The organism is Pyxidicoccus caerfyrddinensis (assembly GCF_010894405.1).
Classification (GTDB): Bacteria; Myxococcota; Myxococcia; order Myxococcales; family Myxococcaceae; genus Myxococcus; species Myxococcus caerfyrddinensis.
The window spans coordinates 1-57502 of record NZ_JAAIYA010000024.1 but is presented as its reverse complement, the minus strand read 5'-3'; the positions used below and the strand labels follow the sequence as shown (position 1 = coordinate 57502).

Below are 57502 nucleotides of genomic sequence, written 5' to 3'. Positions count from 1 at the left end.
TCACTTCAAGCATCGCGATGAGAATTCGCCTGTTGCTTCCGAACTCACGTTCAAGCGTATGGAAGAAGACCTCTTGGTTACCGAGGAGCAGTCGGGTGTATGTGTAGGGGTCTTCGTTGCGCAGAGGTGAAAGCGCATCATCGTTCTCCCAGGGCGTGCGCGTCAGGTGGACCGCCCACCAGAGGCGTGCAATAGAGTGGCGGCGCAGCGACGCTCGGCCCTCGTGATATACGAACCAATGATCGCGGATGGACTCGCGGGTCTTCTTGGCGTCGGTAGGAATCGGCCAGCGTGAGCGCGTGTAGTCCGCAAACGGCGCATGGGCCAGCCACGCCCATAAACGTGGGTCACGAGCCTCTGTTTCTGTCAGGGGCCCAAGCCATTCATAGATCTTGAGTGCATTCTCAAAGTCTGTGGAGGCTCGTTCCCGACGGGAGTCCCCCATCGTGAGGGACGGTGCGTCGTGTGCAGGCTCGTGTGGGAATTCCAGCAACTGCCCGGGAGCGAACTCAAAAGGACCGGGCTGCAGATACCTCGTAATGCCCTCGCCGATGAGCACACGGTTCTCCAGTTCCTTGAGTGCATCCTCACGAAGCACATAGATACGTGGCATCTCAGTCTTCCTCGCGACCTTTGAGAGTGTCGGCGAACGCCCGGGTGAGCGGCGCATCAAGCAGTTTCTGGGCGGCATCCAGGGAACTTCCGCTTTCGTCGATGCCCCTTGTCTCCAACATGTCCTTCAACCGCCTGAACCACTGCGCCTCGGCTAACATGTCATCCTCCTTGGCTCCTCTCTGAACCAGCCAGATCGCCTCGCACAGCACCGGAAGAACGATGGACGCGTGGATGACTCCGGGGGCTATATGGCAAGCCAATCCGTAGCGGGCGTGGTCCTCGTGCGATAGGGCGATGACGATCTGATCCAAGAAGAAGTTCACCTTGAAGGGCCCCTTCAGGTGACTGCCTCGGACAATGCGCATGATGGAAGGGATGTCCGTCGCGAGAGGGTCGAACTGCTTCACCGCGTGCACAGTGAAGTCGTCCCCGACTGCGAGCACATCTCCCGCCTGCACTGTGAAGGATCGCCCCTCGTAATCCGGGTGCAGTCCGGCGGGGCGATAGTCATCGATCCGCCTCATCGTGCACACGCGAACCTGGAGCTTTACTTCACCGACCAATTTCGCGGATGGGAGGACGTGCTGTAACTGCGCATCGTGGGTGTGGAAGGTCTCTCGGTAGTAAGTGGCTCCGCAGGTGACGCGAATAGTGAAGGCGGCCTCCCGCTGCTGGATGAGTACGGCAATGGTCGGGTCCGTTACCTCAAGGCCATCGATACTCAGGGTCGTGTTGTCGACGCCGAAGTCAAGCTCGGGGGCGTTGCAGTTCAGGGTTCCAGCAACATCGTCCCCAACGCCTACGACCGGATGAGGAAAGGAGATGCTCCGCAGACTACGCGCCATGGTCCACCTCTATTGAGAGTGCGACACGACGAGCGGGGCGCAGGTCGAGCCGCAACTCGCGTCTCTGGCCCGCTTCAAGGACGACATCGAGGATGCGGTTACCCGTGCACTTGAGTGCCGCCCCTGTACTCACGTCGTGTGCGGATGCAATCTGCAGTTCGTAATCAGAGTCCTCACCAGAGGCAGTCAGCTTGAATGTCGCACGGCCCCGGCGAGTTGAGCGCAAGAGGAGGTGCGTCGTTCGGTCCTCCGGTGAGAACCACGCGCGGAAAGATACACGCGAGGGCGACAGTGCTCGGCGACCCTCAGTGCTGCTCGCCGAAGTCGACACGGAGGCTGTCGTGGAGTCATTCCCGTACACCTGATCTGCGGGACTGCCACCCTCCCCAGAGGAAGGCGCGCTTCCTGAAACCGTTCCCTGCCATTCGACCGAACCTGTGCCCTCTGGGCCAAACGGACCTGGTCCTCCGCGGGAACCCTGCCGGTCCCCTGGACCGGATGTATGTGTGCCGAGTGTACCGAGCTGCGCTCCCGGGCCTTCTTGGCCGGTGTTCCCGATTCCTGCCGTGTTCATACTGTCTTCAGGCTGCTTCGAGCCGTTCCGGGAGGAACTCCCCAGCGGAACTCCGGACTTCTCTGCCCCTACCAGTTCACCAGATGGCGAGGCCGAAATACCGTCGTTTTCTCCCTGGTCTGCCGAATCGATCGGCAGGAGTACCACCTGCGGACCAGCTGGTGGCTTGCTGTTCTTGGTCGCGCGCTTCGTTCCCGTGGGTTGCTGGCGTCGGGCAGTTTCCGCTTCGGTGACGCGGTCGGTGCGAACACGCGAGCCCTTCTGGCGAGAACCAGGCCGGATAGTGTTGTCCTCGGGCAGGTAGCGGCCAAGGTCGGGAAGGTCTTGCGGAACCTCGGGGTCCTTCTCGGCTAACTCCTTCAAGGAGTCCCGGATGAATGCATTGATGTCGGAGAGGATGCGGTCGCCACCTTTCAGGCGCTCGCTATCCCACTCTGAGTGCGCGGGGTCTTCCATCCGAGCGAGCAGGCTGTTTCCCATCGGGTCTTCGCACAGTAAGACGGCGGCATAGCCCTCGAGCAGATTCCTCGTTCGTTCGTAGACGAGGATGCGCGGCTTGCGCATGAACGCGGTGCGCGCTGGCGCTTCATCATCCAGGGCGACATACAACTCCATACGGCCCAGCTTGGGATGCGTGAGCTCGAAAGGCTTCCCTTTGACCGGATTGGCAAGTGCCTTCAGATAGTAGCGTGTGACCCCAAGTGTGTCGCGGACCTCTTTCTGTGCTCCTTTGCGTGTCCCGGCAATCTGAAGGGCTTCCTTCAGCCGCGCCTCGACCACCTGCTCGATTGTTCCCGCACTGATTTCGATTGGGGTTCCTCCTCCAACAAGCCGGACAACCAGTCGTCGGTTATGGATGGCTGCGAAGAAGTTCCGCAATACGGAGTCCACCACCCGGGTTCGCCACCCATCTGAATTGAAGCCCATGAGGTAGAGGTCCGTGCCGACAGCAGTGCGACGGAACGGCTCGGGAATCTTCTCCGCAGAGCGTACGGCATTGACGCCTCGCCCCTTCTGCACTTCCGTTCCCCAGAATCCAATGGGACGGAAGACCTCGTTGCTTTCACGAAATGAACTGAGGATCGTCTTGCCGATAAATGCACTCTGCCCAGTACGCGTTCTAGTGGAGTAGAACACTGTACGAAGGCGCGAGAATGCGAATGGAGCGCGTTGTCCGATGCCATAGGTGCCACCACCCGCACCATGCATGGCGGCGCTGCCTTGCTTCTTGATGAGGCGGAACCAAGCTTTGTCTTCCTCGTGCTCGTCTCCCTCCAGGCCGGTCGTATTCTCGTCGCGGATGCGCAACACAGGAATGTGCTTCCCGGAAAGAAGCTTGAGCGCCTCATCGAAGAACTCGCGACCATTTTCAATCTGTTGGGAGTCGTCCTTGAAGGGTGCCAGCACGTAGGTGCGGCATGCTTGGATGATCTCACGCAGGCGGTCGGACCCTGGGAATTGCTCGATGGGCAGTTCGAGCAACTCGAAGGTGACCGTTACAGGGTGGCTACCTCCATCCCATGCGTCACCGCTGTTCTGGAGCGTTTCGCGCGCAAGCGCACCGGAGTGCCTGAAGAACTCGATGCCTGCCTCGTTGAGCCCGCTCTCTTCCCCACCTTGAGTGGAGGGGAAGAACCATTTTGTATCTGTCATCGGTTGCCTGTGAAAGGAGGTTCCCGCCCGACTGCACGCCCGCTCAATGTCACCGGGCTTACACTATAGCAGTTGCCGAAATTGCCTTCTGATGCAATAGGTTGGCTCCGAGGCCATTTACCTTCGAAGTTGGGCGACCGATGACCCAGTCGGCCTGCCGAACGGTGTCTCAAGGTTTGGGAGTGTATGGCGCTTACTCGTTCCGAGCAGATGTCGAGAATCCGTGGGAAGGACACCTCTCCCGAACTGCTGCTGCGTTCGGCCCTGTGGAGAGCGGGGTTGCGTTTTCGACTGCAGTCGAAGACGCCTCACGGCCGGCCCGACGTAGTCTTCTCCAAGGCACGCGTGGCCATCTTCATCGACGGGTGCTTTTGGCACGGGTGCCCCGAGCACTATGTCCGTCCGCGGACGCGTAATGACTTCTGGTCGGCAAAGTTGCTGGAGAACGTTGGACGGGACCGGCGGCAGACGCTCCAGCTCGAAGCCGAGGGCTGGCGCATCTGCCGCTTCTGGGAACATGAAGTCTTCGACTCACTGCCCGAAGTCATCGACAGCGTCCGCGCTGCCCTACAAGGCCCGCAGTGGAACCCGTCCACCTCGTGGAGGGTCGTACAGGTCGATGCGCTCCCTGGCGAGGGAGATATGGAGCAGCGCTGGATGGAGGATCTGAGGAACCCTCTGACGCGCAATTCCGTGGTTGCGCAGCGGAGCACACGCAAGTGGCGGCGGTCTGTGATGCGGGCCCAGGGGCGCTCGTAAGTGGGCGACCCTGGGGAGCATGGCCTATATGCCCCAGCCACCTGGGTTTTCATGTGCTCCGGAGTCGCGCGCACCCCACCAGGGTCATCCTGCACGCTAGCTCCCTGTTCCTGCTCCTCTTAACTGACGCACGCGAACGTATCCAGTGCGGAGCTGCTGCGGGGCAGCCCGGCCCAATTCACTCGCAGCGTCTGGTCCCTCTTCGGCTCCGCCCTGGCTGCTGCCTCGGCGGCGAGTCCTCCTCCGGTTCACCTTCTCCTCCGCCAGAGGAAGGTGCCACTGTTCAAAGACTCAGGATGCCTGGGCGCGTTACGTATGCGGATATGTGCGCCACCACCATGGTGAGGAACTGCTCACGGATGCGGAACAGCACCTCCCAGCCTTCAACGTCCTCTTGAACGAGACTCACCTGAAATCGAGCGTTGACCACCAGCTGGACTGGCTCTTGCTGGTCGAGCAATTCGAAGAACGGATTGTTCCTGTCGAACTCCGCATCAGGGGCTTTTCCGCTACGCTTGACGGACTTCGGGACGATGAACCCAAGCACGTAGGGGATTGGACCGATTTTGCTCTGGGCATAGTCGCATACTGCCCCGATTCGCAGCAGGAAGGGTGTGCAGCTGGCGGGATCAGCCTCTTGGAGCCGGAACTCCTTGAGGACTTCCACTTTTCTCAATCCGAAGCGCCGCTTCATCGCCTCATCCCCAGCCGCAGTCTCGGACAGCTTTACAACCGCCCCCCAGGCAGTAGGCCTTATTCCCTCTGGCGGAGGCATGGCAAGGTGCAGCATGCGATTCATGCGTCCTGACTGCTGCGGATCCATTTTCGAGCGTTGGTCGAGCTGAGTGACAGCTCTTGTCCAAAGGTCGCTGGCGTTCTTGTTGACCTGCTGGTTCAAGATCTGGTCGAGGAGAACAGGCGCGAGCGCCGAGTTGACTGCTCCTCGAACGTCCTTGGCCACGTTTTGCTGTCCCGCTGCAGCAACAGCAAGACGGCTCAGGATTCCATCAAGCGCCTGAGGATACTTCTCCAACGACCGATCGCTCTTGGGAACCAGATCGCCGAGCGTGGCAAGCGTCGCACCAGCAGCGGCAAGCACGTCTGCTTCCCAGGACAGCAATGCCTGGAGTTGGACATGGCGGGCGATAGTCTGCTCGATATCAGTCCGCAGCATGTGGCCAGCGAAGCCTCCGTTGACGGCCCTGTACTTGTTCTTGTCGAGTCCCAGGATGGTTAGCGGGCGAAGGCTGGCATCTAGCGCTTTCTCGACATACGCGGCGAAGTTGTCTTGCTCCTCCACATGCGAAGTCCAGAGCACCATGATATAGGGCCCGCCCAACGGATTGATGCATTGCTCCAGTATCTGGACGATATGGCCATATCGCGCATGCGGCGTAGTGCCTTGCCCGGGCACGAGATGGAGATCGAAGAAGAGGATCCGGACGCCAGCGAAGAACTTTGGTTCAAGTGGCCTCGCCACGTCGTAATGGATGCCCAGGCACGGCGCGCCGATTTGATTCAGGGCATCAACGAGTGGTTTGAGATCCTCGATCAAGTCATCAACGACGATGTAGCGCCCAGGAGTGAACATGGAGGATGTCAATCTTTCTTGAAGACGAGAGCAATGACGGCGCCGTTGAATCCGGGGGGGATCTCGAACTCGTCCGGCCCGGGAAACATGAGGAGACCTTCATTTAGTTGCATCACCAGATTGGCATAATACAAGCCAAGCCCCATTCCGTCGGGCCTTCGACTGAAAAAAGGTTGGAGTAGTTGCTGGGGATCATCACTGAAGCCGGTCCCATTGTCGGCGATGACCACTGCCGGGCCATCCGGAAAGTCGGGTACGATGTCGATGAAGAGGCGGCGAGCCTCGGCTTCTGGCGCATCATCCGGACGCGCCACACGCATCCAATGGATGGCGTTGTCGACCAGATTGGTCAACGCGCCCAGGGCCAATGAGAAAGCAAATATGGCCTCGGCATCCGGAGTCCCTTCCTCTAGCGCGGGACACACAAGCCGCACCTGATGGAGGCGGAAGCGCACTTGGTTCAGGTCACGAGCAGTCTTTATCAAGTGGCGGAGCGAGTTCTGTTTCTTGTCCGCCTTTTTCAACAACTGGGTTGAAGTCTCGAGAATGCGCTGGAGTTGACCTGTCTGGGCCTTGAGCAGATCTATGCTCTGACCGCCCTGGATGGACTTGTGCAGGACTGCTACACCACGTTCGATCTCATGGAAGACAACTGCAAGGCCCACCTGCGAGAGCCCCGCCCTCAAGAAGTTGTCGCGCAAGGTATTGTAGTCTGACTCAATGCGAGTCAAGGCGTGCTCTATCTGGTCACCGATGCCGTGCTGCTTGGCGATTCTGCGAATCTCAGCTACCGGGGTTTCCACTCCCTTGGGCGAATCGGTAGGCTTGCCAGTGGCTTCTCGGAGGCGCTGCTTGTCCAGCCTGCGTTCAACCTCGAACACAGAGAGTGCTCCTAGGACAACCTGCCTGAGTCTTGAATAGGCCTCGTTCTCGACGAATCCTTCCCGATTCGTCTTTTCGCGAAGGTCCGGGCTTGCTTCTAGATTCAGATCCACGACACCAACAATGATGTTGCGACTGATGTTCCGGGTTGGCGTGTTGACCCGCCGCAGGTCAAGGCCAAGCCAGTCGTCCCCGTTCTCACCGTAGTTGTAGACCCGGATCCCGTCGCGGTAGACGCGTACGCCACCATTCTGGTCGAGATATCGCTCGATCAAGCGTGAATCGGCGAGCCCGGACAGCACGTCGCGGTCACGATCAAAAACGTAGAACTCGCCTTCGACAGGTCCGATGCCTTCAATGGTGTCCTTGTCGGCAACTAGCTTCACCTGCTTCTTCCGGCGAGGCCCCTCCGTTGGATCCAGATCGTCAGGTTCGAGATCAGCAAGGATCTGCAACGGTTGTGACTGCTTCAGCTTGCGCGCGGCCACCTTGATTCCAGGCACCCCGCGGAAGTTGTACGAGTAGGAGAGCTTTCCGCCGTCGAACTTGAACTTGAACCGCCATGGCGCTCTCCGCAGCAACAACTCGGCATCCGGGAGATTAGCGATCCATTCCGGATGATCAGGTACCTCAAGACTGACCCGGAACTTGTCGGAATGTCTCCCGAACGGGGATGATATGGATGTGACTTGGCGATGAAGTTCGCGAACATCTCTTCTCGTCCAGGTTGACTCCCTGAGCGCGGAGATCTGAATCAGCGTCCCGGTCGCGGGAGCTTTGAAGATGCGGGCTTTGCGCTCGGTGACCTTGACTCGCGCCTGGTCCAGGAAATGGCTCTTGAGCAATTCGCGCCAATCAATGCTAACGGCGCATTCCTTCTGTTTTCTGGCGCGTGTCGTCAGCAGAATCTGGTCGCCAAGCTTGTGCACCGCGAAGCGGCCGACCCCCTTTTCACCAAGTGGTAGCCGCTTGTGTTTCCGGCTTCGGATCTGTTGGGCACGTTGCTGTTCGCGATAGTCGTCGCCCGGGACGAGCCAGACGTCCCGGATGATTTGCAGCGACATGCCATGCCCGTCGTCGCTGACCGTGATGGTCCCTTCGTCGGTACCCAAGCCGGAGAGCGATATCTTTACAGAACTGGCATCTGCATCATATGCATTCTTCACCAACTCGAACACTGCGAGTCGTGGCGACCCTATGAGTTGATCGCCTAGCAGTTGCAGAAGCCGTGCACGCGGCTTGAATGCCTGTCGTATGCTCTTCTTGACTCCCCGGCGATCATCCGCAGCGGCAGGCACCTCCAATGGAGTCGCGTCATAGGTGCGCTCTGTGCGGAGGCTATTGCTCCTCTCAGAAAAGCCGACGGCCTCCTGGAGTTGTAGCGCCAGCGGGTGGGATGCCTCCCACGCTTCCATTCGCTGGGGGAGCTCGGTCGCACAGAGCTTGCGCAGGGCCTCGTGCTTTTCAGGCTCCTGCTGGCGGCTGACGACGTCCCAGGTCATTTCCACTGTCGAGCTTGAGCCGACGGCAATGAGAGCCCATAAGTAGTCTCCCGCATATACGGAGCCCAGTCTCTCGCCTTCAACCTGATCTCCAACAAGCCGCCAGTTCTTCTGCTGGAGTTTCAGAGGTCGTTGGGTCACTATCCCGTCAGAGTTACGCCGGGAGATAACGGCGATGCTCTCGCCTGGAATGCCCTCTGGGAAGAGTTTGCGGATGACGCTGGAGTTGAAGTTGATGCCGCGCTGCCGCGCTGTTTCACGCCTTTGGCGCCTGACTTCAGCGAACCATCCGAGTTCGGATGACTGCAACTCTCTCAAGACGAAGAAGCGTCTTTCAGGCTCGGGCTTCATGAACACCACCTCTGGCCCTGCAATGTTTAGCGATCGGCACCGCTTGGCTCAGGCGACCCTGGCCGGTACTGATGTACCGAGCGCATGCGACGGATCCCGAAAGGGAACCCTGCCAGCAGCTCCCAGGCAGCGAAGCAGGTCATCTGCGATGGCCCATGCCAGGAGCGGGGGGACGCTGTTGCCAACCTGCCTGAAGGCAGCATTCATCTTCCCCGAGAAGCGGAAGCCGTCCGGGAAGGACTGGAGCCGCGCTGCTTCCCTGACCGAAATTACACGCTTCTGCTCTGAGTCGTAGTGGATATGACTGTACGTGTCCTTGCCAAGATGGGCCATCAGGGTCCGCGCAGGTGCATCGGATTCCATCTTGCGCCACTTGTTGGGGAACTTTCCTGGATTATAGGGCGGAATGAAGCTGGCGCGCAGTTGCTCGTATTCGCGCGTTCCCTCACAGGGAGAGGATTCAGCTCTTCGGAGCCTCTCCACTTCCTTGTCGAACAGCGAAGTCGCGAGAGCATGCGCCTTGGGGTAGTCGTCTCCAGGGGCCATCTTGGCGAAGAGGCGATAGTCCCTTTCGGTCAGGCAGCGCGTGACGTGGTCCCTCAACCGGCTATCGGAGGAGAATCGCGGCCATCTGCGCATGAAGAGCGCATAGTCACTGGGTGGTGTTTCTCCGTACGACAGATCCCCATCAAGGCTGCGGGGGCCACGCCGATCCAGTCCACGGGTGTGGTCCAAGAGTGGAGGAAGGTCTGCCAGCGCCTGCTGCGCTGTCACCGGAGGAGGAGCATCCTCGTCTGGTACGGGAGGATGTACGTACCTGGAACCTTCCTTCCCCTGCCCGTCCCGCAGAACATTGTGCAGTGCGAAGTTGCGAGTGCCTTTGTAGCCCGGAGGGAAGAGCACCTTGCGCGTCGGCTTCGGGAAAGCAGGTTCTCCGCCGACCGTGTGATGGATGGCCATCAAGAAGAATCGCTCCCGCATCTGCGGCACGCCATGGTTGGCAGCGTTCAGGAGGGTATAGGCGCACCGATACCCCATATCCTCCAGTGACTCGCAGATCTCCTCACCCAGGTTGTGTCCACCCCAGTTGAGGATCTCCGGGACGTTCTCCATCACCAAGGCCAGCGGCTTGAGGGCTCGGACGTACTCAAGGTACTGGACGTACAGGGTGGCCCGGGGATCGTTCTTGAACGCCCGCGGGTCCCGGTACACCTCGCGTAGCTTGGCTCGGCCTACCCGTGTGTAGGCAGGGCACGGGGGACCACCAACAATGAGGTCGACGCCCTTCTCCGCTGAGCGGGCCTCAAGTTCCTTGAGAAGCTCGCGAGGGGGCAGCTTGAGGATGTCCTTGGGCCAGGCGTGCCGTTCGTCGGGAGAGCCGTCCTTCTGGGGGTGAAAGTTCAGCGCATGGGAGCGGGAGGCGTCCCTGTCGATTTCGATGCCTCCAATGCTGGCGCAGCCCGCGCTAACGAATCCGAGTGTGAGTCCCCCACACCCGGAGAAGAGATCCAGCACTCTAGGGGCTTTCCCCTCTCTAACTCTCGCCCACTTGTCCCTGAATCCCGATGCCATGTCGGTCGGGGCTTATATCCCGGTGATGGGGGGCATGGGGAGCGCGGTGGCCTCAAGCCTCTCCACCCTGGACGCGGGCGAGCTACGCAGCCGCGGCGTCGTGGGAGTCAGCGCTGCCTCCGACAGGGGCGCGGTCCGCGAGTGCGCGGAGCGGCAAGGCGTGCCGCCCGGGGCCCTGGTGGTGGAAGTCGTGGAGCCCATCGTCGTGCGGCCCGGGGGCGGGTAGCCGCGCTCACTTCCCCGTCGAGCACTCCGTCGCGAGGACACTCGCGCGCTCGGGGAAGCGCTCCGCCAGCGCGCGCTTCACCTCGTCCACTGCGGCCGCGTTGCCCGTGTGGGCGTGGAGCTGGCAGCGGGCGGTGAGGGCGCGCGGGTCCTCCGGCGCCAGCCGGTCCGCCTCCTGGTAGGCGCGCTCGGCGCCCGAGGTGTCTCCCTGACGGAAGAGGACGGTGCCCAGGTAGTAGTGCGCCACGGACAGCCGCGCGTCCTTGCGAATGGCGCGCTTGAGGAGGCTGGCGGCCTCGTCCACGCGCTGCTGGCGGAAGCGCACGAAGCCCAGCTCGGCGATGCACCGCGCGTCGTCGTCATTCTCGCGCGTCCACGCGGCCAGCACGGTGGCGGCCTCGTCCAGCCGTCCGCTCTGGGAGAGGAGGCGCCCGTAGCGCGGCGTCACCTCGGCGGAGCGCGGCTTCAGCGCGTACGCCTTCGCCAGCGCGGCCAGGGCTCCCGGCACGTCGCCCTGTCGCTCGCGCAGCTCCGCCAGCGCGAGCAGGGGACGGAGGTCCTTCGGCGCCAGCGCGGTGGCATCGTCGATGGCGCGCTCGGCCCGCTTGCCCAGGAGCAGCTCCGTGGCGGCGCGCGCTTCGAGCAGGTGCGCCTCCACGTCCTTCGGGAAGCGGGTGGTGTAGACCTCCGAGAGCTCCAGCGCCTTCGCAGGGGCCCCCGCCGCCATCAGCACGGCGCCGGCCCGCGCCAGCTCCGCGGCTGTCGCGCGCGCGTCCGCGCCCAGCCCGTCCAGCGCGGACACCTTCGCCTCAGGGGTGGAGGCGGCCTCGGCCTTCGCCAGCCGCTCGGCGGGAGGCAGCGTCGGGCGCATGCGGTACCACGCCGCACCGCCGCCGAGCCCGCCCAGCACCAGCACCGCCGCGAGGATGGCGCCCCACCGCGAGGGCTTCCGGCCGGTGGAGGCTCCCTTCGTCACATGGGAATCGGGCGCCGCCCGCGACACGCCCGTTGGCGCCGGGCTGGCATTCGCGCCCGGCGTGCCCTGCTGCGGCAGCGGCGGTGCCAGCTCACCCGCCCCGTGCGCGGGCGCTCCCTGCTCGGAGCCGGGCGCCGGGTCTCCCAGCCAGGACTGCGGCCGCTTGATGCCCGGAGGCGTGCCCCCATGCGACGGGTCCGCGAGCCGGGCACGGCGCAGGGCCTGCCGCTTCGAGTCGCTGTCGGGCGGGAAGAGGGTGTCCACGTACGCGGCGAGCTGCTCGTGTGTGGCCACCTCCGCCGCGCCGCCAATGGCCTCCATCGCGTCGATGAAGGACTCGAGGCTGTCGAAGCGCGCGGCCGGGTCCCTCGCCAGCGCGGTGAGGCACACCAACTCCAGCGCCGCGGGCACGGACGGGTCGAAGGCGGTGGGCGGCTTCGGGCGCCCTTCCGCGATGCGCCCCAGCACCTCCTCCGCCGTCAGGCCCGTGAAGGGGCGCCGGCCGCAGAGCTGCTCGTAGAGCATGACGCCCGCGGCGAACAGGTCCGCGCGGTGGTCCACCTGCTTGCCGGCGATCATCTCCGGCGACATGTAGAAGAACTTCCCCTTCAGCACGCCGGGCTCCGTGCCACTGCCGAGCGCGTCCGCCTTGGCGATGCCGAAGTCGATGACCTTCACCGCGCCGTTGACGCCCACGTGGATGTTGTCCGGCGTGAAGTCGCGGTGGACGATGCGCAGCGGCCGGCCCGCCTCGTCCACGACGCGGTGCGCGGCGTCCAGCCCGCGGCACGCATCCACCAGCACGCGCAACGTGATTCCCAGCGGCACGCGCTGGCCGTGCTCCGCGGCCTCCTGGCGCAGCTCCGCGAACGAGCGCCCCTCCAGAAGCTCCATGGCGATGAAGGGCTCGGTGCCCTCCATCCCGAGTTCCAGAATCGTGACGACGTTGGGGTGCCGCACCTGCGCGGTGATGCGCGCCTCGTTGAGGAACATCTGCACGACGCGTCGGTCCGAGGCCAGGTGCGGCATCAGCCGCTTCACGGCCACCGCCGGCCCGCGCGTCCCGTCCTCGTCGATGCGCCGCCCGAGATACACCTCCGCCATGCCGCCTGTCGCGATGCGCGCGGACAGTCGGTAGCGGCCCATCCAGTAGGGGTTCTGCTCCGGCTCCAAGGTGGTGGCAGTCTATGTGTAGGAACCCACCCGCGTCCTGCTCCTGTCGCGCACGCTGGCCGCTCGCCCGGCCTTCACGACATTCCCGTACGGGACTTCTCGTGGAAACTTGCCCTGCTCCCGACTGAAGCCCACCCTGGGAGGTTCGGTGTCGTGGAGAGGAGGCGGGCATGGACAGGCTGCTGTGGCTCTCGCACGCGGCGTCCACCCTCTTCATGGTGGGCGTCATCGCCGTCATCCAGGGGGTGCATTACCCGCTCTTCGCCCGGGTGGGCGCCGCCAGCTTCCCTACCTATGCCGTAGAGCACGCCCGGCGAATCACCTGGGTGGTGGGCGGCCCCATGCTCGTCGAGCTGGCGACCGCCGTGTGGCTCGTCTTCCGGCCCCTGCCGCCGGGCGTGCCCGCGTGGATGGCGTGGGCGGGGCTCGTGGCCGTTCTCGCCATCTGGGGGTCCACCTTCTTCCTCCAGGTGCCGAAGCATGAGGCGCTCCGGGGCGGCTTCGACCCGGAGGCGCACCGCCGGCTGGTCTCCTCCAACTGGCTGCGCACAGTGTTGTGGTCATTACGTGGGGTGTGGGTGCTCTACCTGCTGGCTCGCGCAATTGGACGGGAGTGCTAACCTCTGGCCCGTTTCCTGGCCCACGGGAGGAGGGCCCCTGACACGCACACGCTGCGACCGGAGGGATGTTGGGCACCGTCCTCAAGGGTGGTTACGTCGTCGAGCTGGAACCCGCGCACGTCGAGCGCGTGGACCTGAGAATCGAAGGAGAGCGCATCGTCGCTCGCGGGCCGGACCTCACGCCCGCTCCTGACGACGAAGTCGTGGCCCTCTCCGGCAAGCTCGTCTTCCCGGGGCTCGTCAGCGCGCACCACCGCCTGCACGCGGTGCTCGGCCGCGGCATGCCGCACCCCACGCTGGAGACGTACCAGGACCTCCTCGAGAAGGTGCTCTGGCCCTACGAGAGCGCGCTGGATTTGGACGCGGTGCAGGTGGCCGGAACCGCGGGCGGGCTGGAGGCCCTCCAGTGCGGCACCACCACCGTCTGTGACTTGCACTCCTCGCCCAAGGCCGTGTCGGGCTCGCTGGTGCGGCTGGCGCGCGGGCTCCATGAAGTGGGCGTGCGCGGCGTGCTGTCCTACGCGGTGTCGGACCGGCTGGGCGCTTTGGGCCGCGAGGAGGGCCTGGAAGAGACAGTCTCCTTCGCGAAGAAGGCCAAGGGCCGCTTCCGCGGGCAGGTGGGCGCGGGGCCCTGCTTCACGCTGGGGCCGGACGGCCTGCAAGGCCTAGCCGAGGCGCTGAAGACGCTGGGCAACGCCGGGCTGCACCTGCCGCTCGCCGAGGACCCGCTGGACGAGCGCCTCTCCACGGAGCGCTACGGCGCCTCGCCCGTGGCCCGGCTGCTGGAGGCGGGCCTGCTGTCCCCGAAGAGCCAACTGGCGCACGTGGGCCACCTGGAGTGGGCGGACCTGGCGCAGGTGATTGCCACCGGCGCGTGGATTGTCCACACGCCGCGCTCCAACCAGGGGCTGGAGGTAGGCTACGCGCCCGCGCTGAAGTTCGGCCACCGCGCCACGCTGGGCGTGGACGCCGTGTCCGCGGACCTCTTCGCGGAGGCGCAGGCGGCGTACCTGCGCTCGCGCGAGGCGGGGCAGCCCATCGACGTGCTGCGCTACCTCGCCAACGGCCACCGGCTGGTGTCGCAGCTCTTCGAGACGCCGGTGGGCCCCATGCGCGAGGGCGCGCTGGCGGACCTGCTCATCCTGGACTACCTGCCGGCCACGCCGCTCACCGCGGAGAACCTGGCGTGGCACGTGGTGTTCGGCCTGGGCAGCCGCCACGTGGAGGCCGTCATGGTGGACGGCGTCTGGCGCATGTGGGCGCGCCGGCCGCTGTCGGTGAATCCCACGGTGGTGGCGGAGCAGGCCCGCGAGGCCGCCGCCGCGGTGTGGGCACGCCTGGCCGAAGCGAAGTAGTATTCCGCGCCATGCTCATCCCAGTGCTCGTCGCGGGCCTCTTCAGTGGGGCTATTCCGCAGGTGGGTGACACGGCGCCGGACTTCACGGTGAAGGACACGGCCGGCAACGTGTACACCCTGTCGGAGATGGTGAAGCAGGGGCCCGTCATCGTGGCCTTCTTCCCCAAAGCCTTCACAGGTGGTTGAACCCGCGAGCTCTCGGCGTACCGGGACAGGTACTCGGACATCGAGAAGCTCCACGGCCAGGTCCTGGCCGTCAGCATGGATGACGCGGAGACGCTCGCGCGCTTCAAGGCCGAGCTGAAAGCACCCTTCCCCTTCATTCCCGACCCGAAAGGAGAAGTCGTCGCGGCGTATGACGTGAAGATGCCGCTGCTCTCCGTGCCCAAGCGATTCACATTCGTCATTGGCGAGGGACGGAAGATTTTGAAGGTGGAGACCGGCAGCGACGCCATCGACCCGAATGGAGCGATTGTGTCGTGCCCCCTGCGCAAGCCTTCGGCGGCGCCGGACGCCGGGACGAAGTAGGGCCTTCAGGCCTGGCGAGTGGTGGAGGCCCGCCACTCGCGCAGCACCCAGAGCTGCGCGGCGACCATGGCCGCGGTGACGAGGAACATCACCCACGTCATCGCGGACGCGTACCCGATGCGCAGGTACTCGAAGCCATTTTCATAGATGTAGAGCGGCAGGAACGTGGTGGCGTAGCGCGGGCCGCCCTGGGTGATGACGAGCGCCGGGACGAAGGTCGTCTGCAGGCTCACCACCACGTCGCGCGCGGCGAGCAGCACCAGCGTGGGTGCCATCAGCGGCAGCGTCACCTTGCGGAAGACGGTGAGCGCGCTGCCGCCCTCCAGCTCGCACAACTCGTACAGCTCCTCCGGCAGCTCGCGCCGCGCGGCCAGCAGCACCACGAACACCTCGCCGAGCTGGAAGACGGTGAGCGCCACCAGCGCCCCGCGCGCGCCCCACGGCGTGAGCAGCCACCCGCCGCTCGTCACGCCGGCCGCCTTCAGGGCCAGCGCGAGCGGGCCATACAGCGGATTGAGCAGCCACAGCCACAGCAGCGCATAGGCGATGTCCGGCACCACCGTGGGGAGGAACACCGCCGCCCGCGCCAGCCGCCCGCCCCGGTGCAGCAGCAGCGCCAGCCCCAGCGCCACCGCGAGCCGCAGGGGCACCGCCAGGCCGGCGAAGAGCAGCGAGTTGCCCAGCGCCGTCCAGAAGAGCGGGTCGTTCCACATGCGTACGAAGTGCGCCATGCCCACGAAGCGCGGGGCGCTCAGCGCGTCGTACTCGGTGAAGGCGAAGCCCAGCGCGAGCAGCGCGGGCAGGCCCACCAGCAGCGCCGCCGCCGCGAGGAACGGCGCCGCCAGCCACAGCATGGCCTCCCTGCCGCGCGGGGCGCGTGCCTTCATGGGGCTCCCTTCAAGGGGCTCCGGCATCCGGCCTCGGCGCCGAGTCGAGGATGCCCTGCACGGCCTCGTTCACCTCCAGGCCGAGCGTGTTCACCTCGTCGCGCTGGCGCAGCAGCCGCTTCATGGAGCCACCGGCCTCCTGCCCGGGCCGCACCTCCTTGGAGTCCGCCTGCGTCAGCTTCGTGCCCCCGGGCGGCACCGTGTAGAACCACTCCTCGACGATGACGTCCGCGCGCGTCTCCACCTCGTTCCACACCGGCGCATTGGGCAGCCGGCGGATGATGGGGATGGAGTCCAGGAAGACGCGGGCCGAGGCGGGACGCTGGTTCGGGTCCAAGAACGCGGGCCCCTCCGCCACGGCGCGCAGCGACGGCACGGTGCGCCCGCTGCGCGCCAGCAACTCCGCGCCCGTCGGGCCCAGCGCGAACTCCACGAAGCGGAAGGCGGCGTCCTTCACCTTCGACGCGCGCGACATGCAGAATCCGTCCGAGTGCAGCACGGTGGCCTTCTGCTTGTGCCGGGGCAGCGGCGCCACGTCCCAGTCCAAATCCGGCACCTCGCGCAGCGTGGGCACCAGGCGCCGGCTGTTGAGGTGCATGCCCAGCCGCCCGGCCGCGAAGCGCGCCTCGGCGTTCTCCGACTTCGCCTCCTCCAGCGTGGGCGTCACCTTGAAGACGCGCTGCAGGCGCAGGACGTAGCGCAGCGCCTCCTGCGCGGGCGGGGTGAGCAGCTCCAGCTGTCGCGGGTCATTCACGTCATTCACCAGCTCGCCGCCCGCCTGCCAGATGAAGGGCGCCAGGCGGGACAGGTTCGGGTCGAACGCGAGCCCGTGGATGTCGGTGCGCCCGTCACCGTCCTCGTCGCGGGTGAGGGCCTGCGCCGTCTTGCGGAAGTCGTCCCAGTTCCAGTCCGGCTTCGGCGGCGGCACGCCCAGCTTCTTGAAGAGGCCGCGGTTCCAGTAGACGACGAGGCTGGAGACATTCTGGGGGATGCACTCCAGCGTGCCCTCGTAGCGGAAGGCCTCCATCGCCTGCGGGTAGAAGTCCTGCTCCTTGAGCACGGCGCTCTTCTGCATGCGGGGGCCCAGCGGCTCCAGCACGTCCTTGGCGGCGAACTGGCCGAAGCGCCGGTAGTTGAGCAGGAAGAGGTCGGGCGGGGTGCCACCGGAGAAGGCGGTGGTGAGCTTCGCCATGTGGTCCTTCTGCTTGCCGATGGGGACCAGGCGCACCTTCACGTCCGGGTTCTTCGCCTCGAAGGCGGTGACGAGCTGGCGGTAGCCCGCAACCTCCGCCGGGTCTCCGAAGAGCTGGAGCGTCACCTCGGTGGCCTGCGCGGCGGGGGCGCTCGCGTCCACGGCTTCCGGGGCCTGGGTCGTCGGTTCCTCGCGCTTGCAGCCGCCCAGCCACGTCATGCCCGCCAGCGCGAGCGCCGCGGTCCACCTCATCGTCCGAGCCATCCGCTTCCCCTCTCCTCGCCCAGGAACATGCGCTGCGCGCCCAGGAAGGCGAGGACGGCGGGCAGCGTGACGACCACGGCACCGGCGAGCAGCACGGGCCACTGCGTGGAGCCGAGCAGCTCCAGCGCGTGCAGGGCGAGGGGCGCGGTGAGCGCGTCCTCTCCGCTGAGGTACAGCAGCGGGTCGATGAAGTTGCGCCACGACAGCGCGAAGGCCAGCAGCGCCACCGACGCGGTGGTGGGCCTCACCAGCGGCAGGGCAATGGAGCGCCACAGCCGCACGGGGCCGGCGCCCTCCAGCCGCGCGGCCTCGAACAGCTCCGGGGGCAGGCGCCGGAAGGCCACCGCGTAGAGGAGCACGAAGAGGGGACTGCCGCCCATGAGCGCCGGGGCCACCAGCGGCACAGGCGTCCCGGTGAGGCCGAGCACCTTGAAGACGGCGAAGCGCGCCAGCCACACGGCGGTGCCGGGCACCATCTCCAGGAGGAGCACCGTGCCGGCCAGCGTCCGCCAGCGCCACCCGCTGGACTGCGCCAGGGCCAGTCCCGCCCAGGACGCGGTGACGACGCTCAGCGGCACCATGAAGGCCGCAATCAGCACGGAGTTGAGGAGCGCGCGGCCGAAGGGCACCAGCGTGAAGGTGGCGGCGTACGCGGACAGCCCGGCGCCCTGGGGAATCAACTCCACTCCGCGCGGAGGTGGCAGGCCCGGAGGGCGCAGTGAGCCGGTGAACATCACCACCAGCGGCGCGAGGAACACCGCGACCAGCACCCCGATGAGGAGCGCTCGGGACGACGAGCGGAGGAGTCGGACGGGAGGCGGCATCGCGGGGCGCCCATTCGCGCCCACGGGTGTCGCGCCGTCAAGCCGGAGATGCGGGGCGTGCCGGGGAACGCTAGGGTCTGGACGGGAAGAGGTCCTCCAGACGCTCTCCGCTCCACGAACCGCACGCTGACGAGGACTCCCGGATGCCGAGCAAGCCGAAGGCGAAGACCGCGAAGAAGGCCCCCGCCAGTCGCAAGCCTCGCGAGGCGGAGGCGGAGGGCTCGGAGGGTTCCCAGACGGACCCCGCCGTCATCACCTTCCTGCGTGAGCTGGAGCATCCGCTGAAGAAGGAGCTCGAGGCCGCGCGGCAGCTCATCCTCGCCGTCAGCCCCGAGATTCGCGAAGGCCTCAAGTGGAACGCGCCGAGCTTCTACACGACGGAGCACTTCGCGACCTTCAACCTGCGCACCCCGGACCGCATCCGGCTCATCCTCCACACGGGCGCCAAGACGAAGGAGACCGCGAAGACGGGCGTGAAGGTCGACGACCCGGCCGGCCTGCTGGAGTGGCTCGCGAAGGACCGCTGCCTCGTGACGTTCAGCGACGCAAAGGACATCCAGGCCCGGGGCGCCGCGCTGCAAGCCATCCTGCGCGAATGGATGAAGTCGGTCTGACGAGGGCGGGATACACGCCCCCGGCGCTGTAGATGATGGAAGGAGGCCGCGAGTCCCTCAGCCGCGGCGCTCCCGCTCTCCATGGCGCGTCGGCTGGCGCGTGGCGTCCGTGCGCGGCGCCGGTGCCCGTGGCGTCACCACCTTCCGGAACCAGGCGAAGGTCTCCACCAGTCCCTCCTCCAGGGACACCCGCGGCTCCCAGCCCAGCAGCGTCCGCGCGCGGCTGATGTCGGGCTTGCGCTGCCGGGGGTCATCCTTGGGCAGGGGCTTGAAGACGATGCGACCGTTACCGCCGTGCACGTTCCGCACGGCCTCGGCGAACTGCAGAATCGTCTGCTCGCGTGGGTTGCCCAGGTTCACCGGCTCGGTGACGTCCGAGAGGGCCAGACGCACCAGCCCGTCGATGAGGTCCTTCGCGTAGCAGAACGAGCGCGTCTGCGTGCCGTCACCGAAGACGGTGAAGTCCTCGCCGCGCAGCGCCTGGCCCACGAAGACGGGCACCAGGCGGCCATCCTCCAGCCGCATCTTCGGGCCATACGTATTGAAGATGCGCGCGATGCGCGTCTTCAGGCCGTGCATGCGCGCATACGCGGTGACGAGCGCCTCGCCGTAGCGCTTGGCCTCGTCGTACGCGGAGCGCGGGCCCACGGGATTCACGTTGCCCCAGTAGTCCTCCCGCTGCGGGTGGACGAGCGGGTCGCCGTAGATTTCGGAGGTGGACGCCTGGAGGAACACGGCCCCCTTCTCGCGGGCCAGCCGCAGGCCGTTCTCCGTGCCGACGGAGCCCACCCGCAGCGTCTCGATGGGGAGCTGCGCGAAGTCGCTGGGCGAGGCGGGCGACGCCAGGTTGAAGACGCAGTCCACCGGGCCGTCCACGTGCAGGGGCTCGGTGACGTCGTGCACCACCACGCGCAGGTTCCCCAGCGGGGCCACGTCCACGAGGTTGCGCTCATTGCCGGTGATGAGGTTGTCGAGGCTGATGACCTCGCTGGCCCCGTCGCGCAAAAGCCGCTCACACAGATGGGAGCCGAGGAACCCCGAGCCCCCGAGTACGACGACTCGCCTGCCCTTGAAGTCATTCATGCGCGCCAAGGTTCCGCGCGGGCGCGAGGGTGGGTAGCCGTTCCGCGGGGCAGGGTGGCGGGGACGGTCGCCTCCTGGACGCATGCCGCACGGCCGCATCCGTTGCCCGGCACTCTCCGCGTTCAGCACCACACGGCGAGCCCGTGGTCTGCCCCGCGGTGCGTTGCTCTCGTCCAGTCGGAGGCGGACCCGCTGGGCCTGCGTCTACCGGCCCTGGGCGCGGGCAGGTGGGCGCCGGCTGTCGAAGACCTGGGCCGGCGAGCCGTCCACCCGCGCGTCCTCGAAGGCGCCGCCGGTGTACTCGGCGATGACGCTCCGCCAGAAGGCGATGGCGGAGCGGTTGCCGGGGAGCTGGGAGACCTCCCACACGCCGCGGAAGCGGTCGAAGATGGCGCGGGCGGCGAGCCGGCCGAGCCCCCGCCGTCGCTCACCCCGGAGGATGAAGAACTCGCTCATCCGGAAGTCGCGTCCCGCTGTCATGTACGGGAAGGGCGCCTCGCCCACGAAGGCAAAGCCCACCGTGCGCTCCTCGTGGCGCAAGAGCAGCGGGTGGACGTCGGGCGAGCGGCTCAGCCACGTGGGCAGGAAGTCCGGTCGCCAGAGGCCCTGCTCGTCCAGCACATACTCCACGCCGAACTCGCTCAGGTCATGCAGGTAGAGCGGGTACAGGTGGCGAAGCAGCGGGTGCTCGGCGGGGCCCGCGCGGAGAATGTCCATGCAGCACCTCCCGGGCCCGCAGCATGACCGGGCGGCTTCTTCCCGGCCAGAACGCTCTGATGTGGGTGTTGGGGGCGGGCACCCACGGGAACGGGCAGGTGGGACTCTTGGTTCTCAAACACATCGTCAGTGACAGCTCCCGGGCAACTGTTCACACCTGAAGAGCCCTTCTGCCACATCGGGTTTCTTCAGGGCCCTGGGGGGCGCGCCGTGCTGGACTCCCAGGGGCGCGTGACCACCGAGCTCGAACAGCAGCGCTTCCGGGAAATGGCCAACGCGATGCGCGAGCTCGCGTGGTCGTCGCGCGCGGATGGCTCCATCTCCTACGCGAACGAGGCCTGGTGGGGCTTTGTCGCGGGCACACGGGGTGAACCGCGCACCGCGGCGGAGTTCGTCCATCCCGAGGATGCGGCGGCGCTCGCGGCGGCATACGCGGCGAGTGCGGCGGGCAGCCAGCGCGTCGAGGTGGCCTGCCGGCTCCGGCACGGCGCGTCCGGCGGCTACTCGCGGTTCCAGCTCCGGGTCGTTCCGGTGCAGGACTCAAGCGGAGTCGTCTCCGAGTGGCTCCAGGTTGGTACCAGCCTCGAGGAAGAGTACCGGCTCAGTGAGAGCGTCCACGCGCTGCTGGTGGTGGCGAACTCGGTGCCTGTGCACCTGCTGCTCCTCGACACCGAGGAGCGGATCCTCTTCGCCAATCAGGCCGCGGCGGGGTTATGGGGCCTCGCGCCGGGCGACATGATTGGGAAGACCATCGCGGAGGTCCTGGGGACGGACGCTCAGCGTGCCCTTCTCCAGTTCACGGAACGGGTGCTCGCGGGAGAGAGCGTCGTCTACGAATCCCCGTTTCAGCCGGGAGAGGGTCCGACGCGATACTTCCTCAACACCTACGCTCCGGACTTCGCGCCGGATGGCACGGTGCGAGGCTTCATCGCGACGGGCACGGACATCACGGAGCGCAAGCGGGCCGAGGAAGCCCTCCGGGTCAGCAGGGAGCAGGAGGAGCGCGCGAGGAGGGTGTTGGAGCGGGAGCGGGAGCTGCGCGAGGAGTTCATCTCCATGCTGACTCACGATGTCCGCACGCCCCTGACCGCCGCGAGGCTCGGTGCGCAACTCGCGAGTGCACAGGCAGAGGACCCTGTCGCCGTGCGGAGGTTCGCGGCCCGCGTGGAGGCCAGTGTCGAGCGGGTCGATTCCATGATGCGCGACCTGCTGGATGCGAGCCGGGTCCGCGCGGGACAGAAGCTGGCGGTGGCTCGAAGCGCCTGCGACCTGGGCACGCTCGCTCATGACGTGCTGCGGGAGCTCGGCACCATTCATGGTGAGCGCTTCGTGCTCCGCGCTCAGGACGCGGTGACGTCATCCTGGGATTGCAATGGCCTTCGCAGGGTGCTCGAGAACCTCTGCCTGAACGCGGTGAAGTATGGGGCGCCTCACGAGCCCATCACCGTGTCGGTGTGGCGTGACGAGGCGAGCGCGCACCTGTCGGTCCACAACCGCGGTGCGGCGATTCCAGCGAAAGAGCTTCCGACGCTGTTCGACCGGTTCCGCCGGGCGTCCACGGCGCGGGAATCACGGCAAGGGGGCTGGGGACTCGGGCTCACGCTCGTGAAGGGGATTGCGGAAGCCCACGGCGGCTCCGTGAGCGTCGTGAGTACGGAGGAGGCTGGCACCACCTTCAGCGTGGCCATTCCCTTCGCGGTCCCCGGGGCGGAGTAACCCAAACGCGGTGAGGCGGAGACGAACGCATTCGTAGCGGGCAACGGCACTATGCCCGCGTTACTCGCTGCAGGATGGTCGGCGCGACGTTTCGGCCGTCATCGCTCACGCGGAGTGCATTCAATGTGACCGATTCGCCTGACGGGACCCCGCGCGACGCGACGTCGATAACGTCGTCGGTTGCGGTCGTCGAGTCGACCAGCAGCCACAGCTGTTTGCCCTGCTCCTGCCTGGCAAGCTGCGCCAGCTCCCACGCGCAGCCCTCGTTCCTCCGCGTAAAGCCGCGCAGATCCATCAGCACGACGTCGGAGTCGCGCGCGACGCGGAGAACGCACGACTGCCATGTCCGCGCGTCGCAAAGGAGCTCGGTGATTGGATACCGGCCGTCGAGGAAGCGCCGCGGTTCGAATCGAAGCCGCGTTTCAATCTCCGCTTCGCTTCGAAGCAGTGATTGGTCGAAGTGGCCGGTGACGAAGTCCGCGAGCTGGCTCGCGCTCATCGTGACGGACGCGACATCTGTAGAGCTGATCAGCCGAACGGGGCCGACCCGGGTCCAGTGATGCGACACATACGAGAGGAGTCGCTGCGACGCCTGATTCCGGCCGAAGGTCCTCAGGAAGAGCAGCCGCAGTGGCGGTGTCGTCGGTTCAGCCACTTTCAAGAACAGGTTGCGCGACATCGCGAACGCCGCGAGCGGGGCGACCAGCATCGCGGGCGCGAGTGCGGGCGTGCCACGCAGCGTGATCAGCGCCATGAGTCCGACCCAGATGCCGTACGCGAGCGCAATCGTCCGTGCCCTGGCGCTCCACTTCGAGTTGCGTTCGCGCCACCGCTGCCACGCGAGATAGAGGCGCGTCGCCACGAACGTGACCACGAGCACGGCGAAGAACGAGGCGGACTGGACGACCGTGAACAAGAACCAGCTCCGCTTCGACGAAGGGTCCGCGGCCGCCGAGGCGAGGCTGACGAAGAGCTGCGCGGCAAGCGGAAGCCCGATGATGAACGCGAGGGGCCAGATGCCCGGGGCGCCACGCCCCATGAATGACGCCGCTGCACCCAGTACGAGCGGCACCAGCGGGACTGCTGCCAACAAGAACGCCACCGGAATCCCCTCGGCCCATGCGCCGAACGAGGCAGGTCCGTCGTTCACCCACAACGCGTTGAGCGACAGCACCATCGCCATCACGACCATCGAGCTCGCGCACACGGCTGCGTAACGCGCCAGTTCCATGCCGCCGACGGCACCGCGTCCTTCTTCCTGGACTGTGAGTTCCGCACGCCCATGGCTCACAGGTTGTGGCAACGCCTTGTCGTCACCCGTTGCTCCACCGGAATGCATCAACCGCTCGACGCGGCCGCGGTACAGCAATCGGAGAACGAAGACCGCGAGGAATGCGAGCAAGGCAGTCGTGACGAGGCCGTGCGCAGCAAGTAGCCAGTCCTGGGCGGTCATCGCGTCCCCGGTCACTTCTTGATGCGTCATCTGCTCACCTTCTGTCCTCGGAGCTCCAGCGCCTTCTTGTTCGCGCCGCGTCCGACCTCGAGTGCGCCCCCGGGATACAGGCTAATCCAATCGAGGACACTCCACTGGCGGGCCGCTTCGCCGTCTGTGTGGCGCATGCGGCAACCCGGGCATGTGCCCACTCGTCCCCGAGTCGGGGGCGCATGTCGAGTCACGCCCGGGCCCCGGTACGGGGTGGATGTCGCGTGGTGGTAGCCGCGCGTGCGCGTCTCGCAGGGAGCCACGTGACTCCAACCCGGTGCGCGGTCCGGACGGCGACGTGGCACGGCACTCCCCGCGGAATCTGCCTCGACCTACGTTGCCCACGCGAGCCGGGGGGCTCGGTCACCCTGCCGGTCTACGACCCGGGTACGAGGCATCTGGGGGGCGGCCTCCGAAGGTTCTGTCGGTGTCGGTGGAGGGGGGCGGGCAATGAAGAGCAGGCAGGTTCTCATCATGGGCGGAGCCGGCTTCATCGACGCTCACCTGGCGGACCCGTTCCTCGAACGGGGGCACCGCGTCCGCGTGCTCGCCTGCCTCCAGCCCCACGTCCACGGTGCGGCGCGGGCGGAGCTGGGGGCGTGGAGGCTCACCGGATGACACGGAACAGGCTTCGGAGCGGAGCGGGGCTTCGCACCTCGCGGGTGGGCCTGGTGCGGGACTTCACGCCGGGCGACCACGCCTCGGTGGAGGCGGCACTCGCGGACCTCAAGGTGCTGGGCGTGCGCGAGCTGCGCACGCGGGTGTCCTGGGCCCATGCGGCCACACCGGAAGGCGCCAGCTGGCACCGCTGGCTGATGCAGCGGCTGTCCCACGACGTGTGCGTGCTGCCCTGCCTGGTGGGCGGAGGCCGTGAGAGCGCGCCGCCCAGGGAGCCGCGGGCCTACGGTGACTTCGTGGAGCGGTTCCTCTCCGAGCATGGGCGCTTCGTGGAGTGGGTGGAGCTGTGGGACGAGCCGCGCAACCTCGCCTCGTATGACTGGAGGCTGGACCCGGCGTGGGAGACCTTCACCGCCATGGTGGCCGAGGGCGCGAAGCGCGCGCACGCGGCAGGCAAGCGCGTGGTGCTGGGCGGCATGAGCCCCGTGGACCCGCCGTGGCTGGACGGGCTGCTGGAGCGGCTGGGCCCGGACGCGCTCGACGCGGTGGGCGTGCACGGCTGGCCGGACACGCATGACTCGCCGTGGACGGGCTGGCGCGCGTGGCTGGAGCCGGTGGAGGACGTGCTCGCGCGGCGCGGCTCGCGCGCGGAGGTGTGGATTACCTCCGCGGGCTACTCCACGTGGCGCCATGGAGAGCGGCGGCAGGTGGCGGAGTTCCTCGACGCGGCCTCGGCGCAGGTGCCGCGCATGTACTGGGACGGCCTGTGCGACGCGGGCTCGGAGGAGGACGTGCCTGACGAGGGCACCGACGAGCGGGATGCGTTCCTGGGCCTGAAGCGCGCCGACGGGAGCCCGAAGCTCCTCTACCGCCTGTGGGAGGAGTGCGGCCTCGCGGGACTGGCGGAGGGCTTCCGGCGGCTCGGACATGCGCGTGGCGCGCGCCCGGAGCGGCAGGTGGTCATCTTCGGCGGCGCGGGCTTCATCGGCTGCAACGTCGCCGACGCGTACCTGGAGGAAGGCCGCCGCGTCCTCGTCTACGACAACCTCAGCCGGCCGGGCGTGGAGAAGAACCTGAGCTGGCTCAAGGAGCGTCACGGGGCGCGGCTGGACGTGGAGGTGGCGGACCTCCGCGACGCCGCCTCGGTGCGAGGCGCCGTGCGCCACGCGGGAGAGGTGTTCCACCTCGGCGCGCAGGTGGCCGTCACCACCAGCCTGGACGCACCCACGCACGACTTCGAGGTCAACGCGCGCGGCACCCTCAACGTGCTGGAGGCGCTGCGCGCCATGGACACGCCGGCGCCGCTCCTCTTCACGTCCACGAACAAGGTGTACGGCAGCCTGCCCGGCCTGCGCTTCGTGGCGGGCGCGCGGCGCTACGAGCCGCTGGACCCGGACATCCGCGCCCAGGGCATCAGCGAGCGCCGCACGCTGGACTTCGAGAGCCCCTACGGCTGCTCCAAGGGCACGGCGGACCAGTACGTGCTGGACTGGGCGCGCAGCTACGGCCTGCGCGCCACGGTGTTCCGCATGAGCTGCGTCTACGGCCCGCGCCAGTTCGGCACCGAGGACCAGGGGTGGGTGGCCCACTTCCTCCTCCGCGCGCTGAAGGGCCAGCCGCTGACCCTCTACGGCGACGGCCTGCAGGTGCGTGACCTCCTCTTCGTCGACGACCTGGTGCGCGCCTTCCAGCTCGCCCTGGCGAAGCTGGACACCGTCTCCGGCCAGGCCTTCAACATTGGCGGCGGCCCCACGCGCACGGTGAGCCTGCTGGAATTGCTGGAGCTCCTCGAGGAGCTGGTAGGGCACCGGCCCGACGTGCGCCACGAGGACTGGCGCAGCGGAGACCAGCGCTACTACGTGTCCGACACGCGGAAGTTCCAGGCAGCCACCGGCTGGGTGCCGCGCGTGGGCGTGCGCGAGGGCCTCACCCGACTGCTCGGCTGGCTGGAGGAGCTGCTGCGGGGCCGCCCGACCGTGCCACGGGAGCCAGTGCCGCTTGAGACCCACGCTGGAGGGTCCTGGAGCCCCTCGCCATGAGAGTCGTCCTCTTCTGTCACTCCCTGCTGTCCGACTGGAACCACGGCAACGCGCACTTCCTGCGCGGCATCGTCACCGAGCTGGCCGGGCGCGGCCACGAGGTGCGCGTCTGGGAGCCGAAGGACGCGTGGAGCCTCCAGCACCTCCTGGCCGAGCCCCGGGGACAGGAGGCGCTCGATGCGGTCCGCGCCGTCTACCCGCGCGTGCGGCCGCACCGGTATGACGCGGGCACGCTGGACCTGGGCGTCGCGCTGGACGGCGCGGACGTGGTGCTGGTCCACGAGTGGAGCACCCCGGAGCTGGTGCGGCGCGTGGGCGAGCAGCGCGCCCGGGGCGGCCGCTTCCGGCTGCTCTTCCACGACACGCACCACCGCAGCGTCACCGCGCCGGGGGAGCTGGCCGGATACGACCTGTCGCACTACGACGGGGTGCTGGCCTTCGGCGACGTCATCCGCCGTCTCTACCTGTCCCATGGCTGGTCCCGCCGTGCCTGGACGTGGCACGAGGCCGCCGACACGCGCGTCTTCCGGCCGCTGCCCTCGGTGACGCGGGAGGATGACCTCTGCTGGGTGGGCAACTGGGGCGACGACGAGCGCACCGCGGAGCTGCACGAATTCCTCCTCGGCCCGGTGAAGTCGCTCGGGCTGAAGGCTCGCGTCCACGGCGTGCGCTACCCCGACGCGGCGAAGCGCGCGCTGGCCGACGCGGGCATCCAGTACGACGGCTGGCTGCCCAACCCTGGAGCCCCGCTGGCCTTCGCCCGCGCGCGCCTGACGGTGCACGTGCCGCGCAGGCCGTATGCCTCCGCGCTGCCGGGCATCCCCACCATCCGCGTCTTCGAGGCGCTCGCGTGCGGTCTCCCCCTGGTGAGCGCACCATGGGAGGACGCCGAGGGCCTCTTCACCCCGGGCCGGGACTTCCTCGTCGCGCGCGACGGCGCGGAGATGGAGCGCCACCTGCGCACGCTGCTGGCGGACGAGGACGCGCGCAATGCGCTGGCCGCCCAGGGCCGGCGCACCGTGCTGTCGCGCCACACCTGCGCGCACCGCGTGGACGAACTGCTGAGCATCTGCCGCGAGCTGGGAGTCGACACCCGCGCGGCGCTGCCGCGGGCCCTGGGGGGAATGGCGTGATGGAGCCTCAGTGCATGCGCATCGTCATCCTCGGCCTGTCCATCACCTCGTCCTGGGGCAACGGGCACGCCGCCACCTTCCGCGCCCTCGTGCGCGAGCTGGTGCGCCGGGGGCACGACGTCCTCTTCCTGGAGCGGGACGTGCCCTGGTACGCGGCCCACCGGGACTTGCCCCGGCCACCCTGGGGCCGCACGGAGCTGTACGCCGACCTGGCGGAGCTGCGTGAGCGCTTCGCCGCGGACGTGCGCGACGCGGACCTCGTGGTGGTGGGCTCGTACGTCCCGCAGGGCGTGGAGGTGGGCCGCTGGGTGCAGGCGACTGCACGGGGCATCCCGGCCTTCTATGACCTCGACACGCCGGTGACGCTCGCGAAGCTGGCGCGCGCGGACTTCGAGTACCTCTCCCCGGACCTCGTCCCCGGCTACCGGCTGTACCTGTCCATCACCGGTGGCCCCCTGCTGCGGCGCCTCGAGCGCGAGCTGGGCTCGCCCGCGGCGCGCCCGCTCTACTGCAGCGTGGACCCGGAGCTGTACCTGCCCCGGCCGCGCGCGCCCGAATGGGATTTGGGCTACCTGGGCACCTACAGCGCGAGCCGGCAGCCCACGCTGGCGCGGCTGCTGCTGGACTCCGCGTTCCAGTGGAAGGAGGGACGCTTCGTCGTCGCTGGCCCCCAGTACCCGGCGGTGGTGCGGTGGCCCTCCAACGTGGAGCGGGTGGAGCACCTGCCGCCGCCCGTGCACGCGGACTTCTACTGCGCCCAGCGCTTCACGCTGTACGTCACGCGCGCGGACCGGGTGCTGGCGGGGTACTCGCCGGACGTGCGCCTCTTCGAGGCCGCCGCCTGTGGGGTGCCCATCCTCAGCGACGCGTGGAACGGGCTGGAGAGCGTCTTCGTGCCCGGGGAGGAAGTCCTCCTGGCGCGCACGGCGAAGGACGTGCTCGGCCACCTCCGGGAAATGTCGGAGGCGGACCGGCGCGCGCTGGGGGCGAAGGCCCGGGCGCGGGTGCTGGCCGAGCACACGGCGGCCCACCGGGCCCTGGCCTTGGAGGAGTACGCACGGGAGGCCAGCAATGGCCGGGTTCATGTCGCAGCGCTGAGCTGAATGGGAAGGACGGGGGGAGTCATGAAGATTGCAGTGGTGGGTACGGGGTACGTGGGGCTCGTGGCGGGGACGTGCTTCGCCGAGTCGGGCAACGAGGTCACCTGCGTGGACGTGGACGTGCGGAAGGTGCAGGCCCTGCAGGAGGGGAAGGTCCCCATCTACGAGCCGGGGCTGGAGGAGCTGCTGCACCGCAACGCCGCCGCGAGCCGGCTCCAGTTCACCACCGACCTGGCCAGGGCGGTGGCGCCCGCGCAGGTGGTCTTCATCGCCGTGGGGACACCGGAAGGGGAGAGTGGTGACGCCGACCTCCAGTACGTGCTGGCCGCCGCCGAGGGCATCGGCCGGGCGATGAGGCAGTACACGGTGGTGGTGGACAAGAGCACCGTGCCGGTGGGCACCGCGGACAAGGTGCGGGAGACCATCCGCGCGGTGACGGACGTGGAGTTCGACGTCGTCTCCAACCCCGAGTTCCTCAAGGAGGGCGCCGCGCTGGAGGACTTCCTCAAGCCGGACCGCGTCGTCATCGGCACCACGTCCGAGCGAGCGCGCAAGGTGATGGGCCAGCTCTACGGGCCCTTCGTCCGCACGGAGAACCCCATCCTGTACATGGACACGCGCTCGGCGGAGCTGACGAAGTACGCCGCCAACGCGATGCTGGCCACGCGCATCTCGTTCATGAACGACGTCGCCGCGCTCTGCGAGAAGGTGGGCGCGGACGTGGAGTTCGTCCGCAAGGGCCTGGGCTCGGACCGGCGCATCGGCTACCCGTTCCTCCATCCCGGCTGTGGCTACGGCGGCTCCTGCTTCCCCAAGGACGTGAAGGCGCTGGTGGCCACCGCGCGCGAGTTCGGCCTGGAGCTGGACTTGCTGCGCGCCGTGGAGCGCACCAACGCGCGGCAGAAGCGCTCGCTGCTGGCCCGGGCGCTGCGGCACTACGGTGATTTGGCGGACCGGACCTTCGGGGTATGGGGCCTGGCCTTCAAGCCGAAGACGGACGACATGCGCGAGGCCCCCGCCGTGGAGCTCATCGAGGGCCTGCTGGGCAAGGGCGCTCGGGTGCAGGTGCATGACCCGGTGGCGGCGAAGGTGGCGGAGCGCTACTTCGGCAGCCGGGTGTTGTACGCGCCGTCGAGCTACGCGGCGGCGGAAGGGGCGGAGGGCCTCTTCCTCGTCACCGAGTGGAACGAGTTCCGCCGGCCCGACTTGCGCAAGCTCAAGAGCCTGATGAAGGGGCACGTCATCTTCGACGGCCGCAACATCTTCGACCCGGCGCAGGTGCGGGAGGAGGGCTTCACGTACTACGGCATCGGCCGCGCGTAGCCCTCCCTCCGCGCAAACGGGCCCGCCTGAAGCCTCTGCCGTGCTCAGGCGGGCTTGGACACCATCTCCCGGGGCGGGAACACGGCCTGTGCGGCGCCGGAGACCAGCGGAGAGGAATCCGCCTGGAGCCGGGCCAGCCGCGCCAGCCGCTCCGGCGTCCACCCGCGCCCGGGCGCCGCGTCCTGCACCAGGCACCACACGGCCACCCGGCGGGCCTCCGCGCTCGGGCTCGCGGTGAGCCGTGCCTCCACGGCCTCCAGCTCGCCCACGGGGAGCGCGCCCACCACGCCGCGGCACGCCTCCAGCGCGTCCGTGTGCAGGTGGCCCGCCTCGCCCATGTGCGCCACCCTCGCGGCCCACTCCACCGGAGCCAGGGCCGCGCCCGCGCACCGCACGCGCAGCGGCGCCAGCCGCGCGTCCTTCGAGAGAACCTGCTCCGCCGCCAGCGCCGCCTGCATGTAGCTGGCGCGGGACTTCACCGGCAGGGCCAGCAGCTGGCCCAGGGCCACGCTCAGCGCGCGCCGGTCCGGAGCCACCGCGTCCAGCATGCCCTCCAGGCGCTCCAAATCCCGCTCGTCGGAGCGGTGGAGGACGGCGCGCATGGCCGCGACCACCTCGTCGTCATACGGTGAGCCCAGCCGCGCGCCGCAGGCGGACAGGAAGGTGCGCTCGGAGTCCTTCACGGCGAGGTACGCCGCGCGGTTGAGCAGGTCGATGCGGGCCTCCGGCTCCGGCCGCCGCAGCACGCGCCCCAACAGCGCGGCCAGCTTCCGGTCCGACGCCTCGGTGAGCCGGTCCGCGGGGATGTCGCCCAGGCGCGAGGCCATGACCCAGTCGGTGCCGTCCACCGCGCGGGCGAACACCTCCCACGTCGGCTCGCGGTCCAGGTGGTCCCACAGGGCGCGCAGCATGGCGATGCGCACGTCCCGGTGCAGCGCCAGGCCGTCCAACTCCAGCAGCCGCTCGTAGGCGGCGTCCGCGCGCAGCTCGCCCAGCAGGCGCACCACCTCCTTGGCCACGGTGACCTTGGTCAGGGGCACGGAGGCCAGCAGCGACAGCACGCGCGAGGCCGGCATGCCCTTGAAGGCCCGGCGCAGGCCGTAGATGGCGATGCGGGCGCGCGCGTCCTCCAGGCACCGCAGCAGCGTGGGCACGCCCTGGCCCTGGTCACACCGCGCCATGACGCGCAGGGCCTTCTCCTGCACGGCCAGCCGCGTGTCGTCCGCCAGCGTGCACAGCCGGTCCATGGGCGCCCAGTCGATGGCCGCCAGCAGCGCGGTGGCCCACAGCAGCGTGGGCGTGTCGCGCTCGCGGTCGTCGAGCATGCGCCCCACCGCGTGCGAGTAGGTGGCGCTCTGCTCCGACGTCCACCGGAAGAAGTCGTCGCTGAAGGACAACAGCCAGCCCGTGTTCCCCGTCGCGAAGCGGCCCTTGATGACGGGAGCGCCCAGGTAGGGGGTGAGCAGGTCCTGCCGGCGGCGGTGCAGGTAGTGGTGCACCACGGGGAAGCAGATGACGCTGGCGTCGGCCTTCAGCAGCGCGGGCAGCAGCCGGTCGAAGGCGCGCCAGTCCTTCTTCCAGAGCACGGTGAGCGCGGAGTGCGCCTCCTTGCCCAGCCGCAGCGCCACGCGCTCCAGGCCGGAGACGAGCTCGACGTGGAGGGGCTCGCCCTCCTCCCCCTGCTCCTGAGCTGAGGCCAGGGTGATGATTTCCGAGTGCCAGCCGCGGTCGTACCAGCGCCGCACGGTGACGCCCAGCGTGGCCTCGAAGCGCGCGCGGCCGTGCTCGGACAGCCACTGGCTGATGCCCAGCGCCATCCAGGCCCAGGGCGTCTCGTCGCGGAGGCCCACGAGCAGGTCCTCCAGACCCGGCACCAGGCCCACGCGCTCGCCCAGGCTGTTCACCAGCTGGAGCAGCGGGCCCCCGCGCTCGCGCTGCGCCCAGGCCTTCGCGATGTCGAAGAGCTGGGGCGCGGCGGTGCGCACCTCGTCGTCGCTGAGCTGCTCGCCCAGCCGGGGGTTGTGGAGGACGCCGCGCTCCTTGATGAGCGTGGCCAGCCACGTCGCGCCCCAGGCGGCGTCCCGCGCGAAGACGCGCAGCAGCAGGGCCTCCGCGAGCTGCGCCGTCCCGTGGGACAGGTCCGCCGCGTCGAGCGCGTCGCGCAGCATGCGGCCCACGGCCTCGGTGTGCTCGCGGCGCCACACTGCGCGGGGCCACCTCACGAGCGCACCCAGCATCGCCGCGCGCACCGGGTCCTGCTCGTTCTTTCGCGCCAGCACCAGGGGCAGGGCGCGGTCCACCAGGGCGGTGTCATCGGGCCGCAGGCCGGGGATGGCCAGCAGCGTCGTCAGGGCCGCGCCGCGCGTGTCGCCCTCGGGGTGGCCCAGGTAGGACTGGAGGACGGACAGCGCCTCGTCCCAGGGCAGCAGGCGCGCGTACTCCATGCGCTGCCGCGGACGGGTGCCCAGGGCCACCACCTCGTGCAGGTGGCGGCGGGCCTCGCGCTCGCGCAGGCCGATGGGGAGGATGCTCAGCACGCCCAGGGAGATGACGCCGTCCTTGTCGCGCGAGGCGACGCTCCAGCGCGAGTACACGCGCTCGCGCACCTGCGCATCGGAGATGGAGCGCAGCAGCTCCGTGCCCCAGTCGGGGTCCACGTCCACGGCGGCGCACCACGCGTCGACGACGGCACGGCGCGCGGGCTCGGAGAGCTGGGGCAGCAGCGTCTTCGCGCTCCCCAGCGAGCCCGGGGCCCGGCGGACGAGCCACGCCAGGGACTCCGGGCTCAGGCGGGAGGCCGTCCGGGCGAACAGCTTCCAGAAGGCGGTGGCGTGTGCGTGGCGCTGCAGCAGCGTCAGCGCGGCCTCGGGCCGGTGCATCGCCAGCCAGTTCCAGGCCGCGGTGTCCGGGTCGATTCGCCGGGCGAGCAGCAGCTCGAACAGCTCCAGCGCCGCGTCGGGCACCTGGTCGGCGATGCGGGGCAGGTAGGCGTGGAGCTGCCAGCGCGTCACCGGGTCGGGCTCCCCGGGCACGGCCCGCAGGCGCGCCGCGAGCACCTCCGCGAGGATGCCGGGGGCGAAGCGGGACAGGCGGTTCCAGAAGCGCAGGCTCGGCTTCTCCAGCGCGCGGGCGAGGTGGCGGCGGATGGCGCCGGGCGTCCCCAGGGGCACCGCGTCCGCGAAGTCGGGCACGCCCGTGCGGGAAGCGAGCCAGTCCAGGTACGCGTCGATGACGGCCTGGCGCTCCTTGCGCACGAGGCCTTTCAGGATGGAGCCCTCGCGGCGCATGGCGTAGGCCATCTTCAGGGCCTCCAGCGCCTGGGCGTCGTCACAGGCCAGGGGCACCAGCCGGAAGGCGAGGGCGCGGATGCGGCCGGAGGCGTCGGACGTGGCGTGGAGCACGTGGGCGCCGTCGCGCCGGGTGAACTGGGCGGCGAGGGCCAGCCGCCGCTCGTACGCGTCTCCCCGGGCCAGCCCCTCCAGCACGGTGCTCGCGTCCGGGTCCTTCGGCGCGCGGCGGCCCAGCTCCACCATGCGGCGGACGCGGGCGTCGTGGTGGGTGGCGGACAGCTCGGCGCGCAGCTCGGGGAGGCGGGTCTCGGGCATGGCGCGAAGGATGCCCGGGCCCGTACGTTCCTGACAAACCGCCCCCCGTCAGGGGTGGGGCTCTGCTCCCCGTCAGGGGTGGGGCTCGGAAGCCCGACTCAGTGCGACACCTCGGTGGGGCTGACGGGGTAGTCCCCGTGCGAGTGCGCGTACGCGTGCTGGGCGGAGAGGAACCGCCGCACGGCGCCGCGGGTAAGCAGCCCGCAGGTGGGACTGCCCGGCGGGGTGGTGACGGGCAGCGCGTCCACGTCCTCCTGGTCCATGAGGCGCAGCGCGTGGGCCAGGTCCTGGTCGGGCGTCAGCAGTGGCAGCTTGCGTGCCAGGTCGCTGGCCACCAGCAGCGGGTACATGGACTCGTCGCGCCACACCTCGCGCAGCTGCTCCACGTGCACGGTGCCGTAGACCTGTCCGTCGGCGTCGAGCACGGGCAGGGCGCCCGCCTCGGAGGTGAGCAGCAGGTCCGTCAGCGGGCGCAGCGGCGTCCCCGCGGGCACGGGGGGCAGGTGCGCCATCACCGCGCGCACGGGCGTGGCCTCCAGCAGGTCCGTGTCGCTCTGCACCTTCGGCGCCTTGCGCTCGGTGAGGTAGTGGCAGAGCGCGGAGGCGATGGTGCACGTCACCATCAGCGGGAGGATGATGTCGTGGTTCCCGCTCAGCTCGTAGAGCATCATCATGCCGGTGAGCGGGGCGCGGTTGAGCGCCGCCAGGGCGCCACCCATGCCGACCAGGGCGTACGCGCCGCTCGGCCCGGTGCTGGCGGGGAAGAAGTAGTGCACCAGCGTGCCGAAGGCGCCGCCTGCCATGGCGCCGATGACGGCCGTGGGGAAGAAGGTGCCGCCCGAGCCGCCCGAGCCGATGGTGAGCGCGGTGGCCACCAGCTTCAGCACGCACGCGGTGACGAGGAAGAGGAACGGCAACCGGCCGATGGCGGCCAGGTTGATGAAGTCGTGCCCGCTGCCCCACACCGCGGGGCTGATGAAGGCCAGCAGGCCGGTGCACAGCCCGCCCAGGCCCGCGCGCATCGCCAGCGGCTTCCGGGACAGCCAGGGCGACAGCTGGCCTCCGCCGCGCCCGTGGAAGAAGTGCTCCACTCCGTGCAACAGCCGCACGAAGGTGAAGGACAGCAGCCCGCAGCCGATGCCCAGCCCCGCGTACGCCAGCACCTCGCCGCCGCTGACCAGCTCGTACGGGACGCGGCGGAGCATGGGCGACTCGCCCAGCACGCCCTGGCTCACCAGGGTGCCCGCCACGCTGGCGAGGATGATGGGCGAGAAGACGCGCAGCTCGAACTCGCGCAGGATGATTTCCATCGCGAACACCGCGCCGGCGATGGGGGCGTTGAAGGACGCTGAGATGCCCGCGCCCGCGCCGCAGGCCAGGAGGATGGACAGCTCCCTGCGGCTGAAGCCCAGAACGCGGCCCACGGTGGAGGCGAACGCCGCGCCGCCGTAGACGATGGGGCCCTCGCGTCCGGCGGAGCCGCCGCTGCCAATCGTGATGGCGGAGGCCACCAGCTTGAGCAGCCCGCGGTCCGCCGGCACCACGTTGGCGCCGCTCTTCACCGCCCGCACCACCTCCGGCACGCCATGTCCGTGCGTCTCCGGCCTGTCGCGCAGGAGCCGGCCCACCGCGATGCCGCCCAGCGTGGGGGCCAGCAGCATGAGCCACCAGGGCAGGTCCGCCAGCGTCTCCGGGAGGTTGTGCGAGTGGCCGAACACGCTGTTGAGCGCGGCCAGCGCCACCAGCGGGTAGTAGAGCGACAGCGCGCCCAGCGTCAGCAGCGACAGCAGCTTCAGCCGGCGCTTCACCTCGTCGCGCGGGCCACCGGGCTGGATGAAGTGGCCCACCACCAGCGCGCCCAGCGCCAGCGGCGCGCCGATGATGGCGTACTCGAAGTGCCAGTGCGCGGTGGAGAACGCCTCCATCAGCGTCTTGAGCTGGCCCCGGCGCAGCGTGTGCGTCAGCTCGGCGGCGCCGAAGGTGATTCCGGTCATCAGGCCGATGAGGTTCGCGAAGATGCCCGCCGCCAGCCCGCTGTAGAGCCCCACCACCGCACCCGCCACCGGCAGCACCGACGGCCCCGGCAGCCGCAGCCGGTTCGAGGCCTGGAGGAGGTCGTGAATCAGCCGGCTCAGCGCCGCGCGTAGACGACCCCAGAGCGCGCGCCGTTGCGCCGCGTCGGGTATGGGTACAGCGGGTTTCATTTGTGCTCCCACTAAGCAGGTGTGGGAGGTGCCTTCAAGTCCCGTGAGTGGGTTGTCGGGCGGGTGGCACTCCGTTCCGGCCGTGGAGCGCGCGCCCGTCAGGGGAGCAGCCGGCCATGCGACGCACGCGCGCCTACGACTTCGGAGCGAGCGCCACCGCTGCGGCGCCGCGCACCGGGCCGCGTGACTCCTGGAGCACCGCCACCGCGCGCAGGGACTCGCGCTTCCACCCCTTGGCGAGCGGCACGCGCGCCTCGGACACGAAGCCGCCCGCCGGGTCTGCCTTCGGCGCGGGCAGCGCCACCTGGGCACGCACCACCGCCGCGTGCTCCAGCGTGCGGCCGGCATTCTCCCCCCGCGTCACCCGGGAGGACAGGCCGTCCTCGGTGAGCGCGGCCCACAGCTCGGTGCCCGCCGGGGGCGCCGCGTCGAGCCGCACGGTGAGCACCGCCGCGTCCCCGTCCACGCGCGCGCCGACGCGCAGGGGCACCTTGGCCCGCTTCGCCGCGGAGGCTGCCTGCTCGCGCGCCTTCGCCTCGTCGCCCACGAAGCTGCGCTCCCCGTCCACCACCATCTGCGGCGTGTAGACGCGGTTGTCGTCCCCGTTGAGCGCGTAGCGCCGCTGGCGCTCGCTGAAGGCGGGCGAGGCGTAGGCGTCCTTCCACCCGAGGTCGTCCCAGTAGTCCACGTGGAAGCCCAGGGGGATGAGCTCCACGCCCTCCACCGGCTGGGCCCGGGCGAGCCGCGACAGGGCGGCGTCGGCGGACGGGCAGCTCGAGCAGCCCTCGGAGGTGTACAGCTCCACCACGACGGGCGTGCGGGAGACGGGCGCGGCGGTGAGCAGCACCAGCGGCAGGGCCAGGAGCACGGAGGTCATGTCCTGGTTACGCCCCCGCCAGGGCCCGGGTTACACCGCGAGCCCGCCCGCTCAGGGGGCGTAGCTGCGCGTGGGCAGCCGCGAGCGCACCAGCACCGCCACCCCCGCCAGCACCAGCCACGGCAGGACGTGGGCGGACAGCAGGTGGCTCACCGTCCCGTCCGAACAGTGCAGGTGGAGGACGAGGAGGCTCACCCCGGCGGCGGACAGGCCCGCGGCCAGCGCGCGCACGGGCTGGAAGGCGGAGCGGCACAGCAGCACGAGCGCGACCGCCAGCGGCAGCACGGACATCGCCACCTCCGAGCCCATGCACCCCAGCATGCCCCGCATGGGCGGCCGTATCTGGAGTCCGGAGCCGCCCAGCACCTGCACCGCCGCCACGCCCACCGCCGCCAGGGCCACCAGCCCCCACGGCAGCCGCCGCCGCGAGGGCGCCAGCGCGAGGACGGCGCCCCCACCCACCAGCACCAGCGTGAGCAGCGCCACCGCCGCCACCACCATCGGCGGGGCCCGGTTGCCCACCATGCCGTCCCGGCCGAGCCAGGCCAGCGCCCCGCCCAGCACGGCCGCGTAGACGGCCAGCAGCACCAGCAGCTCGCGCCACCAGGGCGTGGGCTTCGGGTGCGCGGCCAGCTCCTTCAGGGCCAGCTGGTGCGCGGCCTCCAGCTTCGGGGCCGGGGCCTCCTCGGAGGGCGGCGCCACCGGCACTCCCCCCAGCGCGTCGAAGCCGCCCACCAGGGCACGGCAGTCCTCGCACGTGGCCACGTGCGACGTCAGCTCCGCGGGCAGCGGTCCTCCCAGCGAGTCCATCACCCGCGAGCACTCCGGCTTCATTCCTGGGTCTCCTGATGCAGGGCGGCGAGCAGCTCGCGCAGGCGCTCGTAGCCGCGGTGGGCGCGGACCTTCACCGCGCTCTCGGTGAGGCCCATCGCGTCGGCGACCTCGGCGAAGCTCATCCCCTCGAAGCGGTGCAGGAGGATGGGGATGCGCTGGCCCTCCGGCAGCTGGGCCAGGGCGCGCTGCACGGCATTCTCGAGCCCGCTGTCCCGGGGGCCCGGGGTGTCGGCGGGGATGCTCGCGGGCAGCTCGCCCTCGGGCGTCAGCTCCTCCGGACGCCGGCCCCGGCGCTGCGAGTCGCGCGCCGCGTTGGTGGCGATGGCGTAGAGCCAGGGCTTGAAGCGCGAGCCGGCCTGGAAGCGCCCGCGGGCGCGCACCAGCGACAGGAAGGTGAGCTGGACCAGGTCCTCGGCGGTGGACGGGCTGCCCGTCAGCCGGGTGAGGTAGCCGTGCACGGGCCGGGCGTAGCGCTGGAAGAGCGCGTCGAACGCCGCGGAATCACCCTCGCAGAACCGCGCCATCAGCACCTCGTCGGACCTGGCGGCGACGGGCTCGCGTGCCGGGTCCTCTCCGGTACGCGCGGACGGGGAATCGGGTTTCAGCGAGGAGGGCGGCAGGGGCACGCGCGAGGGACTCTACCCCGGGAAGGAATGCCCCGGGGTATTCCGGCCTGCCCCGGTCAGCGGCGCTTGAGCAGGGCCTGCGGGGACGGCGCCGAGGTGGGCAGGTGGTCGGTGGCGGCGGCAAACGCCTCGCGCACCTTGTCGCCCGCCACGCGGGCCGCATCTCCCGCCGCCTTGGCCGCGTCCCCGGCCGCCGCGCGCGCCGCGACGAGCTGGGCCCGGGCCCCGCTGGCACCCCAGAAGCGGGCGGGGGTGGCCAATTCCGCGCGCTCCGCGTCCGTGTACTTCCGGAAGGCGTACTTCGTGGCCTCGGACGGCGTGCGCAGCCCCTCCACCACGCCCACCCACGAGAGCGCCTTCAGCGAGTAGTAGCTGAAGTCGACTTCCCACCAGAACCAGCCCTGGTTGGCGGTGTTCTGGTGGTAGTGGTGGTTGTTGTGCCAGCCCTCGCCCAGGGTGATGAGCGCCAGCAGCCAGTTGTTCCGGCTGGTGTCCGTCGTCTTGTAGCGGCGCTTGCCGAAGATGTGGCTGAGCGAGTTGATGGTGAAGGTGCCGTGCCACAGCAGGGTGGTGCTGACGAAGAAGCCCCACACCAGCATGGAGAAGCCGCCGATGAAGTAGAGCGCCACGGCCAGCAGCACCGGCGGCACCAGGTGGAAGCGGTTGAGCAGCACCAGCTCCGGGAAGCGCGCGAAGTCCTTGATGGCCTCCATGCGCGTCTCCCCGTACTTGTCACAGAGAATCCAGTTCATGTGGCTCCACCAGAAGCCACGCTGAATGGGCGAGTGGATGTCCTCCGCCTGGTCGGAGAAGCGGTGGTGGTGCCGGTGGTTCGCCGCCCACCACAGCACGCCCTTCTGCGTGGACGTGCTGCCCACCAGCGCCAGGATGAACTGGAAGACGCGGCCCGTCTTGAAGGCCCGGTGCGAGAAGTACCGGTGGTACCCCGCGGTGATGCCCCACATGCGGACGATGTACAGCCCCACACACACCGCCACGTCCACCGGCTTCGCGCCCACCCAGATGACGGCGAAGCACATCAGGTGCACGGCGAAGAAGGGGATGGAGGACAGCCAGTTGAGACGCTCGTTGTCCGCGGACAGGGCAGGGGAGGGTGTCTGCAAGGGAGCCTCGTGAGAGCAGGACTGGGAAGGAGCAGGCACAACCTGCTCGGTCCCACCCAGCATCAACACCCCCTCCTGTCATGGCACTGTCAGGATGCGGCGGATTGGCGCAGCTCCACCAGCCAGGCCTCGAACGCCGGGTGTCCGTGCAGGGGCGCCAGGTCCGCGTCCGAGGCGGCGTAGGCCCCGTCGGTGAACCCCAGCTCGGTGGCGCGGCGCAGCATCCGCATGGCCTCCGGCGCATTGCGCGCACGGGCATGGGCGCACGCCGCGTCATAGGCGATGGTGGCGTTGGGCGCATGACGGAGCGCGGCCTCGCCCACGGCGGCGGCCTCGGAGAAGGCGCCCCGGATGAAGAGCACGCGCTCCGCGCAGGTGTAGGCCGCCGCCGGGTCCAGCCCGGGGAGGCGCAGCGCGTCCTGCTCGCGGCCCAGGCGGATGAGCGTGCCGGCGTACTCGTGCAGCACCGTGCGGTCCGACGACGTCTGCCACGCCTGCTTCCACCATTCCACCGCGCGCGCGTCGTCGCCCACCAGCGAGAAGGCCGCCGCCACCGCGTGCGGCTCCACCGCGACGCCGCCCTGCACCTGGGAGAAGTGGTCCAGCGCGGGCCGGCCATGGCCCTCCTTCAGCGCCACCCACCCCAGCAGGTGGTGCACGTGGCTGGCCAGCTGCGGCGTGAGCCCCTCTGGCGTCTCCAGCACCTGGGCGCCCAGCCGGCGCGCGTCGTCCAGCTGGCCCGCCTTGAGCGCGGCCTGCGCCTGGTGCAGCTTCTCCGCCAGCGGCCCCCGCAGCCTCGCCGCGTCCGCGCCCTTGCTGGTGCTGCGCAGCACGTCCGTCATCAGGCGGAAGGCCTGGAAGCCGTACATGGCGAAGATGATGGTGAAGATGGCCAGGCCCGTCTTCAGCCCGAACACCACCGCGGCCACGCACACCAGCAGGGCCAGCCCCTGCGCCAGGAGGATGCCGCGCCTGGGGCCGAACACCCGGGTCGCCAGCGTGGTGGTGATCTGCCCCCCGTCGAGCGGCAGCACCGGCATCATGTTGAGCACCGCCCAGAAGAGGTTGGCCCACATGAAGGTGCGCAGGAAGAAGTCGAGCGCGGGCGTGTGGCCCTGGAAGACCACGAGGCCCACCGCGGAGAGCAGGCTCAGCATCAGCCCGAAGAAGGGCCCGGCCGCGGTGATGACCAGGTTGCGCTTCCACGGCAGGGGGCCCGGCTGGTCAGTGGGCAGGGTGTGTCCCCCCATCCAGGCGAGCGCGATGCTCGGCCGGTAGCCGAACAGCCGGCTGGCCAGGGCATGGCCCAGCTCGTGGATGAGCACGGACACGAAGACGATGAACATCCAGGACAGGACGTAGATGACCTTCGCGCTGACCTGGCCGAACGCGGGCGCACCCAGCACCTGACGGAAGGGCCAGCCACCCTGGGCCCCTTCGATGGAGGTCCAGGCAATCATGGCCGACACCAGCAGGTGGCTCGGTTGGACTTCGACGGGAATGCTCCCGAGACGAAAGCGGAACATGGGGACGGACCTTAACCGTTAGGTGCTGGCCGCGCAGGCTCATGCGCACGGCCTGCAAGCTCTTGGATGTTCCGCTAGGTTCCCCGCCCTTCATGCCGCAGCTCGGTCCTTATTCCCTGCCGAACCCCTACATCCTGGCCCCCATGGCCGGGGTGAGCGAGATGCCCTTCCGGGTCATCGCCTTCCGCCTGGGCGCCGCCCTCTGTCCCACGGAGCTGGTCAGCTCCCAGGGGTTGATGCGGGCCAACCAGCGAACCCTGAAGTACCTGCGCTACGACGCCGAGGTGGAGCGGCCGTACTCGCTCCAAATCTACGGCGGCGAGCCCGAGGCCATGGCCCGCGCCGCGGTGGTGGGCAAGGAGTCCGGGGCGCAAATCATCGACATCAACATGGGCTGCCCGGTGAAGAAGGTGACGAAGAACGGCGCCGGCAGCGCCCTTTTGTGCGACGTGCCCCGCGCCGGCAGCATCGTCCGCGAGATTCGCGCGGCCACCGGGCTGCCCGTCACCTGCAAGATTCGCTCGGGCTGGGACGCGAAGAACCGCAACTACCTCCAGATGGCGGGCGCGCTGCAGGAGGCCGGCTGCGCGGCGCTGGCCATCCACCCGCGCACCCGCGAGCAGGGCTACTCGGGCCAGGCGGACTGGAGCGTCATCGCCGACCTGAAGCGCCACTTCCCGGAGCTGCCCATCATCGGCAACGGGGACGTGAAGACGCCGGAGGACGCCCGGCGCATGCTGGAGACGACGGGCTGCGACTTCGTGATGATTGGCCGCGCGGCGCTGGGCAACCCGTGGATCTTCCGCGAGCTCTTGGGCGGCCCGCCCGCCACGCCGGCGGAGAGATGTGCCCTGGTGCTGGAGCACCTGCGCGCGCACCTGGACTTCATGGGCGACCCGCTGGGCGCCGTGCGCTCCTTCCGCAAGCAGCTGGCGTGGTACGCCCACGGCCTGTACGGCGCCGCCGCCTTCCGCGCGGAGGTGAACACATTGGACGTGCCCTCGGCCGTGGAGGCCTGCGTGCGCCGCTTCTTCGCCGCCGCCGACGCGGACCTCGAGGGCCCCGGCGAGGAGCAGGACGTGGACTACCGCGCGGCCCTGGGCTGACGCGTCCCAGCGCCCGTTTCCGGATGGATTCCGGGCGCTTGTCGGCACCCCTTCCCGGGGTGCCCGGTGCGGCTCAGGGCCCCGGGGGCACGAGCCGGCGGCCGGTGGCCACGCTCCGGAAGTAGTCGCAGGCGGGGGTGGGGCGGCGCTGCAGGGTGTCGAAGTCGACGTGGTAGAGGCCGAAGCGCGGGCCCCACCCCTCCAGCCACTCGAAGTTGTCGAGCAGGCTCCAATAGAGGTAGCCGCGCACGTCCACGCCGAGCCGCCGAGCGGCCAGCACCTGGGCCAGGTGGGAATGGATGTAGTGGGGCCGGCGCGCGCCGCTCCGGTCATCGATGCCGTTCTCGGTAATCCACACCGGCCGCCCGTAGCGCTTCACCTCGCGCAGCGTCTGGAGGAAGCCCTCGGGCCAGTCCTCCCAGCCGATGTCGGTGAGGCCACGGCCGTGCGTGTCGCGGTACTTGAACTCGATGAAGGGCGGGCGCGGCACGAAGCGCAGGTGCGCGCGCGTGTAGTAGTTGACGCCGATGAACTCCACCGAGTCGCGCGCCGCGGGGATGTCCACGCGCGTGGAGGCCACGCCCGGCATGCTGACGCGCAGCTTCCCGGTGGCCAGCGCCTCGTGGAAGGCGTGGTTGTAGGCCTGGGCCCCCAGGCGCACCAGGGCCCGGTCCAGCGGGTGCCACCACCGGTCCGGTGCGAAGGCGAGCGTGTTCTGGGAGATGCCCAGCTCCACGCGGCCCAGGCGGGACAGCAGCTCCTCGCGCGCGGCCGCGTGGGCGCGCACCATGTGCTCCATCGCCCGCATGGTGCTCGCACCGTCGGCGATGCCCGGCGGAATGGCGCCCTGCAGGTAGCCGCCCAGGAGCAGCACCATGGGCTCATTGAAGGAGATGACCAGCGCGTCCAGCCCCTCCAGCAGCGCCGCGCACTGGCGCGCGTACTGGCGGAAGGCGTCCACGCTGGCCGGCTGGTGCCAGGGCGTCTCGCGGTGGAACCACGTCGGGTGGGTGAAGTGGTGGAGCGTCACCACCGGCCTCAAGCCCGCCGCCTTCATCTTGAGGAGCCGCTCCCGGTACGCCTCCAGCGCTCCCCCGTCGTAGCGCCCCCGCTCCGGCTCGATTCGCGCCCACTCGAGGGAGATGCGGAACGCGGTGGCGCCCACCGCGCGCGCCAGGGCGTAGTCCTCCTCGTAGCGGTGCCAGTGGTCCACCGCGCGGCCGCAGCGCGCGTGGGGCTCCTTCAGCTTCCCGGCGCGCTCCCACTCGGCCCAGTCGTTCTCGATGCCGCCCTCCACCTGGTACGCCGAGGTGGCGACGCCGAAGGTGAAGTCCGCGGGGAAGGTCAGCGCGTCGGTGCTCATGGTGGGGGCGCAACGTAGACCCCACCTCCCAACGCGAAAAGCGCCGCGTGCCTGGTCGCTCACATGCCGCGAAGCCCGGCGCGGCGGCGGCTCGAAAGTCGCTCCGACGCGTCCGGAGCCTGAAATTCGGCCTCGCGCGCGACGCGCGAATGCGCCTCGGAGTGTCCGCGAGGCACCGTTTCGGGCCTCCGGCAGCGCCCGATGCCGAAAAATCGGCCTTGAAGCGCGTTGCAATACATCACCATGCGTTGACACACGCGCATGGCGCCCGTACTCTTCACTTCAAGCACTCACTCCCATCAAGAAGAGTGCAGGGTCCTGGTTGACGGGGCCAAAATCACTGAACCTGGAGGTTCTGATGGCTGCCAAGAAGAAGACTGCCAAGAAGGCCGCGGCGAAGAAGACCACCACCCGCAAGACCGCGGGCAAGACCGCCACCAAGAAGGCGGCGGCCAAGAAGGGTGGCGCTCGCAAGGCCGCTCGCAAGGCGCCTGCCCGCAAGCGCGCGAGCAAGACGACTGCGGCCCCGGCGACCCCGGAGTCCTGAGCAGTACGCAGTCATGAGCGGACGTGAGTTGACGTCCGGTGAACGGCTCGGCGAAACCCGCCGGGCCGTTTTCATTTTCTGCGCTGGAGTGCCCTGTGTCGCTGCGTCCCGTGGAGCTGGAGCAGGTGGTGGCAGAGGTGGGAGATCGCCTCACCGGAGCCGTGGCGCAGAAGTCCTGGTGCCCGCTCCCCCGGCTGGCCTACGTGGAGCTGCGAGTGCCCGGCCGCTCGGTCGTACTGTGCCTGTGCGCGGAGGGAGACCTGGCCCGCGTGTCCGTGGCCGAGGAGCGCTTCCCCACCCCGGGTGAGCCCGCCCCCTTCCAGCGGTGGCTGCGCCACGAGCTGACCGGCTTCAAGCTGCAGGGCGCCCGCTGGCGCGAGGCCGAGCGCGTGGTGGAGCTGGACTTCGAGCGCGAGGACGTGCGCCGCCGCCTCGTCATGGAGCTGGGCGCTCCGGGTGGCCTGCTGCTGCTCAGCGACAGCGGCCGCGTGCTGATGCACTCCGGAGAAGGCTTCGCGCAGCGCCGCAACCTCTACCCGGGCGCGGCGTGGACGCCCCCGGAGCCCATTCCGCCCGACGCGCTGGCGAAGGCACGGAGCGCGCCCTCGCGCCTCGTCCCCGTGGAGGGAGATGACCTCCCATACGCCCGGGCCGCGGAGCGCCTGCTGGGCGCGCGGGACAAGACGAGCCGCGCCGAGAGCATCCGCCGCCGCCTGGCGCAGCCGTACCGCGCGCGCCTCAAGCGCTCCTCGCGCACGCTGGAGAAGGTCCGCGCCGAAGCCTCGCGCGGCCCCGACGCGGAGAAGCACCGCGGCCTGGGCGAGCTCCTGGCCCAGAACCTCTACCGCCTCAAGCGCGGCGCCACCGAGGTGACGCTCACCGCGTACACGGAAGAAGGCGAGCAGGAGGTGAAGGTGACGCTGGACCCCAAGCGCACGCCGAAGGAGGAGGCGGACTGGCACTTCCACCAGTACCGGCGGCTCTTGCGCGGCGTGGAGCAGGCGCGCCACCGCGAGGCGGAGCTGGCCCGCGAGGTGGCGCAGTCGGAAGGCGCGCTCGCGCAGATTGAAAAGATGGACGAGGCCGCGCTGCTGGCGCAGGTCGAGGTGCTCCACCTCGCCACGGGCGGCGAGGGCACGCAGGAGGGGCGGCCCTTCAAGGAGTACCTGGGCCATGCCGGGGCGCGCATCTGGGTGGGGCGGGGCTCGGAGGACAACGACACGCTCACCTTCAAGGTGGCGAGGCCGTGGCACCTGTGGCTGCACGCGCGCGGCGTGCCGGGCAGCCACGTGGTGCTGCCGCTCGAGAAGGGGCAGGAGGTGGCGCAGGAGGTACTGCTGGACGCGGCGCACCTGGCGCTGCACCACTCGGGTGCGAAGGGCGAGCCTCGCGGCGAGGTGAGCTACGTGCCGGTGAAGTTCGTGCGCAAGGTGAAGGGCGGCGCGCACGGGCAGGTGACCTTCACCCGCGAGAAGACCTTCGTCGTGCGCATGGAGCCGGAGCGGCTGGAGCGGCTGCTCAAGTCGCGCCATGCGGAAGCGCCCACGTCCACGTCCTGAAGTCACCCCGGGAGTGCCCTGGCAGGCGGGCTTGTCACGCGCGAGTGCCGCACGCCTGTCCGTGAGTCCAGTGGAATCCCGGGACGTTGACTCTCGGCGCGGTTGACGGGCTGACGGAGGGGAGGCAGGCGGCAGCCGCCGGCCTTGAGTCCCCAGGGTTGGCGGGTACGATGGGTAGCCGAGTGACCCCCGAGCACCTCCGCCAGCAGATGACCTTCTTCCCGCGCGGCATGTCCGCGGCCAACCGTGCCGCGACGGCCGCCGAGTCGCAGCCCGGGGACGCGACGCCCGCGCCCGTGCCGCCGCAGCCCCGGCCCCCTCCGCCGCGCAACCGCGTGGCCGAGGAGGCCCCGCGGATGCTCGACCTCACGCCCACGCGTGAGGAGCTGTGGACGCGTGCAGAGGCGCTCGCCTGGCGGCTGAGCGCGGAGCTGGGGATGCCGGTGCGGCTGTCGGTGACGGACAACCGCTCCACCATGGTGTCCTTCCGCCGGGGCGCCAGCGTGCTGCAGCTGCGGCTGCACCACATGTTCCTGGACGCGCCCGAGCCGGTGGTGCGCGCGGTGGCGGACTACGCCGGCCGTGGCCGCCGCGGCGCGGGCGGCGTGCTCGACGAGTACATCCGCGGCCAGCAGCCGCGCATCCGCCAGATGCGCCGCGAGTCGGACGCCGACCTCAACCCGCGCGGCCGCTGTTTTGACCTGAAGGCGCTTTACGACGGCGTCAACGACGCCCATTTTCAAGGCCTCATCCAGGCCCGCATCGGCTGGGGCCGGATGCCGCCGCGCCGGCGCCGCAAGTCCATCCGCCTGGGCGTCTATGACCACCAGACGCGTGAGATTCGCATCCACCCGGCACTGGACAGGCCGGAGGTGCCGGCCTTCTTCGTGGAGTTCATCGTCTTCCACGAGATGCTCCACCAGCTCTTCCCGAGCAACGCGAGGGGCGGGCGCCGCGTCCACCACCCGCGCGCCTTCCGGGAGCGCGAGCGGACGTACCCCCACTACGCCGCCGCGCTGCGTTGGGAGCGGGAGAACCTCGGCGTGCTGTTGCGCGGCTGACAGCGCGCGGCTGGCGGCGCTCGGTTGACGTCTTCAACGCTCCGCTGCTCGCTGGCTCATTTACCGTTTTACCGAGCGAAACCACCCGTGGAGCGTGCTTGACGCGTCCATGAGGTCCACCCATTCTCGCGAGCCCTATGCGAAGAGCGAAGATTGTCTGCACCCTCGGTCCCGCCAGTCAGAGCCAGGAGATGCTCGAAGCGCTCCTGGAGAACGGCATGGACGTGGCCCGCCTCAACTTCTCCCACGGCAGCCACGAGAACCATGCGGAGAACATCGCCAAGCTGCGCGCCGCCTCGCTGAAGGTGCGCAAGGCGGTGGGCATCCTGGGTGACTTGCAGGGCCCCAAGATTCGCACCGGCCGCTTCGTGAAGGGCAGCACGGAGCTGAAGGAGGGCGGCACCTTCCACATCACCACCGACGAGACGGTGCCGGGCACGGACGACATCGTGTCCACCACGTACCCCTTCCTCGCGGCGGACGTGAATCCGGGAGACCGCATCCTGCTGGATGACGGCCTGCTGGAGTTGAAGGTGCTGGAGACGGACAAGCAGAAGCTCATCAAGACGCAGGTCATCTTCGGCGGCACGCTGAAGAACAACAAGGGCATCAACCTGCCCGGCGTGGCGGTGCGCGCGGAGGCGCTGACGCCCAAGGACCGCGAGGACCTGGTCTTCGGCCTCAAGGCGGGCGTGGACCTCATCGCGCTGTCCTTCGTGCGCCAGCCGTCGGACCTGGACACCGCGCGCCAGGCCATGGCCGAGGTGGGCCGCACGGTGCCCATCATCTCCAAGCTGGAGAAGCCGGAGGCCATCGCCCGGCTGGACGCCATCCTCGACAAGACGGACGGGGTGATGGTGGCGCGTGGCGACCTGGGCGTGGAGATTCCCCCCGAGGAGGTGCCGGCCGTCCAGAAGGACATCATCCGGCGCTCCAACCTGCGCGGCCTGCCCGTCATCGTGGCCACGCAGATGCTGAACTCGATGATTGACAACCCGCGCCCCACGCGCGCCGAGGCGAGCGACGTGGCCAACGCCGTGTACGACGGCGCGGACGCGGTGATGCTCTCGGGTGAGACGGCGAGCGGCAAGTTCCCGATTGAGTCCGTGCAGATGATGGAGCGCATCATCCTCGCGGCCGAGTCCTCCGCGCGGGTGCAGAACGTGCCGCGCTACATCGACGCGCCGCTGGGGCTGCCCCAGCACTTCCCGGACGTGATTGCGCGCGTGGCATGCGAGGCGGCCAAGGCGAGCGGCGCCACGCTGATTGCGGCCTTCACGCTGTCGGGTGTGACGGCTCGGCTGCTGGCGCACTACCGGCCGCCGGTGCCGATTGTGGCCTTCAGCCCCAACCAGGAAGTGCGCCGCCGGCTGGCGCTGCTGTGGGGCGTGGTGCCGCGAGTGCTGGAGCCCATCCAGGAGACGGAGGCCATGGTGCGGCGCGTGGAGGAAGAGCTCCTGGCGCGTGGCCTGGGCCGCAAGGGCGACCGCATCGTCATCGTCTTCGGTGCGCCCGTGGGCCAGCCCGGGAAGATCAACAGCCTCCGCCTGCACACCATCGGCTGAAGCGGACGTTCCTGAGCACGAAGTAGATAGAAGGGGCCGGCGGGAGGTTTTCCGCGGGCCCCTTTGTCGTGTCTCAGCCCTGCTTCTTCTCGTGGAGCGCGCGGCGGGGAATCTCGGCCTCGACGAAGACGGTGAACAGCTCCTTGTCGAGCTGGCCGGAGTCCGCCTCGCGCTTGAGGATGTCGAGCGCGAGCGTATGGGGCACGGCCTTCTTGTAGGGCCGGTCGCTGGCGGTGAGCGCGTCGTAGATGTCGGAGATGGACATCATCCGGGACTGGATGGGGATGGCCTTCTCGGCGCGCGGGTAGCCGGTGCCGTCCATCTTCTCGTGGTGGGCGTAGGCGATTTCCGGCACGCGGCGCAGGGTGCGCGTCCACGGAATCTGGGTGAGGAAGCGGTAGGTGTGCTCGACGTGGCTCTCGATTTCGCGGCGCTCCTCGGGAGAGAGGGTGCCGCGGGTGATGGAGAGCGACTGGATTTCACGGGGCAGGAGCAGGGGCTGGGCCTGCCCGTTGGCGTCGTCGAAGCGCAGCTGGCCCAGCTCGTGGAGGCGCTCGAAGCCACCCTGCGCGAGCACGGTGGGGCGGTTGCAGGTGAGGATGAACTCGAAGACCTCGTCGAGCTTCTTCAGCTCGATGGTGAGCCGCTCCTGCTCCTCGCCCTCGATTTCGGGCAGGTGCTTGTCGCCACGGACCTTCACCGCCTCCAGCCGGCGCCGGTAGCTCTGGAGCTGCAGGTCCTTGCGAGCGAGCTGGAAGCGCGCGCGCAGTCCCTCCAGCTCGTGCGGGTAGAGCTTCTCCGCCTTGACGAGCACCGGCTCGCGAACGCCCACCTTGCCGAAGTCGTGCAGCAGCGACGCGTAGCGCAGCTCCTGCAGCTCCACGGGGGAGAAGCGCACGTGGGCATGGGGCCCGGTGGACAGGTGCTCGAGCGCCTGGGCCAGCGATACCGTGAGGTCGGCCACGCGGCCGGAGTGGCCGGCGGTGGTCGGGTCTCTGGCTTCGATGGCGACGACGGACGCGGAGACGAAGCCCTCGAAGAGGCGGTTGATTTCCTCGTGGAGGAGGGCGTTCTCGATTGCGCCGGCGGCCTGGGCACCGAGAGCGAGCAGCAGCTCCTCGTCCTCGGCGTTGAAGCTGCCGCCGTCGAGCTTGTTGAGGGCCTGGATGACGCCCGTCACTTCGCCGTTGGCGTCGCGCATGGGGACGCAGAGGATGGTCTTCGTCTGGTAGCCGCTGGAGACGTCGAACGAGCGGTTGAAGCGCGGGTCCGAGTACGCGTCCGGGATGTTGATGACGGCGCCCGTCTGGGCGACCTGGCCGGAGATGCCGCTGCCCAGCGGGAGGCGGATTTCGTTCTTGGAGCCCTGGGCCACCTTGCTCCACAGCTCGTTGCGCTCGCGGTCCAGGATGAAGAGCGAGCAGCGGTCCGCCTCCACCACCTTGGTGGCCTCGAAGAGGATGAGGGGCAGGAGCAGGTCGAGGTCGCGCTCGGCGCTCATCGCCTTGGCGACATCCAGGATGGACGTGAGCTTCGCCAGGCGGCGGCTCAGGTCAGGGGTCTGTGGCTGGGCGGGCTGGGAAAGCACCGGGGCGGCTCCGGGTGAAGCGGCCAGCGGCCGCGAGGGCTTCAGGGTTGTAGCACGGGCGACAGGCAGGCTGCCCGGGGGGGCCCACCTGCTCGGTCACCTGCTTCCCGGTAGACGTTGGCGGCCACGTTCCCCACACCCGGCGCGCGCGAAGCGGGTATGAAGCGCCGCATGAGCCGCCGCCCCGTACGCATTTCTCCCTCTGTGTTGTCCTCGGACTTCGGCCGCCTCGCCGAGGAGGTCCGCGCCGTGGAGGCCGCCGGAGCCGACCTCATTCACGTGGATGTCATGGATGGCAGGTTCGTCCCGAACATCACGCTTGGCCCGGTGGTGGTGGAGGCGATCAAACGGGCGACGACGAAGCCGCTGGACGTGCACCTGATGATTGTGGAGCCGGAGCGCTACGTGGAGGCCTTCGCGAAGGCGGGGGCGGACGTGCTGACGGTGCACGTGGAGGCGAGCGTGCACCTGCACCGGACGCTGCAAGCGATTCGCGCCGCGGGGGCGAAGCCGTCGGTGGTGCTCAACCCGAGCACGCCGCTGTCGGCGATTGAAGAGGTGCTGGGCGATGTGGACATGGTGCTCTTGATGAGCGTGAACCCGGGCTTTGGAGGGCAGAGCTTCATCGAGTCGACGGTGGACAAGGTGCGCCGGCTGCGGGCGATGTTCGACGCGCGCGGGCTGGACACGGACATCGAGGTGGACGGCGGCATCAACGCCGACACGGCGAAGCGGGTGGTGGCGGCGGGGGCCACGGTGCTGGTGGCGGGCAGCTACGTCTTCGGCTCGAAGGACTACGCGCAGGCCATCCGCTCGCTGCGGCCCTGAGGCGTCAGGCGCGGGTGCGGGCCACGGTGGTGGCGAGGCGGGCGACGCGGGTCATGAAGGTGGGGTCGAAGGGCTTCACCTCGTAGTCGTCGGCGCCGAGCTCGAAGCAGACGTGGCGGGTGAACTGGTCCTCGACGCCGCTGAGGATGATGACCTTGCACTCGCGGGTGGCGGGGTCCTGCTTGAGCTGGGCGAGGAGGTCTCGTCCGTCCTGGTGCTGGTTGATGTCCAGGATGATGACGGCGGGCCGGTGCAGCCGGGCCAGGTCCAGGACGCGCTCCGAGGTGGTGTCCGAGATACACGTCAGCCCGGACCGCTTCGCCTCACGGGCGAGGGCGGAGACGATGAGGGGCTCGTCATCGGAGATGAGAACGACGGGGGGCGCCATGGGGTCGTGCTGCTGCAATGCAGTGTAGCCTTTTCAGCGGGGTAGGGGGGCTGCAGTCCGGAAGTACCGGAATGTCAGGGAGTTTGGAAGTGGGAGATGGGGTCAGGGCGGACTGCGGGGCAGGGTCGGACGGGGTGCAGGGAGGCGGGGAGGGGGAGGAAGAAAAGGTGATCCGAGGACGTTGACTCAGCCGGGCGGCTCGGGTACTACCGGCCGCACTTCGCCGGTCCCGAGAGGCAACCACCGGCGGACGGACATATCGGGGAGTGGCTCAGCCTGGTAGAGCACTTGGTTCGGGACCAAGGGGTCGCAGGTTCAAATCCTGTCTCCCCGACCACGTCATTGAAGCGGGCTGGAGATCGCAAGGTCTCCAGCCCGTTTCATTTTGGGGCTTCCTGCTTTGGCCCTTCCATCGTCCGGGTGGCCGCTGGCCTGGCCGCCGGGCTCAGGTGCATGTGCGCTGGGTGGTGGTGAGGTTCTCGTGCCCGGCCAGCTCCTGGATGGCCTTCGCTGGGGGTCCCGCTTCTCGTGGCTATCGACCCACCAGAGGATGCGCTCGCCCCGGAAGTGCCGCTGCTTGCGGAGGGCGTCTGCCAGCCGGGCGGTCATGTTCACCTGCCGGGCCCGTCCGCCCTTGGGCCGAGTGACGTGACCTTCCCACTCCGAGCGGCGGACGTGGATGACGCTACGGGTGAAGTCCACACCCGTCTACTCCAGGGCGATGATTTCGCCGCACTGCAGCCCCGCCTCTCTGCCGAGCAGGATGAAAACGGGGTGCTGGTGGTCCACTTTGGCCACCGCTTCCACCAGCCGCTTGAGCTCGCGCGGTTCGTAGAACTCTATTGTGGAGGGAGTCACCTTCAACAGCTCGATGGTGGCCGGCATCTGCCCGATGACGTCCCACTTGAGCGCGGTCTTGAATACCGTGTTGAGCACCACCAGCACGTTGTTGCCGTCTTCGGGCTGCGGTGCACTTAGCTCCGCCTTGAGCTTCGCCCGTCTCGGCGTTGCTGATGGCCTCCAGTCGCACTTCACCGAACCGGGGCAGCAGGTAGAAGTCGAGGGTGCGCTGCTTCTGGATGAGGGTGCTGGGCTGCTGCATGTCGGCCCTTGCGACCTCGTCCAGGTGGTGGGGCGCGAACTCTTTCAACGTCGGCGCCGCCTTCTTCTCCACGACCTTGCGGCCCTCGTGAGAGCAGCTCGGACTGCTGCTGCTCACCTCACGCCTTCGCGCCTGACTTGGAGCCCACCGGCGTCTTCACGCGCTCGCGGTTCAGCTCGCCATCGGGACACTTGAACATGATGTCCACCACCCATCCGCTTCTGCCGCGCTGCTTGTACTCCCTTGCCTTCACGCTCATCACAGAGACCTCCTCGGCGACGGCGCACGCCCTTCGAGAATGAACGGTAACAACTCGCGCCCACGGAATCGCAGCGAGCGGCCCATGCAGAACACGCCCGGAAGCTGGCCGCGCGAGGCCTTCTCGTACACGGCCTTGGGGGGCGCCCGAGAAGGCAGGCCACCTCCTCGACGGTGTAGATGGCCTTGTCGAGCGGAGGCTTGCCTTCCGCGTTCATGCTGCCGGGATGCCCCGCTTGCATCAGTTCGCCGAGACCTGCATCCCCTCTTATGTATATCGATGCTGATGAACGCCACTTCGAGCCGCAACCCATTCTGAGTTGTGGGGCTTCCGAACCATCACATGGCAGTGTTCTGTTGCTTCATCCTATCCATGCGTCACGCGACGCATGAGTTACAACGTCAAACAGATCAATCCAAGCTGACGCAACCTCATGCTTGGTACCTATCCAATCGGCGCGACTATGGAGGGACAGGACATGCATTGTCATTCATGTGACCACATATGAATACATATTGTCTGATTGACAACGTAGAAAAAGCACTTCTAACTACGCCATAACTCCGAAAGGGGAGGGGGGACTCACGTGCTGGCCGTCCAGAATATTCGCCTTGCAATTGCCGTTGCGTTTCTCTTGGCATCCATTGGCATCTGTGAAGCAGCTGCGAAACAATACCTGCCGCTAGTAAAAACACCGCTTCCCGCGCGCGACGCAAATGCTCCTGCGCTGAATACACGCGCCGTGCGGCTTGACGCGAGCATCGTTCCGGATAAGCCGGGCGGCTCTACGATTGCCGTTAAAAAGCCCGTTTATTTGGAGCTTTTCCACGATGCGAAGTTCAAAACTTCGCTAAGGCAGTCGTGTTCGGATGGTGGGTGCTCCCTGTCTGGCACCATCGACAATCAACCCGGTAGCACCGTAGTTCTCTTGAGAAAGGGTCCTAAGTCCCTTGTGGGCAACGTACGGGATAGCAACGGACGTACATTTCAGATTTCCCCAGCGATGGCTGCTGACGGCAAGGTCGTCGAGAATGGAAGCCACGTAATCCAGAGGTTGAAACCTCAAGTTTTTCCCGACGAGCGCTCGCCTGCATTGCCGACACAGCAGTCGACGCCAGGTCAGCACGGCGAAGATATCAACGGCATGACGCGCGCTCACGATACCAACTCGACAATCGAGCCTCGGTCGGGCGCCGCAGCGCCTCCCGCACCTGCGGACACGCCATCATCCGTGGATAATCAATCCCGCAGGAATTCGTCTGAAAATACGACCAATCCCGCAGGAGCGACAAGCTCCGAAAATGACATTGGCGATGATGATGACTCCGGCCAGTCCGCGTCGGTGGAGGAAACTCAATCCGATGGGCCTGAGAGCACCGTTCAGCACGCACCGGACGAAATTGCGCGACTCAACGTGCTGGTTCTGTATACAGCGAACGCAAAAAAGGCTGTCGAGACACAGGGCAAACTGGTCGGCCGCACGAAATCTATCGAAGACGAAATCCGCTTGGCGGTAGAGGTTGCAAATCAGTCATTTGAGAACAGTGCGATTCGAATCGCACTCAATATCGTGGCGGTACAGGAAACGGCCTACATGGAAACGAATGGTGGAGACCCGTTTTCTGCAGCCCTAGGCGAACTGAGTGAGAGCGCCGGCATTTTTAGTGGTATTTCAGACCTGAAGGCGCAACACAACGCGCACCTTGTGAGCCTGTGGATCGCCGAGAGTCCCAATGTCACCGAGCCGTCCAATTGCGGACTTGCTTATCTTCTCAATGCGCCCCCAAAGTCATTTGGCCGTTACGCATTCAGCGTGGTCCACGGGCTGTGCGGTTTGGCAAACTTCTCCTTTGCTCACGAGGTCGGTCATAACTTGGGAGCGCAACACAATCGTGAAGTTGAAGGCGACCCGACGGATTTGGCATACAACTTCGGCTATGTTGTTCCGAGCCGGAAGTTCCGCTGTGTCATGTCATACAAGTGTGAAACAGTCTCAGAGGCCGCGCCCTGCGTTCGGCAGCCAATCTGGTCAAACCCGAACAAGCTCTGGCTTGGTGAAACGATTGGCATAGCGGCGGGCTCGAACGGAGCCGCCGATAACGCTCGCGAACTCAACCAAAACAGGTTCGTCGCTGCGGACTTTTGGCAAAGAGTCTCCCGCTCTGTGTCGTCCAAGGCTTCGGCAGATAAAGCCCCAAGTGCCACAGCTGACAAGCCTTCCCGTCGCCCCAAGGTGGTGCCGTAACCTGTTCGCGTTGTTAGGCCATTTTCCACTGGAGAATATTGTGAGATTTATTCTTATTTTTCTTGCTCTGGCATTTAGCGCAAGCTGCGTGAAAACGTTGAATGTGAAGGTCAGCAACCCCGATAAGGCATCCTACATCCTGAGAGTGTCGGTGAGGGAGGAAGGTAAAGCCCCGACCCTCAATGACATCGGAACGATTGGCGCCAACCAAGACCAAACGGTTTCTGAGAAGTTTTCCAATAATTCGAATGTGAAGATTCAGGCACGACAGGCGAATTATGTAGTTTGGGAGTCTCCCGATTATAGGCTAGACCGCGATCGTAGCGACATCGTGACAATCGATACGAGCCACATTAGAAGGGTCGATCCAGAAGGAAGTGCGAAAGAACTAATGGAGACCGACAAGAAGTTTAAAGAGTTGATTCCTGTTAAAGGATATCGGCCGCTGATTAATGTCCTAGAGACTGATTTCGGTAGCTTCGTCGTTCGCCGGAAAGACTCGACCGAGGACTGGCGTACGATCGTGGCCCCCGGACACTATGGAGGAGTCAAGGATCTCAACTGGGTCAAAGCCAACGTGGGCTCTTCCTCCGCAAGGATTCAACAGACCGTGCTGTTGAATCGGACAACGACGGCCCAAGTGTCTGGTGGAGTCGCGTTGTTCGAGGCCAAGGCCGGATATACCGATCAAGATCTCTATGAATACGGCGTCAACATTGACATCATGACCCTGAAGCACAACGACACGTTTGCATCCGCCAAGGCAAAGTTGGCGCTTGCCACCTCCGATGTGGCAAAAAGCGTAAACGCCGAACTCGACAGATACCTTGCGGACCAGCGTTACGTCGTAGCCTTCGTCAGGAGTGTTCACTATTTTAATGATTACGTAATTTCGTATCGAAAAGCCTCCAAGGTGTCCGTTGATGCGACACTTCAAGGCGGAACACTGTTTGATAGCAGTGGCGCATATCAACTCGAGTCAATTGGTGCCTCTACGAATGCCTATAAAGATCAGGTAGGGGGATTCTTCTTCGAGCAGGTAGACGACGTCATCGACAAGTCAAAGCCTGCTGCGCCGGCCGATGGCGATGTCAAAAAAGTGCTCGGGGATTTCGTTGGTGTACCTCGTCTGGTTCCGATTGGTGGAAAGTACTTCTTTACGCGAGATACCCGTGACGTCACGCCGACCAAGCGGGACAGCGATTTGGACTCGTATCTGCTCTCGCCGACACGCCGTCGGTAGTTTCGCGTGGGGTGACTGTAGATGTCCCTGGTCACAGCCTAGCAGGCTCTTAAAGAAGTCTGCGTTGGGAGCCCAATACTACCCGGTCACATGCGTGACAACCCACGAGGAGGCGCGCGCGTTGACCTGTCGCAGGCACAGGGGATAGTAGCCGATGCGACGCAGCAGCAGGAGTTGGAGCTGCCGCCGCACCTGCGGCAGCGTCCATCGCCTCCTGCTCCGGGGGAAAAGCGCTCGGTGCAGGGCGAGGAATCCATGGGCCACCATGCAGAGCGTAGGTATCCGTCCGGTGAACGCCGTGCCGGACGGATACCATCGCGGAACTCCTCGCTGTTGGCCACCGCCAGGATGCGGCGCCGCTCCACGTCCGACAGCCGGTTGGCTGGCTGGGTACGCGGCCCGCACCTGCGGTCCTCGGCCGTTGCATGCTTCCTCCAGCGCTGGATGGTGCGCGGGGACACCCCGAGCCGCTCGCAGATGGCCTCCAGGCGCACGCCCTTCTCCAGTGCCTCATCGACGTGGGCGAGCGTCATTTCTCGCTCTTCTCGTCCGCTGCGTCGTCCTCGTCTTCCAGGTGCCTCTCGTCCCAACCCATCGCCTGAAGTTTTTTTCGAGCACCAGCAGCGCGGCCGTCTCGGCCAGCGCCTTCTCCTTGCGGTGCAGCTCGCGCTCGAGCTCCTTCACCCGCTTCTCGGCGGCGGCCAACCGCTTGCGCTCCTTGGAGGGCAGGGCCTCCCCAGCGGCGCCCGAGAGGGCTCCGGCCGCGGCCTGCCGCCACTCCTTCAGCTGCGCCTCGTGCAGCCCCTCGCGTCGCAGCAGCGCCCCCAGCTCCTCGGCGGTGATCCCCTGGGCCGCGACCAGCACGCGCAGCTTCTCCTCGGGCGTCCACTTCTTCGGTGCGGGGGGCGTGGGCGTCTTCTCCTCGGGCGGGGGCGGCATGGCCGCCACCCTATTCGCCCCGCGCAGCCACTGCGACAACGTCGGCTGGGACACCCCCACCTGGCAAGCCAGCACCGAGGCGCTCACCGCGCCCGGGCCCACCATTCGCTTCACCATCTGCGCCTTGAATCCGTCTGTGTACGGCACGGCAACCTGCCTGCTCTCGCCCCCAGGGCGTGGTCAGCTCGGCCCGTCAGCCGAGGCGACAACATCCCTGACACAGGGGGGGCGGTGCCAAGCTTGGAGGCACACGTTGCGGAGGCGGCTCTCGCATGGATGCGCAGCACGGACGTAGGCTTCTGGGGCAGCGTGACGGCTTGGGGACCAACACCACGCGCTCTGGAGGGAGCGCCTGCGCTGGATCCAACTGAGCAGGCTGCAAGGGCAACTCCAAGTGCTTCAGAATGGCGTACCCAGTCGGGCGCGTCCAACCCGGAGAAGCTACATTCGCCGTGAGCTTCAGGTGAAGTTTGCCGTCGAGCAACTTGGTACGCGCAAGTCTACCCTGCTCTCCGCCCTCCTCACCGGCGAAGTGTGCGCAAAACCGACGACGAGCAAGTGTGACGGTCACCCCCTGTGTCAGGGAACATGTCGCCTCGGCTGACGTGCCGAGTTGACGACGCCCTGGGGGCGAGAGCAGGCAGAACGCGGTGCCGTACACGGATGCATTCAAGGCGCAGATGGTGAAGCGGATGGT

At 68.1% G+C, this 57502-nt stretch carries 47 protein-coding genes and 1 tRNA gene (1 of these 48 cut by a window edge); 21 read left to right on the top strand and 27 right to left on the bottom strand.

Annotation, left to right across the window (positions count from 1 at the left end):
- The 3 genes in view from G4D86_RS40325 to G4D86_RS40315 are tightly spaced (at most 1 nt apart) and all read right to left on the bottom strand, a layout consistent with a single transcriptional unit that may run on beyond the window.
- Positions 1–613 carry the 5' portion of a DUF6339 family protein gene (locus G4D86_RS40325; protein WP_163999621.1) on the bottom strand. The gene continues 170 nt to the left of window position 1, outside the view, so 613 of the gene's 783 nt are visible here — the first part of the coding sequence; it begins with the start codon at positions 611–613; its stop codon lies beyond the left edge, outside the window.
- A 1-nt stretch (position 614) separates the two neighbouring features.
- Positions 615–1460, bottom strand: a complete 846-nt coding sequence (locus G4D86_RS40320; RefSeq protein ID WP_163999620.1) for a hypothetical protein — start codon at positions 1458–1460, stop codon at positions 615–617.
- Positions 1450–3687, bottom strand: coding sequence for a hypothetical protein (locus G4D86_RS40315; RefSeq protein ID WP_163999619.1), 2238 nt, complete (start codon positions 3685–3687; stop codon positions 1450–1452). Before G4D86_RS40315 ends, G4D86_RS40320 begins: the two co-directional genes overlap by 11 nt.
- Positions 3688–3873: 186 nt before the next feature.
- On the opposite strand from G4D86_RS40315, the gene G4D86_RS40310 reads away from it, so the two are divergent.
- Positions 3874–4446, top strand: coding sequence for a very short patch repair endonuclease (locus G4D86_RS40310; RefSeq protein WP_163999618.1), 573 nt, complete (start codon positions 3874–3876; stop codon positions 4444–4446).
- A gap of 283 nt (positions 4447–4729) precedes the next feature.
- Here the strand turns inward: G4D86_RS40310 and G4D86_RS40305 are convergent, their stop codons facing one another.
- Genes G4D86_RS40305 through G4D86_RS40295 form a run of 3 tightly spaced genes read right to left on the bottom strand, consistent with a single transcriptional unit; the run spans position 4730 to position 10344 of the window.
- Positions 4730–6037 carry a hypothetical protein gene (locus G4D86_RS40305; protein ID WP_163999617.1) on the bottom strand — a complete coding sequence of 436 codons (1308 nt, stop codon included), beginning with the start codon at positions 6035–6037 and terminating at the stop codon, positions 4730–4732.
- A gap of 8 nt (positions 6038–6045) precedes the next feature.
- On the bottom strand, positions 6046–8772 hold the full coding sequence (locus tag G4D86_RS40300; RefSeq protein WP_205520208.1) for an ATP-binding protein: 2727 nt from the start codon (positions 8770–8772) through the stop codon (positions 6046–6048).
- 48 nt (positions 8773–8820) lie between these two features.
- Entirely contained in the window at positions 8821–10344 is a 1524-nt protein-coding gene (locus G4D86_RS40295) for a DNA cytosine methyltransferase (RefSeq protein WP_163999616.1), read from the bottom strand.
- Here G4D86_RS40295 and G4D86_RS40290 point away from each other — a divergent pair.
- Positions 10343–10570 carry a hypothetical protein gene (locus tag G4D86_RS40290; RefSeq protein WP_163999615.1) on the top strand — a complete coding sequence of 76 codons (228 nt, stop codon included), beginning with the start codon at positions 10343–10345 and terminating at the stop codon, positions 10568–10570. The genes G4D86_RS40295 and G4D86_RS40290 overlap by 2 nt on opposite strands.
- A 6-nt stretch (positions 10571–10576) precedes the next feature.
- Here G4D86_RS40290 and G4D86_RS40285 read toward each other — a convergent pair whose 3' ends face one another.
- On the bottom strand, positions 10577–12691 hold the full coding sequence (locus tag G4D86_RS40285; RefSeq protein WP_205520219.1) for a serine/threonine-protein kinase: 2115 nt from the start codon (positions 12689–12691) through the stop codon (positions 10577–10579).
- Positions 12692–12888: 197 nt separating this feature from the next.
- Here G4D86_RS40285 and G4D86_RS40280 point away from each other — a divergent pair, with 197 nt between their 5' ends.
- The 3 genes from G4D86_RS40280 to G4D86_RS40270 all read left to right on the top strand — a co-directional run bounded on the left by G4D86_RS40280 (position 12889) and on the right by G4D86_RS40270 (position 15223).
- Complete coding sequence (locus G4D86_RS40280) at positions 12889–13338, top strand: hypothetical protein (RefSeq protein WP_163999613.1); 450 nt, start codon at positions 12889–12891, stop codon at positions 13336–13338.
- A gap of 68 nt (positions 13339–13406) precedes the next feature.
- The gene (locus tag G4D86_RS40275; RefSeq protein WP_163999734.1) at positions 13407–14693 is read left to right on the top strand and encodes an amidohydrolase family protein; all 1287 of its coding nucleotides are present in this window, start codon (positions 13407–13409) and stop codon (positions 14691–14693) included.
- A gap of 11 nt (positions 14694–14704) precedes the next feature.
- Positions 14705–15223, top strand: coding sequence for a peroxiredoxin family protein (locus G4D86_RS40270; protein ID WP_163999612.1), 519 nt, complete (start codon positions 14705–14707; stop codon positions 15221–15223).
- A 5-nt stretch (positions 15224–15228) separates the two neighbouring features.
- On the opposite strand, the gene G4D86_RS40265 is transcribed toward G4D86_RS40270, so the two are convergent.
- From G4D86_RS40265 to G4D86_RS40255, 3 genes are read right to left on the bottom strand one after another with little or no spacing between them, the layout of a single operon-like run.
- On the bottom strand, positions 15229–16110 hold the full coding sequence (locus tag G4D86_RS40265) for a carbohydrate ABC transporter permease (RefSeq protein WP_205520207.1): 882 nt from the start codon (positions 16108–16110) through the stop codon (positions 15229–15231).
- Between the two features lie 10 nt (positions 16111–16120).
- Complete coding sequence (locus G4D86_RS40260; protein WP_163999611.1) at positions 16121–17566, bottom strand: ABC transporter substrate-binding protein; 1446 nt, start codon at positions 17564–17566, stop codon at positions 16121–16123.
- Positions 17551–18390, bottom strand: coding sequence for a carbohydrate ABC transporter permease (locus G4D86_RS40255; protein ID WP_163999610.1), 840 nt, complete (start codon positions 18388–18390; stop codon positions 17551–17553). Before G4D86_RS40255 ends, G4D86_RS40260 begins: the two co-directional genes overlap by 16 nt.
- 143 nt (positions 18391–18533) lie before the next feature.
- On the opposite strand from G4D86_RS40255, the gene G4D86_RS40250 reads away from it, so the two are divergent.
- On the top strand, positions 18534–19004 hold the full coding sequence (locus G4D86_RS40250) for a DUF1801 domain-containing protein (RefSeq protein ID WP_163999609.1): 471 nt from the start codon (positions 18534–18536) through the stop codon (positions 19002–19004).
- A gap of 57 nt (positions 19005–19061) precedes the next feature.
- Here G4D86_RS40250 and G4D86_RS40245 read toward each other — a convergent pair whose 3' ends face one another.
- Positions 19062–20087: a UDP-glucuronic acid decarboxylase family protein gene (locus tag G4D86_RS40245; protein WP_163999608.1), complete on the bottom strand. Its 1026-nt coding sequence runs from the start codon at positions 20085–20087 to the stop codon at positions 19062–19064.
- 204 nt (positions 20088–20291) lie between these two features.
- Positions 20292–20804, bottom strand: a complete 513-nt coding sequence (locus G4D86_RS40240) for a GNAT family N-acetyltransferase (RefSeq protein WP_163999607.1) — start codon at positions 20802–20804, stop codon at positions 20292–20294.
- A 210-nt stretch (positions 20805–21014) separates the two neighbouring features.
- Between G4D86_RS40240 and G4D86_RS40235 the strand changes: the two genes are divergently transcribed.
- Complete coding sequence (locus G4D86_RS40235; protein ID WP_163999606.1) at positions 21015–22520, top strand: sensor histidine kinase; 1506 nt, start codon at positions 21015–21017, stop codon at positions 22518–22520.
- Between the two features lie 49 nt (positions 22521–22569).
- On the opposite strand, the gene G4D86_RS40230 is transcribed toward G4D86_RS40235, so the two are convergent.
- Positions 22570–24003, bottom strand: a complete 1434-nt coding sequence (locus G4D86_RS40230; protein ID WP_163999605.1) for a hypothetical protein — start codon at positions 24001–24003, stop codon at positions 22570–22572.
- 450 nt (positions 24004–24453) lie between these two features.
- Between G4D86_RS40230 and G4D86_RS40225 the strand changes: the two genes are divergently transcribed.
- The 5 genes from G4D86_RS40225 to G4D86_RS40205 are packed head-to-tail and all read left to right on the top strand — an operon-like array spanning position 24454 to position 30216.
- Positions 24454–24621, top strand: coding sequence for a hypothetical protein (locus tag G4D86_RS40225; RefSeq protein ID WP_205520206.1), 168 nt, complete (start codon positions 24454–24456; stop codon positions 24619–24621).
- Positions 24618–26660: an NAD-dependent epimerase/dehydratase family protein gene (locus G4D86_RS54560; RefSeq protein WP_338050639.1), complete on the top strand. Its 2043-nt coding sequence runs from the start codon at positions 24618–24620 to the stop codon at positions 26658–26660. The genes G4D86_RS40225 and G4D86_RS54560 overlap by 4 nt, the downstream gene beginning before the upstream one ends.
- A complete protein-coding gene (locus tag G4D86_RS40215; protein ID WP_163999604.1) occupies positions 26657–27793 on the top strand; it encodes a CgeB family protein in 1137 nt (378 codons plus the stop codon). Before G4D86_RS54560 ends, G4D86_RS40215 begins: the two co-directional genes overlap by 4 nt.
- A 14-nt stretch (positions 27794–27807) precedes the next feature.
- Positions 27808–28896: a CgeB family protein gene (locus G4D86_RS40210; protein ID WP_163999603.1), complete on the top strand. Its 1089-nt coding sequence runs from the start codon at positions 27808–27810 to the stop codon at positions 28894–28896.
- 21 nt (positions 28897–28917) lie between these two features.
- Complete coding sequence (locus G4D86_RS40205) at positions 28918–30216, top strand: UDP-glucose dehydrogenase family protein (protein WP_163999602.1); 1299 nt, start codon at positions 28918–28920, stop codon at positions 30214–30216.
- A 44-nt stretch (positions 30217–30260) separates the two neighbouring features.
- Here the strand turns inward: G4D86_RS40205 and G4D86_RS40200 are convergent, their stop codons facing one another.
- The 7 genes from G4D86_RS40200 to G4D86_RS40170 form a co-directional block, all read right to left on the bottom strand.
- Positions 30261–33821, bottom strand: a complete 3561-nt coding sequence (locus tag G4D86_RS40200; RefSeq protein WP_240360749.1) for a hypothetical protein — start codon at positions 33819–33821, stop codon at positions 30261–30263.
- A 98-nt stretch (positions 33822–33919) separates the two neighbouring features.
- Positions 33920–36025, bottom strand: coding sequence for a chloride channel protein (locus tag G4D86_RS40195; RefSeq protein WP_205520205.1), 2106 nt, complete (start codon positions 36023–36025; stop codon positions 33920–33922).
- Positions 36026–36158: 133 nt separating this feature from the next.
- A complete protein-coding gene (locus tag G4D86_RS40190; RefSeq protein WP_163999601.1) occupies positions 36159–36902 on the bottom strand; it encodes a DUF1223 domain-containing protein in 744 nt (247 codons plus the stop codon).
- 51 nt (positions 36903–36953) lie between these two features.
- A complete protein-coding gene (locus G4D86_RS40185; protein WP_163999600.1) occupies positions 36954–37736 on the bottom strand; it encodes an NrsF family protein in 783 nt (260 codons plus the stop codon).
- Positions 37733–38362, bottom strand: a complete 630-nt coding sequence (locus G4D86_RS40180; protein ID WP_240360748.1) for an RNA polymerase sigma factor — start codon at positions 38360–38362, stop codon at positions 37733–37735. Before G4D86_RS40180 ends, G4D86_RS40185 begins: the two co-directional genes overlap by 4 nt.
- 56 nt (positions 38363–38418) lie before the next feature.
- The gene (locus G4D86_RS40175) at positions 38419–39486 is read right to left on the bottom strand and encodes an acyl-CoA desaturase (RefSeq protein WP_163999599.1); all 1068 of its coding nucleotides are present in this window, start codon (positions 39484–39486) and stop codon (positions 38419–38421) included.
- A gap of 89 nt (positions 39487–39575) precedes the next feature.
- On the bottom strand, positions 39576–41012 hold the full coding sequence (locus G4D86_RS40170) for a M50 family metallopeptidase (RefSeq protein WP_163999598.1): 1437 nt from the start codon (positions 41010–41012) through the stop codon (positions 39576–39578).
- A 92-nt stretch (positions 41013–41104) separates the two neighbouring features.
- Between G4D86_RS40170 and dusB the strand changes: the two genes are divergently transcribed.
- Positions 41105–42118 carry a tRNA dihydrouridine synthase DusB gene (gene dusB / locus G4D86_RS40165; RefSeq protein WP_163999597.1) on the top strand — a complete coding sequence of 338 codons (1014 nt, stop codon included), beginning with the start codon at positions 41105–41107 and terminating at the stop codon, positions 42116–42118.
- Between the two features lie 73 nt (positions 42119–42191).
- On the opposite strand, the gene G4D86_RS40160 is transcribed toward dusB, so the two are convergent.
- Complete coding sequence (locus G4D86_RS40160) at positions 42192–43481, bottom strand: glycoside hydrolase family 1 protein (protein WP_163999596.1); 1290 nt, start codon at positions 43479–43481, stop codon at positions 42192–42194.
- Between the two features lie 358 nt (positions 43482–43839).
- On the opposite strand from G4D86_RS40160, the gene G4D86_RS40155 reads away from it, so the two are divergent.
- The 4 genes from G4D86_RS40155 to pyk all read left to right on the top strand — a co-directional run bounded on the left by G4D86_RS40155 (position 43840) and on the right by pyk (position 48213).
- A complete protein-coding gene (locus tag G4D86_RS40155; protein ID WP_163999595.1) occupies positions 43840–44028 on the top strand; it encodes an excinuclease ABC subunit A in 189 nt (62 codons plus the stop codon).
- A 95-nt stretch (positions 44029–44123) separates the two neighbouring features.
- A complete protein-coding gene (locus G4D86_RS40150) occupies positions 44124–45587 on the top strand; it encodes an NFACT RNA binding domain-containing protein (RefSeq protein WP_163999594.1) in 1464 nt (487 codons plus the stop codon).
- Positions 45588–45757: 170 nt separating this feature from the next.
- Positions 45758–46648: a hypothetical protein gene (locus tag G4D86_RS40145; protein ID WP_240360747.1), complete on the top strand. Its 891-nt coding sequence runs from the start codon at positions 45758–45760 to the stop codon at positions 46646–46648.
- 137 nt (positions 46649–46785) lie between these two features.
- Entirely contained in the window at positions 46786–48213 is a 1428-nt protein-coding gene (gene pyk, locus G4D86_RS40140) for a pyruvate kinase (protein ID WP_163999592.1), read from the top strand.
- A gap of 73 nt (positions 48214–48286) precedes the next feature.
- On the opposite strand, the gene G4D86_RS40135 is transcribed toward pyk, so the two are convergent.
- Positions 48287–49801: a GAF and HD-GYP domain-containing protein gene (locus tag G4D86_RS40135; protein WP_163999591.1), complete on the bottom strand. Its 1515-nt coding sequence runs from the start codon at positions 49799–49801 to the stop codon at positions 48287–48289.
- Between the two features lie 171 nt (positions 49802–49972).
- Here G4D86_RS40135 and rpe point away from each other — a divergent pair, with 171 nt between their 5' ends.
- Positions 49973–50629 carry a ribulose-phosphate 3-epimerase gene (rpe, locus tag G4D86_RS40130; RefSeq protein WP_163999590.1) on the top strand — a complete coding sequence of 219 codons (657 nt, stop codon included), beginning with the start codon at positions 49973–49975 and terminating at the stop codon, positions 50627–50629.
- 4 nt (positions 50630–50633) lie between these two features.
- Here rpe and G4D86_RS40125 read toward each other — a convergent pair whose 3' ends face one another.
- A complete protein-coding gene (locus tag G4D86_RS40125) occupies positions 50634–51017 on the bottom strand; it encodes a response regulator (RefSeq protein ID WP_163999589.1) in 384 nt (127 codons plus the stop codon).
- 260 nt (positions 51018–51277) lie between these two features.
- Here G4D86_RS40125 and G4D86_RS40120 point away from each other — a divergent pair.
- Positions 51278–51354, top strand: a tRNA-Pro gene (locus G4D86_RS40120).
- 371 nt (positions 51355–51725) lie between these two features.
- Here G4D86_RS40120 and G4D86_RS53360 read toward each other — a convergent pair.
- On the bottom strand, positions 51726–51962 hold the full coding sequence (locus G4D86_RS53360) for a hypothetical protein (RefSeq protein WP_240360746.1): 237 nt from the start codon (positions 51960–51962) through the stop codon (positions 51726–51728).
- 275 nt (positions 51963–52237) lie between these two features.
- A complete protein-coding gene (locus tag G4D86_RS53355; RefSeq protein ID WP_240360745.1) occupies positions 52238–52378 on the bottom strand; it encodes a hypothetical protein in 141 nt (46 codons plus the stop codon).
- Positions 52379–52964: 586 nt separating this feature from the next.
- Between G4D86_RS53355 and G4D86_RS40110 the strand changes: the two genes are divergently transcribed.
- Together G4D86_RS40110 and G4D86_RS40105 are read left to right on the top strand one after the other, a co-directional pair.
- Positions 52965–54623, top strand: a complete 1659-nt coding sequence (locus tag G4D86_RS40110; RefSeq protein ID WP_163999588.1) for a M12 family metallo-peptidase — start codon at positions 52965–52967, stop codon at positions 54621–54623.
- A gap of 40 nt (positions 54624–54663) precedes the next feature.
- Positions 54664–55866, top strand: coding sequence for a hypothetical protein (locus G4D86_RS40105; RefSeq protein WP_163999587.1), 1203 nt, complete (start codon positions 54664–54666; stop codon positions 55864–55866).
- Between the two features lie 86 nt (positions 55867–55952).
- On the opposite strand, the gene G4D86_RS40100 is transcribed toward G4D86_RS40105, so the two are convergent.
- Positions 55953–56399: a helix-turn-helix domain-containing protein gene (locus G4D86_RS40100; protein ID WP_163999586.1), complete on the bottom strand. Its 447-nt coding sequence runs from the start codon at positions 56397–56399 to the stop codon at positions 55953–55955.
- Positions 56377–56952 (bottom strand): transposase, encoded by a 576-nt coding sequence (locus tag G4D86_RS40095; RefSeq protein ID WP_205520202.1) that lies wholly within the window; start codon positions 56950–56952, stop codon positions 56377–56379. Before G4D86_RS40095 ends, G4D86_RS40100 begins: the two co-directional genes overlap by 23 nt.
- Positions 56953–57502 lie beyond the last annotated feature (550 nt).

Excerpts from the sequence above, each read along its gene's own strand:
- dusB (WP_163999597.1), top strand. The coding sequence starts at position 41,105 with ATGCCGCAGCTCGGTCCTTATTCCCTGCCGAACCCCTACATCCTGGCC.
- G4D86_RS40245 (WP_163999608.1), bottom strand. The coding sequence starts at position 20,087 with ATGAATGACTTCAAGGGCAGGCGAGTCGTCGTACTCGGGGGCTCGGGG.
- G4D86_RS40315 (WP_163999619.1), bottom strand. The coding sequence starts at position 3,687 with ATGACAGATACAAAATGGTTCTTCCCCTCCACTCAAGGTGGGGAAGAG.
- G4D86_RS40205 (WP_163999602.1), top strand. The coding sequence starts at position 28,918 with ATGAAGATTGCAGTGGTGGGTACGGGGTACGTGGGGCTCGTGGCGGGG.
- G4D86_RS40265 (WP_205520207.1), bottom strand. The coding sequence starts at position 16,110 with ATGAAGGCACGCGCCCCGCGCGGCAGGGAGGCCATGCTGTGGCTGGCG.
- G4D86_RS40215 (WP_163999604.1), top strand. The coding sequence starts at position 26,657 with ATGAGAGTCGTCCTCTTCTGTCACTCCCTGCTGTCCGACTGGAACCAC.
- G4D86_RS40305 (WP_163999617.1), bottom strand. The coding sequence starts at position 6,037 with ATGTTCACTCCTGGGCGCTACATCGTCGTTGATGACTTGATCGAGGAT.
- G4D86_RS40295 (WP_163999616.1), bottom strand. The coding sequence starts at position 10,344 with ATGGCATCGGGATTCAGGGACAAGTGGGCGAGAGTTAGAGAGGGGAAA.
- G4D86_RS40285 (WP_205520219.1), bottom strand. The coding sequence starts at position 12,691 with ATGGGCCGCTACCGACTGTCCGCGCGCATCGCGACAGGCGGCATGGCG.
- G4D86_RS40255 (WP_163999610.1), bottom strand. The coding sequence starts at position 18,390 with ATGCCGCCTCCCGTCCGACTCCTCCGCTCGTCGTCCCGAGCGCTCCTC.
- G4D86_RS40190 (WP_163999601.1), bottom strand. The coding sequence starts at position 36,902 with ATGACCTCCGTGCTCCTGGCCCTGCCGCTGGTGCTGCTCACCGCCGCG.
- G4D86_RS40195 (WP_205520205.1), bottom strand. The coding sequence starts at position 36,025 with ATGAAACCCGCTGTACCCATACCCGACGCGGCGCAACGGCGCGCGCTC.
- G4D86_RS40230 (WP_163999605.1), bottom strand. The coding sequence starts at position 24,003 with ATGACGCATCAAGAAGTGACCGGGGACGCGATGACCGCCCAGGACTGG.
- G4D86_RS40225 (WP_205520206.1), top strand. The coding sequence starts at position 24,454 with ATGAAGAGCAGGCAGGTTCTCATCATGGGCGGAGCCGGCTTCATCGAC.
- G4D86_RS40155 (WP_163999595.1), top strand. The coding sequence starts at position 43,840 with ATGGCTGCCAAGAAGAAGACTGCCAAGAAGGCCGCGGCGAAGAAGACC.
- G4D86_RS40100 (WP_163999586.1), bottom strand. The coding sequence starts at position 56,399 with ATGACGCTCGCCCACGTCGATGAGGCACTGGAGAAGGGCGTGCGCCTG.
- pyk (WP_163999592.1), top strand. The coding sequence starts at position 46,786 with ATGCGAAGAGCGAAGATTGTCTGCACCCTCGGTCCCGCCAGTCAGAGC.
- G4D86_RS40160 (WP_163999596.1), bottom strand. The coding sequence starts at position 43,481 with ATGAGCACCGACGCGCTGACCTTCCCCGCGGACTTCACCTTCGGCGTC.
- G4D86_RS40170 (WP_163999598.1), bottom strand. The coding sequence starts at position 41,012 with ATGTTCCGCTTTCGTCTCGGGAGCATTCCCGTCGAAGTCCAACCGAGC.
- G4D86_RS40185 (WP_163999600.1), bottom strand. The coding sequence starts at position 37,736 with ATGAAGCCGGAGTGCTCGCGGGTGATGGACTCGCTGGGAGGACCGCTG.
- G4D86_RS40240 (WP_163999607.1), bottom strand. The coding sequence starts at position 20,804 with ATGGACATTCTCCGCGCGGGCCCCGCCGAGCACCCGCTGCTTCGCCAC.
- G4D86_RS40300 (WP_205520208.1), bottom strand. The coding sequence starts at position 8,772 with ATGAAGCCCGAGCCTGAAAGACGCTTCTTCGTCTTGAGAGAGTTGCAG.
- G4D86_RS54560 (WP_338050639.1), top strand. The coding sequence starts at position 24,618 with ATGACACGGAACAGGCTTCGGAGCGGAGCGGGGCTTCGCACCTCGCGG.
- G4D86_RS40210 (WP_163999603.1), top strand. The coding sequence starts at position 27,808 with ATGCGCATCGTCATCCTCGGCCTGTCCATCACCTCGTCCTGGGGCAAC.
- G4D86_RS40250 (WP_163999609.1), top strand. The coding sequence starts at position 18,534 with ATGCCGAGCAAGCCGAAGGCGAAGACCGCGAAGAAGGCCCCCGCCAGT.
- G4D86_RS53355 (WP_240360745.1), bottom strand. The coding sequence starts at position 52,378 with ATGAGCGTGAAGGCAAGGGAGTACAAGCAGCGCGGCAGAAGCGGATGG.
- G4D86_RS40260 (WP_163999611.1), bottom strand. The coding sequence starts at position 17,566 with ATGGCTCGGACGATGAGGTGGACCGCGGCGCTCGCGCTGGCGGGCATG.
- G4D86_RS40320 (WP_163999620.1), bottom strand. The coding sequence starts at position 1,460 with ATGGCGCGTAGTCTGCGGAGCATCTCCTTTCCTCATCCGGTCGTAGGC.
- G4D86_RS40145 (WP_240360747.1), top strand. The coding sequence starts at position 45,758 with ATGGGTAGCCGAGTGACCCCCGAGCACCTCCGCCAGCAGATGACCTTC.
- G4D86_RS40200 (WP_240360749.1), bottom strand. The coding sequence starts at position 33,821 with ATGCCCGAGACCCGCCTCCCCGAGCTGCGCGCCGAGCTGTCCGCCACC.
- rpe (WP_163999590.1), top strand. The coding sequence starts at position 49,973 with ATGAGCCGCCGCCCCGTACGCATTTCTCCCTCTGTGTTGTCCTCGGAC.
- G4D86_RS40125 (WP_163999589.1), bottom strand. The coding sequence starts at position 51,017 with ATGGCGCCCCCCGTCGTTCTCATCTCCGATGACGAGCCCCTCATCGTC.
- G4D86_RS40280 (WP_163999613.1), top strand. The coding sequence starts at position 12,889 with ATGGACAGGCTGCTGTGGCTCTCGCACGCGGCGTCCACCCTCTTCATG.
- G4D86_RS40290 (WP_163999615.1), top strand. The coding sequence starts at position 10,343 with ATGTCGGTCGGGGCTTATATCCCGGTGATGGGGGGCATGGGGAGCGCG.
- G4D86_RS40310 (WP_163999618.1), top strand. The coding sequence starts at position 3,874 with ATGGCGCTTACTCGTTCCGAGCAGATGTCGAGAATCCGTGGGAAGGAC.